The sequence below is a fragment of the Microlunatus sagamiharensis genome (genome assembly GCF_900105785.1).
GTDB lineage: Bacteria > Actinomycetota > Actinomycetes > Propionibacteriales > Propionibacteriaceae > Microlunatus > Microlunatus sagamiharensis.
The window spans coordinates 684183-740762 of sequence record NZ_LT629799.1; the positions used below are offsets into that span (position 1 = coordinate 684183).

Here is a 56580-nt window from a genome sequence, read left to right on the forward strand (position 1 = left end):
GCGGCTGCACGACGACGCCGAGGTCGAGGAGACCGAGGACGCGATCGGCGACCACAACGACATCCGCGACGGCATCCTCGCCGCCCAGGACGCCGAGGTCGGCAGCGAGGCCTGGTGGAAGGGCGTCAACGACGCGCGGGAGGCCAACGACGAGCACATGGGCGAGGAGGAGCACGAGGGGCTCAAGGAGTTCCGCGAGCACGTCGACCTCGAGACCCGGCACCGCATCGGCGTGGCCTTCGCCGCGTACGAGGCCGAGCACGTCGACGGGGTCCCGATCGTCGACAAGGACCCCGAGGAGTACGTCCGCGACAACAGCTGAGCCGGGACCGGCGGGCGTCCGCGCCGCTACCGTAAACCCATGAGCGTGCAGCACCAGGCCCTGGCCGCCCGCACCGCGGCGCAGACCCTCGCGACCGCGACCCGGGCGCAGAAGGACGCGGCGCTGCACGCGATGGCCGACGCCCTGTCCAAGGCCGAGACAGCGGTCCTCGAGGCCAACGCCCTCGACGTCGCCCGCGCCGAGCAGGCGGGGATGAGCGCCGCGATCGTCGACCGCCTCCGGCTCACCGCCGACCGCGTTGCCGGCATGGTCGACGGCCTGCGCGACGTCGCCGCCCTGCCCGACCCGGTCGGTGACGTGGTGCGCGGCTGGACCAACGCCAACGGCGTGGAGGTGCGCCAGGTGCGCGTGCCGTTCGGGGTGGTGGGCATGATCTACGAGGCCCGGCCCAACGTCACCGCCGACGCCGCCGGGCTCTGCCTCAAGTCGGGCAACGCCGTGCTGCTGCGCGGCTCCTCCTCGGCCGCGGACTCGAACGCGGCCGTCGTCGAGGCCCTGCGCGACGGGCTCGCCGACGCCGGGCTGCCGGCGGACGCGGTACAGCTCGTGCCCGGCCCGCGCGAGGTCACCGACGAGCTGATGGCCGCGCGCGGCCTCGTCGACGTGCTGATCCCGCGCGGGGGAGCGGGCCTCATCGACCACGTCGTGCGCCACAGCGTCGTCCCGGTCATCGAGACCGGTGTCGGCAACTGCCACCTCTACGTCGACGCCTCCGCCGACCCGGCGACGGCGCTGGCGATCCTGCTCAACGCCAAGACCCAGCGGCCCTCGGTCTGCAACGCGGTCGAGACGCTGCTCGTCCACGCCGACGCCGCGCCGCGCTTCCTGCCCGACGCGCTGGCCGCGCTCGCCGACGCCGGCGTGACCGTGCACGGCGACGAGGCGACCTCGTCGTACGGGCCCGGGGTCGTGCCCGCCGTCCAGGAGGACTGGGACACCGAGTACCTCTCGCTCGACCTCGCGGCCCGCGTGGTGAACTCGCTCGACGAGGCGATCGGGCACGTCCGCGACCACTCGACCGGGCACAGCGAGACGATCGTCACCGACTCGGCGTCGGCGGCGCAGCGCTTCACCGCCGAGGTCGACGCCGCGGCCGTGCTCGTGAACGCCTCGAGCCGGTTCGTCGACGGAGGAGAGTTCGGCTTCGGCGCCGAGATCGGCATCTCCACGCAGAAGCTCCACGCCCGTGGGCCGATGGGTCTGCCCGAGATGACGTCGACCAAGTACGTGGTGACCGGCTCCGGCCAGGTCCGCTGAACCCGTAAACGAACACTTGTTCACATCTGTGGACAAGACGGTGGACGGAGCGGGTGACGCACGCAGGGGCGTGCGCGGGACCCGCTAGAGTGCGGGCATGGAATTCGGACTGGCTCTGCTCGAGACCGAGCGCGAGCTGCCGATCCCCGCATGGGGCTTCGGGCTGATCGCCTTCGTGATCCTGCACGCGCTGCTGTTCATCACGATCGCCGTCGGCAAGGGCCGCCCGCACAGCTGAGCGGATCGAGCCCTGATCATCGCGACGACGACGGTCGCCCCCGCCCCGCCCGGGGTGGCGTGAGCCTCCGGTCGGGCGAGCACGTCCCCTCGACCGGTCTGGCACGGCAGCCGGGCAACGGCCGTCGACACCGTCTCGGCGTCATGGGTGGGACCTTCGACCCCATCCACCACGGCCACCTCGTGGCCGCGAGCGAGGTCGCGGGCCGCTTCGCGCTCGACGAGGTGGTCTTCGTCCCCACCGGGCAGCCGTGGCAGAAGGCCGACCGCGAGGTATCCGCCGCCGAGGACCGCTACCTCATGACCGTCATCGCGACGGCCTCCAACCCCCGCTTCAGCGTGAGCCGCGTCGACATCGAGCGGCCCGGCGACACGTACACCTACGACACGCTGCGCGACATCCGCGAGGAGCGCGGCGACGATGTCGACCTCTACTTCATCACCGGTGCGGACGCGCTCGACCAGATCCTCACCTGGCGCAACGCCGACCAGCTCTTCGACCTGGCCCACTTCGTCGGCTGCACGCGGCCCGGCGTCGAGATCGACACCCCGAACATCGCCCAGCTGCCCCAGGAGCGGGTGACGCTCCTGGAGATCCCCGCGCTCTCGATCTCGTCGACGGCCTGCCGTCGGCGGGTCGCCGAGCAGGAGCCGGTCTGGTACCTCGTGCCCGACGGCGTGGTCCAGTACATCGCCAAGCGCGGTCTCTACCTGACCCCCGGGGACCAGTGAGCCCCGCCCCCGACTTGCCCCCGCCTGGCACGCTGGTCAGGTTGTGCCAGCTCCTGGGGAGTGGCAGCACCCCTGGACGAGAAGAGGCACCATGACCGCCACCGAGCACGCGCTCGCGCTGACCCGCACCGCCGCCGAGGCGGCCGCCGACAAGCTCGGCACCGAGATCGTCGCCTTCGACGTCTCCGACCAGCTCGCCATCACCGACGTCTTCCTGGTCGTGACGGCGAGCAACGAGCGCCAGGTCGGCGCCATCGTCGACGGCGTCGAGGAGGCCCTGCGCGGCATCGGCGAGAAGCCCGTACGCCGCGAGGGCGACCGCGAGCAGCGCTGGGTGCTCCTGGACTACCTCGACGTGGTCGTGCACATCCAGCACAGCGACGAGCGCCGCTTCTACGCCCTCGAGCGGCTCTGGCAGGACACGCCGGGCATCCCGCTCGGGCTCGACGTCCGCCGCTGAGCCGGACGCCGCGATGACCGCGGACCGCCTCGTCCTGTGGCGCCACGGCCAGACCGACTGGAACACCTCCGGACGGTTCCAGGGCCAGGCCGACATCCCGCTCAACGCGACCGGGGTCGAGCAGGCCCGCGACGCCGCCCGGGTGCTCGCCACCCTCGGTGCCGCGCAGCTCTGGTCGAGCGACCTGACCCGTACGCGGCAGACCTCCGCCGCGCTCGGCGAGGCCACCGGTCTCGAGCCACGCCTCGACGAGCGCCTGCGCGAGGTGCACGTCGGCACGTGGGAGGGGCTGCGCGGTCCCGAGATCGCCGAGGTCGAGCCGGAGGCGTGGGCCGCGCTGCGCCGCGGCGAGGACGTCCGCCGCTCCGCGACCGGCGAGACCGTGTCCGAGGTGGGGGAGCGCGTGGCCGGGGCGCTCGTCGAGATCGCCGCGCAGGCGCCCGAGGGGTCCACCGTCGTCGTCACGACCCACGGGCTCGCCGGCCGGGCCGGGCTCTGCCGGCTGCTCGACCTGCCCTTCGGCCTGTGGCGCACGTTCGGGAGCCTGGACAACTGCGCGTGGTCGGTCCTGCACCGCCACCACGCCGGCGGCTACTGGCGGGTCGCCGAGCACAACGTCCGTCCGCTGTCCGTCCGGCAGACGATTTCGTGAGGTCGCACCGGACTTGGTAGTCTTCTCGGGTTGCCGCGGGCCGGGTCACCGGAACGGACGGCACTCCCGCGAGGGGCTTTGGCGCAGTTGGTAGCGCGCTTCCATGGCATGGAAGAGGTCAGGGGTTCGAATCCCCTAAGCTCCACCACCCAGGACCGGCGACGAGTCCGGTGCGGCTCGAAGGCGAGTGGCGTGGCGTCGTCCTCCATGTCCTAGCCGTGACAAGACCGGCGCCCCCGCCTCGGACGTCACCCGGCAGACGAAGTTCTCCCTGCGACCGGGAGTGCGCGAACGCCGTGCGGCTTCCAGCTCAACAAGGCTCCACCCGGACGACCATGTGCGGGGCGCCGTACGAGCGGCTCGCTGCTGCGCTCGTGGCCTCGGGCCAGCGACCCTGCACAGGCCGCTGCACGTCGGGACCCTCCTCGGAAAGGCTCTCCGCCTGCCCGGCCGGCCCGGTGGTGCGGATCAGGCGGCGTGCCTGGTCCTGGGGTTCAGCGGCCGAGGGGCGCCGGGTCCGATGTCGCCTACGCGGAGGAGCGCGAGGCGTTCGGCCAGCAGCGTCTCCAGCTCGGGCAGGGAGCGTCGCTCCCGCAGCATCTCCCAGTGGGTGCGGACGTGCTTGGGGGCTGACACGTCGACCAGGGTCCCGTCCGTCCGGGTGCTGACCGTCCAGCAGACCGGGCAGTCCCACGAGCTCGGCAGGGCCGCGTCCGCGGCGAAGACGACCGAGAAGTGGTGCCGGGCGGGGCAGTCGAAGTCGAGCTGCAGCCGGGGTGAGAGGACGACGCCCTTCTCGCTCTCGTGGCTCTTGTGCCCGAGACCGGCGGCCTTCAGCATCTGGTTGCGCATGACAGGCCTGCTTCCGACGAGGCGGAGGAGGCGCTGGACGCGTCCCTCCTGCCGGCGCCCACCCTAGGCTCGCGACCCTGACAGCACGGGCGACCGGCGCTGCCGCAGCCCGGGGACCCGCACGCCATCTCCAGGGTCGAGCGGACCTGCCCCAGGTGTCCGGGTCCGCCCACCGCGCCTAGCGCACGCCGACGGGGTGCTCGGTCGTCGCCGCCGCGTCGTCGTCAGCTCCCACCTCGGACCCGGTGTCGTCGGACTCGGTGTCGTCGTAGAGGTACGTCTCGTCCTCGTCGCCGTCGTCGCCGATGTCCCAGGCGACCTCCGCCACCGTCCATCGACGCTGGCTCTCACCCTCCATGAAGGCCTCGCTCTCGGTCGTGCCCCATCGTCGCGAGCGGGGGCTGAGCCCGACCTGAGCGACGTCGGCGCCCGGGCCCCGACGGCGACGGCCTTGGGCCGGTGGTCCGACCGGGTCGGTCACCCGGTCGAGCCGTGGCCGCTCGAGGGTGGGGTCCGGACGAGGTAGCCGCCCACGTCGGCGAGCACGGGCCAGCGCGCGATGGTGGCGCGCGTCCGGCTGCTCAGCCCCGGCTGCCTCCGGAACCGGACGACCACGGCGGTGCTCCCGGCCGCCAGGTGGCTGCGGAGGAAGTCCTGCCACTGCGCGTTCTCCGCCCGCCCGGTGTGGTGGTCGGCCCCGGGGCGGAGGTCGTAGGAGTAGCCGCCGGGGTCGACGACCACGGGGCAGCGGCGGTCGAGGTTCCGTCCCAGGGCCCCGGTCTCGATGAGCAGGACCGGGTCGTCGGTCGTCACGCACCCGGGCCGGGCCGCGAGGACCCGGTCCAGGCTGCGGCCCGGGAAGCGGCTCCCGAAGGTCAGCCCCGGCAGAGACGCCGCCCCGTACGCGAGCAGGCCCGCGACGACCACGGCGACGACGACCGGGCGCCCGCGGACGGAGCGGCGGGCCAGGCGCGCGACGCCCGAGCCGACGAGCAGGACGACCGCCGGCGCGGCGAGACCGGTGTAGGCGACCGACCACGGCGGGGAGAGCAGGAGGACGGCCCCGGTGACCGCGAGGAGCACGCAGGCGAGCCGCCCGAGCGGGTCCCGGAGCGCGAGGACGACGAGGACCGCGAGCAGGACGGCTGCCGCCGCGGCTAGGGCCTTGGTGCTCGTGATCCCGCGCAGCTCGGAGAACCCGGCCAGGTCGACCAGACGGCCGGCGAGGCCGCCGTCGACGCGCGGGCGGCCCAGCTGGTCGGAGACGACCATGCGCCACATCGCGCCGGGGGCGGCGAGGAAGAAGGGGAGGCAGACGACCGTCGCCCCGCCGACGGCGCCCGCCAGCACGAGGCCGGCGCGACGCGGCCCGACCCGGGCGACGGACCAGGCGACGACCGCGAGCACGACGGCGGCGCCCCAGATCTTGGTGCCGGTCGCGACGCCGAGCAGGGCCTCGGCCGCGACGAGCGGCGCGGCGGCGCGCTGCGGCGCCCCGGCCGGACGGAGCAGGGCCAGGGCGCCGAGCAGGCACACCGAACCGACCGCCTCCAGCGACGTCGTGTGCTCGCTGACCACGGCGGGCACGAAGACGGCGTAGCAGCCGGCCGCCGCCACCGCGGGCAGCAGCCCGCGCGGACGGAAGACGGCGAAGACCAGGGCCGTGCTCGTCGCGCCCAGCCCGAACCAGGCGAGCCGGGCCGCCGCGAAGCCGTTCGCGTCGCCCAGCAGGCGGCCGAGCCCGGCGAAGGGCAGCAGGGCGGGCACGATGCCCGGCGGGTACAGCAGGAGGAAATCCCGGTACGGCAGGAGCCCGTGCGCGAGAGCCGCCGCCGCGGCGTAGTAGACCGACCCGTCGTAGCCGATCCGGCCGAAGAGCCCACCGCCCCGCAGCACCGTCTCGAGCCGGACGGCGAAGGCCAGCAGCGCGAGGCCCAGGGCCCACACCCACGTCGCCGCACGCGCAGGCGGGGAGCCGGCCACCTCCGGAAGGACGCTCGACGACACCCTGACCTCCTCGGTGCCCTCCGGGTGAGGACGCCCGATCGTCCGCCGCCGCGCCTGTGCAGGAACTGAACGCGCCGTCTCGACGGGCCCGCGGGCACGGACCACCGCTCGGTTCAGGCCGTTCTCAGCGGACCGACGCGAGGGTCCTCGCACCATCACCGCCACCGCAGGAGGAACCTCGTGACCACCACCACCGTGAACGCACCGCCGGGCCGACGCGCGCTCTGGCAGACCAAGGTCCCCCTCATCACGGCCACCTTCTGGGTGATCAAGGTCCTGTCGACGACCGTGGGCGAGACGTTCGCCGACTTCCTCGCCGTGAACGTCGGCCTGGGGCCGGTCGTGACCGACCTCGCGATGCTGGCCGTCCTGGCCGTCGTCCTCACCCTCCAGCTGCGCCGGACGCGCTACACCCCGTGGGCCTACTGGTCGTCCGTCGTGCTCGTCAGCATCGTCGGCACCCAGCTCACCGACTTCTTCACCGACACGCTCGGCGTCAGCCTCTGGGTGAGCACCGCCGTGTTCGCGGTCGTCCTCGCCGTCGTCTTCACCGTCTGGTACCGCCAGGAGCACACCCTGGCCATCACCTCGGTCGACACCCCGCGCCGGGAGCGCTTCTACTGGGGCGCCATCCTCGTCACCTTCGCGCTGGGCACCGCCGCGGGCGACCTCGCCACGGAGGCGCTGAGCCTGGGCTTCCGCAACGGCGTCTGGATCTTCGGCGCGCTGATCGCCCTCACCTACCTCGCGCGTCGTCTGGGCGCGAGCGCCGTGGTCACCTTCTGGGTCGCGTACGTCCTGACCCGACCGCTCGGCGCGTCCCTCGGCGACCTGCTCACCCAGGACACCTCGCTCGGCGGGCTGGGGCTGGGTGCCAGCCTGACCAGCGTCCTCTTCCTCGCCGTGATCGTCGTCCTGGTGGCCCGCGAGCAGCGGCTGGTCAACCGGTTCGGCGTGGCCGAGAAGGGGTCGGGGCCGCTCGGCGGGCGGCGCCGCGACCTCGGCTGGGCCCTGGGCGGAGCCGTCGGCATCACCGTGCTCGGCGTGGTGCTCGCCGGCCTGCACCCGGCGACGACCGCCTCGGCGGGCGGCGCCGCCGGTGCCCCCGTGCCGGCCGGGAGCCCGGCGGTGCACCCGACGACCGGTCTCGGCGACCTCAGCCGGTTCTCGGCGATGGTGTCGTCGGTGCAGGCCAAGATGGCGCAGGACGACCTCGTCGGGGCCAAGGCGAACGTCAAGGACCTCGAGGTGGCGTGGGACAGCGCCGAGGCCGGGCTCAAGCCTCGCGACCCCAAGGACTGGAGCACGCTCGACGGCCAGATCGACGACGTGCTGACCACGCTGCGCGCCGGGAGCCCGGTCCAGGCCGACTGCGCCGCGGCGTTGTCCACGCTCTCGACGACGCTGAGGACGTTCGACGGCGGCTGAGGACCGCGGACGCCTCCCCGCGCGTCAGGGCGGTCCCTGCGCGCGGGGAGGCATCCCGGTCGGGGCCGCCCCGGCGGACGACGGCTCAGACGTCGGGGTCGAGGCGGTACCCGAGGCCGCGGAGCGTGTGGAGGGTGACGAGGCCGAACGGGGTGTCGAGCTTCTTGCGTAGGTAGCCGATGTAGACCTCGACGATGTTGTCGCTGCCCTCGTAGGCGGAGTCCCACACGTTGTCGAGGATCTGCGCCTTGCTGACCACGTCGCCGGCGTTGCGCATGAGGTAGTGCAGCAGCCCGTACTCGCGGGCGGTCAGGGTGATGGGGACGCCGCCGCGGGCGACGGCGCGCCGGGCGGGGTCCAGGACCAGGGTGCCGACGGTGACGAGGACGGGTCGCTCGGGGGCGCCGCGGCGGACGAGCGCGCGCAGCCGGGCCATCAGGATCAGGAAGCTGAACGGCTTGGTGAGGTAGTCGTCGGCGCCGAGGTCGAAGGCGTCGGTCTGGTCGTACTCGCCGTCCTTGGCCGTGAGCATGAGGACCGGGGTCCAGACCTTGCGCCCGCGCAGCTCCTTGAGCACGTCGTAGCCGTTGATCCCGGGCAGCATGATGTCGAGCACGATGGCGTCGTACGGGTTGGCGGTCGCGGCCCAGAGCCCGGTGATGCCGTCGCTGACGACGTCGACGGAGAAACCCTCGGCGACCAGGCCCTCCTTCACCACGCCGGCGAGGCGGTCCTCGTCCTCGACCAGCAGGATCTTCATGTGCGCTCCTCGTCAGGGGTGTCCAGGACGCATCGTCCGCCCTGCCGGCTGAGCCGGACCTGAACGACGCTCCGGGCGCTCCGCCGGTCCCGACGGCCCGCGACGGCGCTCAGGTCCGACTCAGCCGACGTGGTCCACGGTGTCGGGCATGAGGATCGTCGTGGGCGCGGACCAGTACCCCGAGTACATCAACGGGGCCGCCACGTTCACCGCCCGCCTGGCTGCCGGCCTCGCGGAGGCCGGCCACACGGTCGACCTGCTCTGGCCGTCCGCCCGCGGGGAGCGCGAGACCCACCTCGACGGCGCGGTCCGGGTGCACCGGCTGAGCTCGCTCGGCCTGCCGGGTCGCCCGCGGATGCAGGTGCTCGACCCGCGCACGGCGCGCCGCCAGGTGGAGCAGGTCCTGCGGGTCGCCCGCCCCGACGTCGTCCACGTGCAGTCCCACCTCGGGCTGGGCCGCACGCTGATCCGCGCGGCCACCCGCGCGGGGGTGCCGGTCGTCGCCACCAACCACTTCATGCCCGAGAACCTGCTCCACCACGTGCCCGTCGCCCGGACCTTCCCGCAGACCGCGAGCCGGGTGGCCTGGCGCGACCTCGAGCGCGTGTACGCCGACGCCGACCTGCTCAGCGTGCCCACGCAGCGCGCCGCCGACCTGCTGGCCGTCTCGACCTCGCTGCCCGGCGCGGAGGTCGTCTCCTGCGGCATCGACCTCGACCGCTTCGCGGTGCCTGCGGCGCAGCGGGGGGCAGGGGCGCAGCGCGGCACGGGCGCGCCCACGCTGCTCTTCGTCGGCCGACTCGAGCAGGAGAAGCACGTCGACGAGCTGCTGCGCGCGGTCGGCCGGCTGCCGGGCGCGCTCGGCGCGCGCGTGGAGGTCGTGGGGATGGGCAGCCTGCGCCCCGGGCTGGAGGCGCTCGCCGCCGACCTCGGCCTGGCCGGGTCCGTGCGGTTCCTGGTGCGGTGGACGACGAGGTGCTGCTGGCGGCGTACGGCCGGGCCGACGTGTTCGTCATGCCCGGCACCGCCGAGCTGCAGAGCCTCGCCACGCTCGAGGCCATGGCGACCGGGCTGCCCGTCGTCGCCGCCGACGCGATGGCCCTGCCGCACCTCGTGAGACCGGGGGTGAACGGGCACCTCTACGCGCCGGGCGACGTCGAGGGCCTGGCCGGCGCGCTCACCGACCTGCTGGCCGACCCGGTCGGGCGCGCCCGGCTGGGGCTGGGGAGCCGGGTCCTCGCGCAGGACCATGCCCTGCACCGCACGGTCGCGACCTTCGAGGACCACTACGGCCGGCTCGCCGGGACGGCCGCCCGCCCCGCGTGGCCGCGGCGCGGGCTGGCCGTCGCGGCATGAGCGTGGTCTCCCGTCCCGCGCCGGGGAGGAGCATGGGCACCATGACCCGGGAGACGCAGCGACCGGGCCTGCGCCCCGACCTGGCGCTCCGCCGCCCGTGGTCGTTCGACCGGTGGGGCTCGAGGCTCGGCGTCCGGGCGCGCTCGGTCCTCGTCGCCGTCGTGGTGGTCGTCGTCGCCCTCCTGCTCGGGGGGACCGGGCTGGTGTACGCCCTGCAGTCCTCCCTCGAGCAGGCGGTCGAGGCGACCGGGCGGGCCCGGGCCGCGGAGATCGTCTCCCGCATCACGACAAACGGCCTCGACGAGACCGTGGCCGCCCTGGGCGACCAGGCCAGGACCGACGCGGTCACCCTCGTGCTCGACGCCTCGGGGGCCGTGGTCGGCTCGTCGCGCCGTGCGACCACGACCGCCCTGTCGGACCAGCGGCCCGCCGTCGGGGCGTACACCTCGGTCGAGCGCGACATCGACACCCTCAACGAGGGCGGCGAGTGGAAGGTCGTGACCACCGCGCTGACCGCCGACCGGCAGACCTACTACGTCCAGGTCGCGGTGCCCATCACCCTCCAGCGCACCACGGTCCAGACCGTGGCGGTCCTGCTGCTCGCCGGCACGCCTCTGCTCCTGCTCCTGGTCGCGGGGGCGGTGTGGGTGCTGGTCGGCCGCGCCCTGCGCTCGGTCGAGAGCATCCGGACCACGGTCGCCGAGATCGACGCGCGGGCGTTGACCGCCCGCCTCGACGTGCCGCAGACCCAGGACGAGATCGCCGCGCTGGCCACGACGATGAACGCCATGCTCGACCGGCTCCAGGCCTCGGACCGGGCCCAACGCGCCTTCGTGTCCGACGCGAGCCACGAGCTGCGCAGCCCGCTGGCCACCCTCAGCACGGCGGCCGAGCTCGCCGGGCGGACGCACGACGAGGAGGTCCGCACCCGGCTCCTGGGCACGATGAACGCCGAGCTGGACCGGATGCGCGAGCTGGTCGGGAACCTGATGTCGCTCGCCCGGGCGGAGTCGCCCGACGCCGTCGGTGCCGTCGTCGAGGTCGACCTCGACGACCTCGTCGACCACGAGGTCCGGCGGCTGCGCACCACGAGCGCCCTCCGGGTCGAGGGCCACGTCGAGCCGGTCCGGGTCCGGGCCGACCTGTCGCGGGTGGCGCAGCCGCTGCGCAACCTCGTGGACAACGCCGAGCGGCACGCCGACACCCAGGTGGCCCTCACCGTGACCACGCGGGGTGACGAGGCCGTGATCTGGGTCGACAACGACGGGCCGGAGGTCGACCCGGCCGACCGCGAGCGTGTCTTCGAGCGGTTCGTCCGTCTCGACGTCAGCCGCTCGCGCGACGTGGGCGGCAGCGGCCTGGGCCTGGCGATCGCCCGCGCGGCCGTCGCCTCGCAGGGCGGACGGGTCCAGGTCGTCGACCACCCGCGCGCCTGGTGCCGGTTCGAGATCGTGCTCCCGCTGGACCCGGCCGACGCCTCGACCGGCGCCGTCGACGACCCCCGCCCGCTCCCGTCCGAAGACTCCCCCTGATGCTCACGCCCACCTGCGCGCTCTCCTCCCTGGTCCTGGCCCCGCTCCTGCTGCCGGGCTGGATGGACCCCGAGACCCTCATCCGCGCGTTCGGGCCGTACGTGCTGTGGGGCGTGGCCTTCGTCGTCTTCGCCGAGTGCGGTCTCTTCGCCGTGCTTCCGGGCGACTCGCTGCTCTTCACGGTCGGGCTCTTCGTCGCGAGCGGCGCGATCGGGCACTCCATGCTCTTCGTGTGCACCGTCGTCACCGCCTGCGCGATCGCGGGCAACGTCACCGGCTACTGGCTCGGCCGGCTGATCGGGCCGCCGCTGTTCAAGCCGCGGCGCGGGCTGGTCGGCAGGATCCTCGACCCGCGCCACGTCGCCCGGACCGAGGCCTTCTTCGACCGCTACGGCAACCGTGCGCTGATACTGGCGCGCTTCGTCCCCGTGGTGCGGACCTTCGTGACGCTCGTCGCCGGCGTGGGCCGGATGAGCTTTCGCCGCTTCATCACCTACACCGCGATCGGCGGCGTCCTGTGGGCGTGCGGGGTGACCGTCGCCGGCTACTACCTGGGCTCGGTGCCGCTGATCCGCGACAACGTCGACGCGGTGCTGGTCCTGATCGTCCTCGTCTCCCTGGTCCCGATGGGCGTCGAGTGGTTGCTGCACCGTCGTCGCGCCCGGCTCGAGGGCTCCGGCACGCCGTGACGCCGGGCGTCGCGCGCAGGACGCGGGTGACGCAGGCCCGGGGGAGTGCCCGGTGACGACGCTGTCGGTGCACCTGGTCGTCGCCCTCGCCGTCCTCACGGCGCTGGCCGTCGTGGTCGCGGCGCTCAGCCGGCTGGGGACGGCGCGGCCCGACGCGGTGGCCGTGGCGCGGGCGGTCGGCCAGCTCGCGCTGGTCTCGCTCGTGCTGACCGCCGTGCTCGGCCGGGTCGTGTGGTCGCTGGCCTTCGCGGTGGTGATGCTCGGGGTCGCCGTCGCGACGTCGGCCCGCCGGATCGGCGCCGGCCGAGCCTGGCCCTGGGTCCTGGTCGCCGTCGCGTCCGGCGCGGTGCCCGTCCTGGTGGTGATCTTCGCCTCGGGCGCCGTGCCCTGGACCGGTCCGGCGATCGTCCCCATGGCCGGGATCGTCATCGGCGGCTGCATGAGCGCCAGCAGCCTCAACGGTCGTCGCTGCTTCGCCGCGCTGCGCGAGGAGCGGGACACCTACGAGGGGGCGCTCGCCCTCGGGCTCGAGGTCCCCGTCGCGATCCGCCTGGTCATCAGCCGGCACCGGTCCGAGTCCCTCGTGCCCGGCCTCGACCAGACCCGTACGGTCGGTCTGGTCACGCTGCCGGGTGCCTTCGTCGGGGTCCTGCTCGGCGGCGGGAGCCCGGCCCAGGCCGGGGCCGCCCAGCTGCTGGTCCTGGTCGGGCTGCTCGCGGCCCAGACCGTCGTGGTCGTGGTCGGCTCGTGGCTCGTGGAGCGCGGCCGGCTGGTCCCGACCGACCTGGTCGCGGCCACGCGTCGCCGCGGCGGTCCCGTCGAGCCGTGGCCGGCCGAGGGCGCTCAGCCCGGGCTCAGGTGAGCCCTCCCAGACTAGGCCGAGCGGCCACCGGCCCCGAACGCCTGCACCACGGGGCCCGGGCGGGACCGCGGCGCCGAGACCACCGTCGCGCTCGGGCCCCCAGCGACCCCGCGCCCCGAAGGACCACCCGTGAGCTCTCCCTCCACCGGCACGTTCGCTGCCGCCAACCCGTACGCCGGCCGGGCCAGCGCCGCGTCCCTGGCGGCGAAGGTTCCGGCGATCACCGCCCTGTTCTGGGTCCTCAAGACCCTCACCACGGGGATGGGGGAGGCGCTGTCGGACTACCTGGCTGGGTCGAACCTCGTCCTGGCCGTCTCCGTCGGCGTCCTCGGGCTGGCGGCCGCGCTCTGGCTCCAGCTGCGCACCCGCCACTACGTCGCCGGTGTCTACTGGCTCGCCGTCGCCATGGTCGCCGTCTTCGGGACCATGGCCGCCGACGCGGTGCACCTGGTCGGCCTGCCGTACGCGGTGACGACCGTCTTCTACCTCGCCGTGGTCGTCTGCCTCTTCCTGGTCTGGCGCCGCAGCGAGGGCACCCTGTCGATCCACAGCATCACGACGCGGCGCCGCGAGCTCTTCTACTGGGCCACGGTCCTGGCCAGCTTCGCGCTGGGCACCGCCGCGGGTGACCTCACCGCCGACCAGCTGCGGCTCGGCTACCTCCCCTCGGTGGCGGTGTTCGCGGTGGCGATCGCCGTGCCCGCGCTGGGCTGGCGCTTCTTCCGCATGAACCCGGTCGTCGCCTTCTGGGTCGCCTACGTCCTCACCCGCCCGCTCGGCGCCTCGGTCGCCGACTGGCTGGGCAAGCCCGCCTCGCACGGCGGGGGCCTGGGCCTGGGCGACGGAACCGTCGCGGCCACGGCCGGAGGCGTCATCGTCGTGCTCGTCGCCTACCTCTCGATCCGCCGCAGCGACGTGCAGGCCGTCGAGGCGCCGGCCTGATGCCGCACCCGGGGGCGGGCGCCCTGCCGCTCCTGGCCGTCGGGCTGGCGACGCTGGGCGCCGTCCTGTTCGGTCTCGCCGCCGTCCGCCAGCACGGTGCGGTCCGATCCACGCTGTCCGCCGGTCGCGACCGTCCCTCGGGGCCCGAGCCGGGTCCGGCGGGCAGGGCTCGCCTCCTCGCCGGGTGGGCCGTCGTGAGGTCGCTCCTGCGGAACCGCGCGTGGCGCGTCGGCGTCGGCCAGGCCGGCCTCGGGGGCGTGCTGCACGTCGCGGCGCTCACGCTGGCGCCGATCACGCTCGTGCAACCCGTCGGGGTGCTCGCGGTCCCGGTGACGGTGGTCCGCTCCGCCCTCGGCCGCGGCCGGCGCCCCGGCGCCGCGCAGGTCGTCGGCGCCGCGGTCAGCGTCGTCGGGGTCGCGGCACTGACCGTGGTCCTGCTGGTCCCCGGCACGCACGCGGCCGTGCTGCCCCTCTGGACGACGCTCGCCGGCGCCGTGGCCGCGGTGGTCGGCGCCGCAGCGGTGCTGAGCGCGGCGCTGCGTCGAGCGCCGGAGCTCGTGGGCTGCGTCGCCCGGGCCACGAGCGCAGCCGCCCTGTTCGGGCTCACCTCGCTGCTGGTCCGGACGCTGGGTCAGGTGGCGACGACGAGGCCCGGCGGCTGGTTGCCGCTGACGGTCGTGGCCGTCCTCGGTCTCGCCTCGGCGCTCCCGCTCGGCCTGTGGTGCACGCAGGGCGCGTACGCCGTCGGCGCGCCCCAGGTGGTCGTCTGCTGCCTGACCCTCGTCGACCCGGTCACCGCCGTCGTCGGGGGGCGGCTCCTGCTGCGCGACGGTGCCGCCCTCGGCGGCGTGACCCTGCTCCTCGCGGTGGGCTGCGGGCTCCTCGCCGCCGTCGGCGTGGTCCTCCTCGCCGCGCACGGGCCCGAGGCGGGCCGGCTCCCCGCAGCAGAGCGCCCCTGACGCGTGCCGCACGACCGGGCACCCGCTGCTCCTAGCGACCGCCGGGACGACCGCTCCTGACCGGCTCGCGACGACCAGCCGCCCGCTGCACCCGCCACTCGCGCCACGTCAGCGCGACGACCAGGGCGTCGAAGACCGTGAGGGCGACCAGGCCGGGCGACGGCGAGAGGACGATCCGGTAGAGCTGGTAGGCGATGAAGGCGAGCAGCACGCCGATCATCCAGGGGTAGGCCCAGATCTTGTTGCGGAGCAGCGCCACGACGAGCACGACCTTCACGAGGCCGTGGACCAGCAGGTACACGGCCCCGAAGAGCACCGCGTCGCCGTTCAGGCCGTCGGAGGTGCGCAGCAGGGAGCGGGCCACGACGTCGTCCGGGTCCTCGGAGAGCTCGCCCAGGGTGAGGTCGGCGACCCAGCGGTGGAGGCGGTCCGGGCCGACGAGCAGCAGGAGCAGGCCGCCGACGAGCTCGGCGGCGCCGTTGAGCCCTTTCGCGACGATCCCGATCGCGAAGAGGCGGTCGAGCCAGCCGCGCGGCCGGAACCGCTCGGCGGTGACGGGTTGCCGGTCCACGTCGGCACCGTGCCGTCCCACGGCGGCGCCGTCGCTCATGCGTCGGGTCCGGAGCAGACGTCGGACGTGTCGGCCGGGGCGGGCACGTCGTCCATGGCGGTCATCGTCCTCTCTCGGGGAGCGTGAGGTAGAAGAAGTCCCGCTGGTCGGGCTGGAGGTAGCGGTTCGCGTCGTGCGCCATCGACGCCAGGAGCTTCGTGGGGGTGTCGGCGCCGTGCGCGTGCTCCCACACGGCGAAGAACGGGAAGCCGTCGTGGACGTCGAGCTGCATCGCCCGTACGGCGCCGGCGTCGCGCAGGGCCTGGGCGAGGACCTCGAGCGTCATGCCGGAGCCCGCGACGTAGACGAGGTCGCCCGAGCGGTCCACGCCGATCCCCGAGCGGTAGGTGAACTGGTGCTGGTTGTCGCGGTAGCCCCACTGGTGGTTCCGGTTGGAGCCCAGCCCGGCCGCGACCTGGCCCTGGTCGACCACCAGCGCCAGGTTCTGGCGTGCGGCGACGACGTCGCTCGAGACGCCGAAGTCCCGACCCCAGACCCCGACGTCGACCCGACCACGGCCGTCGACGACGGCGGTGGCCTGCCCGGGCTGCAGCCGCGGCCAGGTCTGGTTCCCGATCCTGAAGCCGCCCGAGATGTCCTGGGTCCGCCAGCCGGAGTTGAAGGTCGCCACCAGGGCGGGCACGTCGCGCGGCGGCACGTCGGCGTGACCCGGCCAGGCCGCGCCTCCCGGGATGGTCGTCCCGGCGACCAGGTGGGCCGTCACGCTCGTGCTCCGCACCCAGGCCACGGCCGCGACCACCCCGGCGTGCTCGGGGTCGGGCCGGACGAACGCGGTGGCGAGCAGGACCGCCCCGCGGGCGTCGAGCCGCCTCACCTGCCACGTCCTTTCGCCGGCCACGGCGCGTCCGCCGTAGGCGTCGACGAGCTGCGGCAGCGCTGCTGCGCCATCGCGGCTCGGTGCGGACGCCGTGCTCACCGTGGGCAGGTCGCGAGCCTCGGGAGGCCTGTCGGAGGGTGGGTGCAGCCCGTACCAGAGGTTCTCGGCGGTGTCGACGAGCGGTGAAGCACCCCGGTCCCGCAGCCAGTCGACCGTGCGGGTCGTCCAGGCCGCGTCCCCTGGTGCCGTCAGCGCCTGGACGTAGGAACGGGCCGGCAGGACCGCTGCCATCAAGGCCGCGACCAGGACGACGACCGCCAGACGGGCCCGAGACGCTCGCCGACCGGGACCCCTGGACGGTGCGGGGTGCCCGTCCCGGCTCTCGGGCTGGTCCATGGTCCCTGCTCCTTCCGCCGTCCTCGTGCTCGAGGGCTCGTGGTCGGACCAGCCTGGGTGGAGCCCGCTGAAGGAGGCCTGAGCCTCGTCCAGGTCGGCCCGGGGCCGGACCTCGTCGGAGGCTCGCGGTGGTCTGCCCGCCTCCCTCTCCGACGCGGCAGGAGGACGCGTGGGGCCCGTGATCGGGATCTTCACCTGCTCGGGTGGGGACGGCCCGGGCCCGGGTGCGGGCCGGGCGAGGCAGGAGGTCGGTCCTGGGCTCGGGCTGACCAGAGCCCGCGGCCCGGCCGGGCCTTCCCACCGGTGACCGATGATGGGGCGGTGCCCCGCCGTGTCGCTCCCCGCCCGGAGCGGGCCGCGCTCGCGGCCTGCGTGACCCTGGGCCTGGTGGCCGCCTGCGGCACCGGCCAGGGTGCTGACCCCACCCCCGCGGCCGAGGCGCGTCCGCCGCTGTCCGGGCAGTTCACGCCCCGCCGGCTGCCGAGGCCCGTGCCGACCGCGGCCGAGCCGGCCGCCTCCCCGGTGACCACGACCACCCCGGCCGGGCGCACGATCGAGATCGGCAACGCCCCGGAGGGCATCGTGGCCGACGCGACCACCCGCCGTGTGGTGGTCGCGGTGCGCGGCCCCGACGAGCTGGTCCTGCTCGACCCGACCACGCTCGCCGTCCGGGGCCGTACGCCGTTGCCCGGCTCCCTGCGTCATCTCCAGCTCGCCGCGGCGGGCGGTCCCGTGCTCGTGCCGGACGAGAGCTCGACCTCGCTGCTGCGGGTGGCGCTGCCGTCGGGGCGGGTGCTGTCACGCACCCCGACCGGGGCGATGCCGCACGACGCGAACCAGGCGCCGAACGGGACCGTGCTGGTGGCCGACGAGGCGGGCGCGACGCTCACGGCGATCCGGGACGACCGCGTCGTCGCCACCTTCACCGACGTGACCCAGCCCGGCGGCATCGCGCACGTGGGGGACGTGTTCGGGGTGGTCGACGTCGGCGAGAACACGATCACCTTCGACGACGCCGCGACCCTGCAGCCGCTGACGGAGCTCTCCGCGGGCGACGGCCCGACCCACGTCGTCGCCGACAAGCACGGACGGCTGGTGGTCGTCGACACGAGAGGGGGAGCGCTGCTGCTCTACTCCGCGCCCCCGCAGGCGGCCCAGGTCGCCCGGGTCGCGCTGCCCGGCCAGCCGTACGGGGTGGCCTACGACGCCCGCCGCGACGAGCTGTGGGTCACCGTGACCGCGAGCAACGAGCTGGTGCGTCTGGACCTGTCGGGAGACCAGCCGCGCGAGACGGCCCGCTACCCGACCGTCCAGCAGCCGAACACCGTCGCGGTGGACGAGACCACGGGCCGGGTCTTCGTCACCGGGACCACGCCCGGGCTGCTGCAGGTCGTCGACCCCTGACGGATCCCCACCGCGGGTGCGGGCCCGCCCGGGTCCCCGCGCGCTACGAGGCGGGGGAGTCACCCGCCGTACGCCGGGCGATCCGCCGCACGCTCTGACCCAGCTCGTCGAGCCGGGCCGTCTGGACGTCGTCGAGGTCCTGGTCGGCCACGGTGGCGTCGAGGCGACGGAGCTGGTCGAGCACGGCCGGCCGTTGCTCGGTCGACGCGTGCCAGGCCAGGTCCTCCAGCAGCGTGTAGAGCCGGGAGAGCACCTGGACGTCGGCCTTCCCGTACGAGCGGGGCTGGGCGACGCAGACCTCGAGCAGCTCGGCGAAGGCGGGTCGGTGCAGCACGACGCGCGCCTGGTCGTCGTCGTCGGTGAGGACGAGCGGGTCCAGCCGGTAGGTGGTCAGCTCGACGAGGAGGGCCGACATCTGGCCCAGCCCGTGGACCGCGGTCGTGGGGTCGTTGACGCCGGGGGAGAGGGCCTTGTTCACGATGTCGGTGACTTGCCGCAGCCCGTAGCCGACGTCCTGCGCGGCTGTGCGCTCGGGACCCTGGTTCACGGCCCCGGCCACGTCGGCCGCCAGCCGGTCCAGGGTCTCGGGGTCCAGCGGGCTCTCGCTGCGCGCCCAGACGCGACCGAGGGGGGTCCCCTGGACGACGAAGCTGCCGGGGTGGCGTTCGATGACGACACGCGCGTCGGCCCTGGTCGCGACGCCGACGAGGTCGTCCTGGTCGATGCTGGTCAGGAAGCCCGACGACCGGGCCCAGAGGACCTGGGCCGAGTGGGGCGGAGCTGGGGCCGGAGTGCCCTCGGCGGGGTCGTCGCGGCGCGTGAGGTTGGTCTGCATGGTGCCGACGGCGTCGTCGTAGACGTGCTGCAGCATCGTCTCGACCCGGATCTGGCGGGTCAGGTGCGCGAGGAAGAGGGTCAGGGACACGACGCTGGCCACGGCCAGGAGGAAGGCGATCGTGACCGAGATCCGCGGGACGAAGACGACGCCACCCTCGGAGGCGGAGCGCACCGAGCGGAGCACGGTCAGTGAGAAGGTGAACGTGGCCAGGAAGATCGCCAGGGTGACCTGGACGAACAGGTCCTGGGTGAAGGTCCGCAGGAGCCGCGGGGAGAACTGGCTGCTCGCGAGCTGCAGGGTGACCACCGTCAGCGAGAAGGTCAGCGACGTCACGGTGATCAGGGAGCTGGAGACGGCGCTCAGCACGGTCCGGGCGGCGCCGGGGTCGCCGTTGAACACCAGGGTGTCGAGGACGCCGGGGAGCTGCTCGTCGATGCGGACGTCCAGCAGAGGGACCAGGATCCCGGCCGCGACCGCGAGGACGACGCCGAAGATCGGGAGCGGCCACAGCTGGGTCCGTACGCCGTCCTGGACCGTCTGGGCGGCGCGTCGGATCGACAGGTTCATGGGGTGGGGGCCTTCCGGTCGGGAGCGTGGTCTGAGGTCGGGGTGCGCGCGGGGGCCGGGGGCCAGCCCTCGCGCTGACGGGCGCGGTCGCCGTCGCCGTCCTCGGTCTGGTCGTGGAGCAGCACCTGCTGGGTCGGCAGCGGCAGGTCCACACCGGCACCGACCAGGGCCGGCTTGAGGGCGCTCAGCACCTGGTCCTGCACCTCGACGGCCTCGCGCCGGGCGGGCGGGCTGATCCAGAAGCGCACCTCGAGGTCGACGGTGAAGTCGCTGAGCGCCGTGACGAGCACGGTGGGGGCGGGGTCGTCGGCGACGCCCGGCAGCGTCGCGACCGTGCTCAGCACGACCCGCTTGGCGACGTCGATGTCGTCGCCGTACCCGATCCCCACGACGACGCTGAGCCGGCGCCGGGGGTACGCGGTGTTGACCGTGACCCGGTTGGTGTAGAGCTCGCTGTTGGGGATCACGACCCGGCGGTTGTCGTACGTCCGCAGGGTGGTGGCCCGCACCGCGATGTCCTCGACCGTGCCCTCGTGGCTGCCCGTGACGATCTGGTCGCCGATCCGGAACGGCCGGGTGAGCAGGATCAGCATCCCCGAGAGCAGGTTCTGCAGGACGTCCTTGAAGGCGAAGCCGATGGCGACGCTCCCGATCCCGAGCGCGCCGAACACCGAGGCGGGCGTCACCCCGGGGAAGACGATGACCAGACCGACGAGCACTCCGAGCCCGACCGTTCCCCAGGTCGTCAGCCGGCCCAGGACGATCTGGACCCCCTTGGGCTGGCCGGCGCGGGTGACGACCGAGCGCACCAGCCGCGCGAGCAGCCGGGCGAGGAGCCAGAAGAGCAGCAGCAACGCCAGCGCCACGGCCACGTTCGGGAGCGCGAGCACGACCGTCCGGCCCAGGGCGCGCAGCCGGTCGAGCAGGACGTCGCCGTCGATCACCGCGCGAAGGCCTTGCGGGTGGCCTTGATCACGACCCCGGCGCTCGCGGCCCCGGTGATCCCGCCCACGGCCGCACCGGCGCCGAACGGCAGGAGCCGGGCCAGCGAGAGGGCGACCTGGGTGACCCCGAACTTCGCGAGGAACCGGCCCCGGAGCTGCCGGCCGACCTGCTGCACCACCTGGGCCGGGACCCCGTTTGCGAGCAGCGTGCCCCACCGGGCGTCGGAGTTGCCGAGCGCCTTCTCCACCAGCGCGGTCCCGTCCTTCCCGAGGAGCACGGCCATCAGGAGCACCCGCCTCCGGTCGACGTCGTCGACCGCGACGCCGGTGGCCTCGGCGTAGGACAGCACGTAGAGCATCGTGGCCTCGAGGGTGGCCAGGACCTGCGCGCCCGACAGCGCGACGCCGGCCGCGGTGCCGAAGCCGGGCACGATCGCGGAGGCGCCGACCGCCGCGCTCGAGCCGGCCACGGTCGAGCGGTACTGCCGGTCGAGGCGCTTCAGCAGCGCCGTGCCGCTCTTGCCGCCGCCGAAGCGGGCGACGTGGCGCCGGGCGAGGTCGGCGTTCATCGAGACCGCGCGGTTCAAGGCGCGCTCGACCAGCCCGTCACGGTCGTCGGAGCCCTCCTCGGCGGAGGGTCCTCGGGGGGCGGCGGGGTCGGTCATGGCTCGGTCCTGTCTGGTCGGCGTCCACGGTCGGCGTGCACGGTCGGTCTACGAGTCGTTCACGGGCGTGCGGCCCGGCGGCGGGTGCGGGACGGTCGAGCTGATCAGGGTGCCGACCCAGCGCCCGTCACGGGTGTGGTCGACCAGGAGCAGCTTGACGAACAGGGTCGCCGGGACCGCGAGGAGCGCACCCAGCGCCCCGAGCAGGAAGGCCCAGACGATCAAGGACAGGAAGGCGACCGTACCGGTCAGGCCGACCGCGTCGCCGGTGAACCGCGGTTGGACCAGCCCCTGGATGACGACGTTCAGCACGATGTAGACGACGAGGACGGCGACGGCCGAGCCGGGGCCGTTCTCGAGCAGCGCGATCAGGGTCGGGGGCACCAGCCCGAGCAGGAAGCCGACGTTCGGGATGTAGTTGGTGACGAAGGCCAGCAGCCCCCAGGTGAAGGCGAGCGGGACCCCGATGATCTCCAGACCGACGACGTCCAGGACCGCGACCGCCAGTCCGAAGATCGTCGTGACGACCCAGTACCGGCGCACGCTGGACGCGAAGTCGGTGAACGCGTCGGCGACCCGCGGACGGAACCCGCGCAGGGCGTCGAGGCGCTCGGCGAACCCGGAGCCGTCGACGACCACGAAGGCGACCGTGGCCAGCATCAGCGCGAGCAGCGACAACCCGCTCGTCAGGCCGTTCAGCACCTGCTGCGCGACCCCGGCGAAGTTCGACAGCTGGAGGGAGGAGACGGCGTTCTCCAGCATCGCCCGGCTCAGACCGAGCTCGGCGGCGCGGTCGAGCGCCGCGGTGAGGAGCTGGGCGAGCTGAGGACCGTAGTCGAGCAGCGCGGTGGTGAGCCGGACCAGGCACCAGACGACCGAGCCCAGCACCACGAGGAGGACGACGTAGACGGCGAGCAGCGCGACGACGGTCGCGGCGAGCGCGGGCACCCGGTGCTTCCGCATCCAGGTCCGCAGCGGGTGCACCGTGATCGCCAGGGTGAGGACGAGGAAGACCGGGCCCACGATGCTGGACGCGGTCTTGAGGCCGGCGGCGGCCACGACCAGCGCGGCGAGCACGACGAGACCGGAGAACGGTGGCGTCGACCGGTCGGCCGACGGTCGTGGGGCGGAGGTCGGGTGGCTGTCGTGCACGAGGCGTCCTTGGGATGGGGAGCGGGGGAGCGGCCGAGAACGGCCCGGACGGAACCGACGGGCTCGTGCACGCCGGGTGGTCCGGTGCGCACGAGCCCGCGGTGCCGAGAGGCCGCGCGCTGGTCAGCGAGCGGTGGTGCCCGTCTCGGCGGTGAGGTCCGCGCGGTCGACCTTGCGGTGGAAGCGCATGCCGGCGAGTCCACCGATCAGCGCCCCGACCAGGGCGGCGACGACGACGGCCACCGCGGTGATGACGCCCGCGAGGGTGAGCGTGCCCTCGTTGACCGGGATCCGCGGGACGCCGTTCAGGTTGGTCAGCACGTTGAGCCGCGAGCCGGCGATCAGCCCGAGGATCGCCACGACGACGGCCACGACGACGGCCCAGAGCCAGACGCCGAGCCCCTGCTTGAGCCCGTTGAACCGGGCCATCCGCCCGGCCACGTAGCCGCCGGCGAGGTAGGCCACCAGGACGACGACCAGCAGGGCGATGGCGCCCGCGAGGCCGATGGTCCCGGCGTTCTCGGTGGCCTGCTCGACCGTGCCGTCCTGCGCGAAGCCGAACACCGCGCCGGCCGCGCCGAGCAGGGCGGTCAGCAGCACCGCGGTGCCGGTGGCGGTCAGCCAGCCGAAGAAGCAGGCGCCGAACTTCATGCCGCCGAAGCGCTCCTTCTGGAGCCGGACGGTCTCGTCGGCCTCGGCGCGGCGGTCGGCGTGGGTGGTGACGACCGGTACCGTACGGCTCTGATGACCGGAGGTCTGGCCGGCCTCCGTGCGCTCGTCATCCGCGGGGTTGATGGCGGTGCTCATGGGTAGTCCTCGTTCTCGGGTGGGGGCTTGGCTGGTGCGCAGAGCGCGCGTCGAGCTAGGTGGCGTCGACGACGGGAGCGCCGCCGGCACTGCGGCGGCCTGGTGCGCAGGCGGGTCGTGCTCGTGAAGGTGCACGCGGTCGTGGGACACGGGTGTCCTCGGGTGTTCCCGGCCTCGAGCGGAGGTGCTCGACCGGGTGCGGCGTACGACGCGGCGACCCAGGTCCCAGGACGGCTGCTCAGGGCAGCACGGGGTGTTACCCGCCGTTCTGCACGGAAAACATCCGGCCGACCGTCCGCCCGAGCGGTCGGCGCGTGTCACAGGTCGATGGACGCCGAACCGCTCCCGGCCTGGCTGGTCGGGATCACGCTGAGCTTGCCGTTCGTCTCGAGGACGACGAGGGCCACGAGCTCGAGCCCGCCGTAGCCGGCGCTGCGGACGCTCTGGCGCAGGCTCTGCTCGGTGATCCGCTGCGCGAGCAGGGCGTCGAGGTCCGGCCGCCCGTCGCGGAGCAGGACCGAGGGTTCGGCGGTGACCGCGCGTCGAAGCGCGGACACGTGCACCGACGCCCAGGCCGCGACCAGCTGCAGCAGCGCGAGCAGACCCAGGGCCAGCGCCCCCTCGGCCAGGGAGACGCTGTTGCTCAGGACGACGGTGGCCAGCGTGGAGCCGAGCGCGACGGTGACGATGAAGTCGAAGGCGTTGAGCTGGGCCAGCGTCCGCTTGCCGGTGACCCGCAGGACGGCGATGAGCCACACGTACGCCAGCGGGGCGACGACCAGGACGCGCAGCAGGCCGGTCAGGTTGTCGTAGAACACCGGGGAAGGTCCGATCTGTCGAGATGGGGGGTGCGCTCCTCGACCAGGTCGACGGCGCCGGTGGTCGAGGCCCGGGAGGTCAGCGCGTCATCAGCACGTGGTCGATGACGTAGACGGTGGCGTTGGCCGTCTGGACGTTGCCGCAGACGACCCGCGCGTTGCCGTTCACCGTGAAGTCCTCACCGGACCCGGTCACGGTGATCGACGAGCCGCTCAGCGTCTTGTGCGTGCCGGCGAGGTCGGCGGGGGCGAGCCGGCCCTCGACCACGTGGGTCGTGAGGATCGTGGTCAGCTGCGACCGGTCGGCCAGGACCTTGGTCAGGGTGGTCTTGCCCAGGGCAGCGAACGCGTCGTCGTCGGGGGCGAACACGGTGACGTCCTCGGTGTTGTTCAGCGTGTCGACCAGGCCCGCCCGCTTCACCGCGACGACCAGCGTCGACAGCAGGGGGTTGTTGCCGGCGGCGGTCGCGACACCGTCGGTCGACGTCCCGTCGAAGGACCCCTTCCCCGACGTCGGGACCTTCGAGCACCCCGGGCCGAAGGTGGCGCCGGCCGCTCCTGCCGACCCGGCGGACGCGGTGGCCGAGCCCGGGGCCGTCGGCTCAGGCGTCGCGGCCTGCGAGGGAGCGGGAGTCATCGGCAGCGGCGGGTCCGACACCGGGGGCGCGGTGAGCGAGCTCGGGCCCGCCTGCGGGTCGCTCGGGTCCGAGGAGCCGCACGCGGCCAGGGGCAGGGAGAGCGAGCCGAGGACGGCGAGCAGGGCGAGGGTGCGGGTGGGGACGGGTGAGAGCACGGAGATCTCCTTGAGAGGAGCCCAGGAGGGCGAGGTCGATAGGTGCGTACCGCGAGCTCTGGGTGAACCCCGGGTGTCCGGGGGACCTCCGACGGGGGTCTGGTGCTGCCCAGGCCGGCGCGCCGCTCGGTCGTCGCCCACCTGGTCCGAGCCGGTCCGTGCCGCGCTCCGTGGTCGACGGCGCGATGTCGGGCGGGGTCCGGCAGACCTGGGTCGCCGCTCGGCGGATCCCGGTCCGTTGGTCACGGTAGCGCGGGCGTGCAGGGTCGTCCGGGGCCGCCGCGCACCGTCCGGCGCCGCCACCCGGCCGGGGACCTGCTAGTGATGGTGCGGTGACAGCATCGGAGCGGGACCTCCTCGTCGCCGGGGTGGACGTGGGCGGCACGAACATCGAGGTCGGCCTGGTGGACGACCGGCACGAGGTGCACGGGCGGGCGAAGGCGCCGACGCCGACGGGTGGTCCCGACGAGGTGCTGGACACGATCTCCCGCCTGATCGCCTCCCTGGACGCGGACCCGGTCGCCGTCGGCGTCGGCATCCCGGGCGTGGTGCACGAGGGCGCCGTGCTGACCGTGCCGAACCTGGCCGGCTGGCACGAGCGCTTCGACCTCGTCGCGTCCCTGCAGGAGCGGATCGACCTGCCGATCGCCCTCGGCAACGACGCGAACGTCGGGCTCCTCGGCGAGTGGCTCGCCGGGGCCGCCCGGGGTGCCCGCAACGTCCTCGGGCTGTGGATGGGGACCGGCGTCGGCGGCGGCCTGATCCTCGACGGGCGGCCCTTCAACGGCGCGCGTGGCGCGGCCGGGGAGATCGGGCACGTCGTCGTGCTCGCCGGTGGCGCCCTCTGCACGTGCGGCCGGCGGGGCTGCGCCGAGGCGTACGCGGGACGCCGGTCCATGCGGGGCGTGGCGTCCGCGATGGTCGACGCGGGCTGGACGACGTCGCTCTTCGACATCCGCGACGACGAGGACAAGTCCTCGCTCACCTCGAAGGTGTGGGCGAGGGCGCTCGACGAGGACGACGCGCTGGCCACCAAGCTCTTCGACACGGCCGTCGAGACCCTGGGGGTCGCGGTCGGGTCGGCGATCAACCTGCTCGACCTCGAGGTCGTGGTCGTGGGCGGCGGCCTGGCCGAGAAGCTCGGTTCCGACCTGGCCGACCGGATCGCGGCGGCGGCGGAGCCGTGGATGCTGCGCCCCTCGCCCGACCTCCGCTTCGTCGTGTCCGAGCTCGAGGACGACGCCGGGGTGGTCGGCGCCGCATCGTTGGCCCGGGCCGCGATCGTCACCGGCTGAGCCACCCTGGCCGGCCCGGCCGTGCCCTCCGCCTCAGGCGGCGCGTGCCCCGATCTGGCTGCGGAGCGCGATCACGCCGTCGCGGACGCGGCTCTTCACCGTCCCCACGGGGACGTCGAGCAGCGTCGCGGCCTCCTGCATGGTGTGGCCGTGAGGTAGGTCAGGGTCACGGCGTTGCGCTGCTTGTGCGGCAGCCGGTCGACGGCGCCGCGGATGCCCCTGGCCTCCTGCGCGTCCACGACGGCCTCGGCGACGTCGCCGGTGGTCTCGCCGGTTCGATGGAACTCCCTCTGGTCCCGCAGCACCGCGCTCGTCACCGAACGCACGCGGTCCACCGCACGGCGGTGGGTCAGCATCAGCAGCCAGCTGAGCACGGACGCCTTCGCCGGGTCGTACGTCAGCGCGTGCGCTGGAACGACTGGACGAGCCTGGTCGTCGCCAACCTGCTCGTCGGCATCAGCTACGGCTGGTGGCAGAGCAAGCACACCCGCCACCACGCCCGGCCCAACACCGAGGGCCACGACCCCGACCTCGACATTGCGGCCGTGGCCATGACCCCGGCCATGGCGACGCGGCACCGGCACCCGCTCCTGCGCCGGCTCGTCGCCCACCAGGGCCGGTACTTCTTCCCGCTGCTGCTGCTCGAGGGGCTGTCCCTCCACGTGGAAGGGGTCAAGCGCGTCACGTCGCGCGGACCCGTGCCGCGACGCCTCGTCGAGGCCGGGTTCCTCGCCCTGCGGCTGGGCGGCCTGCTGGCCCTCGTGCTGCTGATCCTGCCGCTCGGCAAGGCGGCCGCCGTCCTCGGCGTGGAGGTCGGGCTGTTCGGGCTCTACATGGGCTCGGCCTTCGCGCCCAACCACATCGGCATGCCGCTGGTGCCGCCCCGCCTCAAGCTCGACTTCCTCCGGCGCCAGGTCCTCACCAGCCGCAACGTCTCCGGCGGGTGGTGGCTGTCGGTCGCGATGGGCGGGCTGAACCACCAGGTCGAGCACCACCTCTTCCCGTCCATGGCCCGTCCGCACCTGCGTCGGCTGGCGCCGCTGGTCCGGCCCACTGCGCTGCCGAAGGCGTCCCGTACACGCAGACCGGCCTGCGGGCTGCGTACCGCGACGTCCTCGACCACCTCGACACCGTCGGGGTCAAGGGCACCGACCCGTTCCTGTGCCCGCTCGTCGCGCAACGACGGGCGCTCTGAGCGCGACAGCCGCCGACCGCCGGAGCGGCCCGGCTCGCCCGTACGCCGGTCCGGCCGTCGTCGTGCCGCGCAGCGACGGAGGGCGCGCGGGCTGCATCCGCGTGCCCGGGTGGGAGGAATACCCCGTGCGACGCGGCTCCTGCTGAGGGAGCCGCGTCCACGTCGACCACCACCGGTCCGCGGACCTCCGCCGGCCGACCGCCACGTCGCCCTCGAGGAGATCGCTCGTGCCCACCGTCCTGTTCGGGTCCATCAGCACCGTCGCCGACACGTCCGAGCTGCAGCGCGCCGCCTTCAACCAGGCGTTCGCCGACCACGGTCTCGACTGGCGGTGGGACCGCGACGAGTACGCCGCGCTGCTGACCGGCGCCGGGGGGCGCGACCGCATCGCCTCGTACGCGGCGGAGCGCGGCGTCGACGTCGACGCCGACGCCGTGCACGCGACGAAGTCGTCGCTCTTCCAGCGCTCGCTGGCCACCGCCGACCTGGCGGCGCGTCCCGGCGTGCTCGACACGGTTCGCGGGGCCAAGGGCGCCGGGCTCAAGGTCGGCTTCGTCACCTCCACCTCGGCCGAGAACGTCGCCGCGGTGCTCTCCGCCCTCGGTCCGGAGCTGGGTGCGGACGACTTCGACGTCATCACCGACTCCTCGACGGTGCCGGCCACCAAGCCCGACCCCGCGCCGTACCTGACGGCGCTGTCGGCGCTGGGGGAGAGCGCCGAGCAGTGCGTCGCGATCGAGGACAACGTCGACGGCGTCGCGGCCGCCCGGGCGGCGGGAGTGGCGTGCGTCGCCTTCCCGAACGACAACACCGCGGGCCACGACTTCTCCGCCGCGCAGAGCCGGGTCGACCACCTCGAGCTCGCCCAGCTGCGCTCGCTCATCCCCGCCTCCTGAGCCGGGCGCGTCCCGCCGCCCGGCGGCGGGACGCGCACCAGACCCGTCGAACCGTCCGCCCCGGCACCCGGCGGGCGCCCCCGCGCGGACCCCCGCGCACGCCCCAGGAGAACCATGATCATCACCCGGACCGAGCCGCTCGGCGCCCGCGTCGAGGACGTCGACCTCACCCGCCTCGGCGACGACGACGTGTCCGCGCTGACCGGGCTGCTGGCCGCGCAGGGCGTCGTCGTCTTCCCCGGCCAGCGGCTCGACGACGCCGAGTTCACCGCGTTCCTGCGGCGCTTCGGACGGCTGGTCTTCACGGTCGGGGAGACCCCGGTCCCGGACCACCCCGACCTCAACGTGATCAGCAACGTCGGGCGCACCACCGCACCGAGGAGCACGTTCCACGTCGACTCGAGCTACTTCGCCGCCCCGCCCGCGTACACGGCGCTGCGGACCGTCACGGTGCCCCGCGAGGGCGGGCAGACCGAGTTCAGCAACCAGTACCGCGCCCACGACACGCTCGAGGCCGGACTGCGCGAGCGGCTCGAGGGTCGCACCCTGACCCACGTGGTGACCGGGGTCGAGCTGTCCGACGACGACGAGTCCTCCGCGGTCCACCCGCTGCTGCGTCGCCACCCGGTCTCGGGGCGCACCTCGCTCTACCTCACCACCCCGGCGCGGTGCGCGAGCATCAGCGGGCTCGACGCGGAGCAGACGAAGGAGCTGGTCGAGCGCCTGTACGCGCACTCGACGCGCCCGGACAACCTCTACCGCCACGCCTGGGCCGAGGGCGACGTCGTGATGTGGGACAACGGGTGCGTGCTCCACCGGGCCGACCACTCCGGCGTCGTCGGGGACCGGGTCATGCACCGGGGCATGGCGACCGGCTACGCGACCGCCGACCCCGGTCTGCTCGTGTGACCACCTCCGCGCCGCCCCGGGTCGGGGCCGGCGTCCCCGACGCGCCCACCGGAGCCGACCGAGGCCGTCGGGCCGCTGCCGTCGGCAAGACCCTCGGTGCGCTCGGGCTGCTCCAGCTCGCGCTGCCGCTGAACGCGGCCGTCAGCGCCGTGGCCCTGGCGTACGCCGCCGTCGTGCCCCTGCGGCGCGCCGTGGCGACGACGCCGAGGACGATCATGGTCAGCGGCGGCAAGATGACCAAGTCGCTGCACCTGGCGCGCGCGTTCCACCAGGCCGGGCACCGGGTGGTCATGGTCGAGTCGGAGAAGTACCGCTGGACCGGCCACCGCTTCTCGAGGGCGGTCGCCGCGTTCCACACCGTGCCCGACTCCCGCTCACCGGCGTACGCGGAGGCGCTCGCCGAGGTCGTCCGCGCCGAGGGCGTCGACGTCTACGTCCCGGTCTGCAGCCCGGCGGCGAGCTACCACGACGCCGCGGCCAAGTCCGCGCTCGAGGGCCTCTGCGAGGTCGTCCACCTCGACGCCGAGGTGGTGGCGGCGCTCGACGACAAGCACATGTTCGCCGAGCTGGCCGCCTCGCTGGGCCTGCCCGTGCCCGACTCGGTCCTCGTCACCGATCCCGACGAGGTCGTCGGCGCGCTCGCGACGCGGGAGGGGCCGTACGTGCTGAAGAGCATCGCGTACGACCCCGTGCACCGGCTCGACCTCACGCCCCTGCCGCGGCCCACGGTCGAGGAGACGACCGCCTTCGCGCGCGCCCGGCCGATCACGCCCGACAACCCGTGGCTGCTGCAGCAGCTGGTGACCGGAGAGGAGTTCTGCGCCCACGCGACCGCCCGGCGCGGGGTCGTCCAGGTCTACGCCTGCTCGGCGTCGTCGGCCTTCCAGGTCAACTACGCCTCCGTCGACGAGCCGGCGATCGAGACGTGGGTGCGGACGTTCGTCGCGGCCCTGGGGCTCACCGGCCAGGTGTCGTTCGACGTGATCAAGACCGCGGACGGGCAGGTGCACGTGATCGAGTGCAACCCGCGGACCCACTCGGCGGTCACGATGCTCGACGACCCGGTGGCGCTGTCGCGCGCCTACCTCGAGGACGGTGTGCCGACGGTGCGGCCATGCGCGACGAGCAGGCCGACCTACTGGCTCTACCACGAGGCGTGGCGACTGCTGGCCGAGCCGGGCCGCCGGGCCCGGCTCCGGACGATCGCGGCCGGCACCGACGCGATCTTCGCCTGGTCCGACCCGTTGCCGTTCCTGCTGGAGCACCACCTGCAGGTCCCGCGGCTGCTGCTGGCGAACCTGCGCCGCGGCCGGGGCTGGATCCGCATCGACTTCAACATCGGCAAGCTGGTCGAGGCCGACGGTGACTGAGGTCGGTCCGGGCGTGGAGCGCCCGCTCCGGGTGCTCCACCTGGTCGGCTCGGCGGTCGACGACTTCCACGCCGACCTGTCGCGGCTCTACGCGGGCGACTGCCTCCGCTCGACCGCCGACCCGGCCCACCGGAGCGACCACGTCGCGTGGGTCGAGCCCGGCGGGACCTGGCGCTTCCCCGCCGACCTGTCCCGAGAGGCCCTCGCCGGCGCTCCCGTGCTGACGCTCGCGCAGGCGCTGGTCCGACTCGAGGAGCTGGCGCCCGACGTCGTGGTGCCGCAGATGTTCTGCCGGCCCGGCATGACCACCTACCGCGCGCTCGTCGAGCTGCTCGGGCTCCCGATGGTCGGCAACCCGGCCGAGGTGATGGCGCTGGCCACGGACAAGGCCCGCACGCGCGCGGTGGTCGCGGCCGCCGGCGTCGCGGTCCCCGACGGCGAGGTGCTCCGGCCGGGCGAGCGGCCGACCCTGCTGCCGCCGGTCGTGGTCAAGCCGGTCGACGCGGACAACTCCGACGGCGTGAGCCTGGTCCGGTCCGAGGCCGAGCTCGCGGGTGCGCTCGAGGCCGCCTTCCGCCTCGGGCGCGAGGTGCTCGTGGAGGCGTACGTGCCCCTGGGCCGCGAGGTCCGCTGCGGCGTGCTCGAGCGCGGGGAGGAGCTGGTCTGCCTCCCGCTCGAGGAGTACGCCGTCGACGAGGTGACCAAGCCCGTCCGGCTGGCCGACGACAAGCTGCGCCGGGATCCCGACGGCGAGCTGGCGCTGGTGGCGAAGTCCGTGACCCACGCCTGGATCGTCGACCCGGCCGACCCGGCCGACCCGGTCGTCGCGGGCGTCCACGCGGCCGCCCGTGCGGCGCACCGCGCGCTCGGCTGCCGCGACTACAGCCTCTTCGACTTCCGGATCGACCCGGACGGCGGCGTGTGGTTCCTCGAGGCGGGCCTCTACTGCTCGTTCGCCCGGCAGAGCGTCGTCCCGACGATGGCCGAGGCCGCGGGGATCGCGCTTCGGGACCTGTTCCGCGCCGCGCTCGCGGGCGCGGCGGGACGCGGTCGAGGGACCGTCCCCCCGGAATGGGGCGCCTCCGCACGGCGTTCCCCGGCCATGGGCACGTCCGACTTCGACCTCACCCTCCAGGCCCTCGGGGCCGCTCGCCGGAACGGTCCCGAGTCGGCCTACCGGACCGCGTACGACCTGCTCGCGCAGCGCTCGCCGGCCGAGGCCCTGGAGGTCATCGAGCCCGCTCTCGAGCAGGACCCGCGCAACACCGGCCTGCGGTCGCTGCGTGCCTGGGCGTTCATGATGCGCGCGCAGCTGCACAAGGCCGAGGCCGAGCTGCGGGGGCTGGTCGAGGACACGCCCGACGACCTGTGGTCGCGGCACGCGCTCGGGCGGGTGCTCGAGCGCCAGAGCCGGTTCCAGGAGGCCCTGCCGCACCTGCGGCTCGCGGCGGTGATGAGCGGGGACCTCGAGCGCGAGGTCGACGCGCTCCGGGTCGAGCGGCTGATCATGACGAGTCGCGAGAACGACTGACGCCCGCCGCCCCGGGCCCCGTCCCGCGCCGCCGGACGCGGTCGGGACGGGTCAGGTCGTCGCGGTGGCGAAGACGACGGTGTTGTCGACGTAGGACCCGACGGTGCGGTCGTACGGGCCGCCGCAGGTGATGAGCCGGAGCTCGGCGTCAGGGGTCGGCCCGAAGACCTCGTCGGTCGGGAAGCCGTCCTTCGGGGTGGTGACGACCCGGTCCGCGACGAAGGTCGTCGAGGTGCCGTCGGTCAGCTCGACGGTGATCCGGTCCCCCCGGCCCACCTTCCGGAGGTCGAAGAAGACCGCGGGTCCGGTGGTGGAGTCGACGTGGCCGGCGATCACCGCGGGGCCGGTCTCGCCCGGGACGGTCCCGTCGGCGTACCAGCCCGCCCGGTCGGGGTCCTTCGGGGCCTCGAGCACGCCGTGCCGGTCGGTGGTCAGCTTCTCGAGCTTCGTGGTGCGGACGCCGATCGAGTCGATCGTGACCCTCCGGACGGCGACCTCGGCCGTCTTGGGCAGAGGGGCAGGGCCGCGCCGAGCCGGGCTCGCCGCCTCCGTGGGAGTGGCGGGGGCGACGGTCGGCGTCGGCGCGGCGGCTGTGGTGTCGGGCGCGGTGTCGACCGGGCTGCCGGCCGAGGTGCCCTGCGGCGCGCAGCCGGTCAGCAGGGCCGCGGCCAGGAGCGCCGTCGCGGCCGCGGCCCTGAGGGTGCGCCCACGCACGGAGGGCCTCACCGGGCGAGCGGCGGGCAGCCGCCGAGGACGGGGTCGGTCAGCAGCATCCGGCCGAGCGCGTCCCACGCGCCGCCGTAGTAGGTGGGGACCTGCTGCTGCAGGTGGTCGGCCCGCACCAGCGCGGCGTCGGCGGACGCCTGGTCACCGGTGCTCGCCGCCACCGCGGCCTCCGCGGCCACGGCGACGACCGAGCTGTCGGCGGTCAGGGGCTGACCACCGAGGTCACGCGCGGCCGGGGAGCCGCCGAAGCGGCCGAGGGCGGGCGCGAGACGGGCGGCGAGGGCCTGGTCCTCCGCCGAGCACGACTCGGCGTAGCGCAGCGGGAGCCGGGTGGCGTCGTAGCCGTAGCGGACGCCGTCGTTGCCGCGCCCGGCAGCGCCGGGCATCGGGTCCACCCGGCCGTCGGCGTGGACCTGCGCCCAGTCCGGCGGGAGGTCGGTGGCGGCCAGGACACGGGTGGTCGCGGCGCGGCTGCCCTCCTCGAGCTCGGCCCAGCGCTGGTCGTCGGAGGCCTTGGCGAGCACGTCGTAGGCGGCGGGGGAGGCGTAGCTGGGGTTGTAGGCGTACGGCTCCGCGGTCGCCCAGGTGCCGGCCGTGAGGACGCGGCCCAGCTTCGTCTCGACCGTCTCGGCGTCGAGGATCGCGGTCCCCAGCGTGGTCCCGGCGTCGGTGAGGGACGGGTCGTCGAACCGGTCGCCGGCGACGACCAGGGCACGCGCGGCGTCCAGGTCGGCGTCGGAGGCGGACTCGGGGTCCACGACGGCCCCGTCCGCCCACCGCCAGCTCAGGGTGCCGTCGGGGCGCAGCAGGTTCGCCCGCGTCCACGACCACACGGAGGTGAAGGTGGTGCGGTCCCCGACGGCGGCGGCCACGAGCATCGCGTACGCCTGACCCTCGCTCACGGTGTCGCCGCCCTGGTCGCGGCGCACGACACGGCCGTCCGGGTCGACGTAGCCGGAGAGGAACGCCTGACCGGCCTCCTCGGCGGTCAGCTGCCGCAGCGTCGGGCTCGGGTCGGGGGTGCCGGGTGCCCCGGACGCGCCGGCGGCCGAGCTGCCGGGCTCCGGACCCGGTCGGGTGGAGACCAGGGCGAGGACGGCGGCGACCAGCACGGCGAGCACGCCGACGACCGCGACGCGGCGGACGACCGGGGCCCTCATCGGCGACCTCCGACGAAGCTGGTCGCGGTGCCGCCGCCCCCGGTGTCGACGCCGGTGCCCTTCTTGGGCGCCTTGGGCGAGGCCGAGGCGTCCTTGACGACCTTGGCGGTGACCTGCCCGCTGGGACCGTCGAGCAGCACGATCGTGTTGACGCTGCCCGGCTGCGCCGTGACCGTCGTGTCGACGGGCGCGGCCCCCGCGGGCGCGATCTGGACGTCCCAGACGCCCGCCTCGATGGTGGCGTAGCCCGTCGAGGAGCCGAAGGCGGCGTCCTGGGCGAGCACCGGCCCGCCGACGGCGGTGACGGTCGCGGTCGGTGCCGAGACGGCGGCCTGCAGCAGCCGGACCTTGGCCGAGCCGGCCTTCGGTGTGCGCAGGTCGTCGTCGAGGACGGTGCCGCGCAGGTTCGCGTTGTCGCCGACGGCGGCGACGGTGTAGGCGCGGCCGTCCGCGACGGTGACGGCCTGGGTGATCGACGGCGTGCTCTGCGCGGTCCCGCCGGCCGGGGTCATCGACGCCACGTAGCGGCCCGCCGGCACCTTCTGGTAGGCCGACACGTCGCCGTAGCCGACGTCGCTCAGCTTGAGCATGGACTCGCTGCCGCCGAACGAGGTGAGGGACACGTTCACCGACGGCGTGTCCGGGGAGAGGTGGGCCAGCCGGACCCAGCCGGCCCCGGACTCCTTGGCCGCGGCGGGCGCCGCGGAGGGGGCGAGGCCGACGAGGGCGAGCAGCAGGCCCAGGACCAGCAGCAGGGCGGTGCGGGAACGACGGGCGGTCGGGAGAAGGGTGGTCATGAGGTGCTCCTCGGTCGGAGGTGGGGTCGGGCGGGACATCGGTCGGGATCCGCTCGTCATGCCGGCGCGAGCAGACCGGTCGGGCCGTCGGTGGCGTAGGTGACGAGCAGGCCCTGGGACGTGGGCGTCGTCGACAGGGGCCGGAACGGCTCCGGCTGGCCGGCCCAGAAGGCCTGGAGCCGAGCGGTCTCGCTCGCGTCCGACGCCAGCGGGCGCCCGTCGACCGCGCTGATCAGGACCTGGCGTCGAGGCAGGTCGGGCAACGACTCCTCACCCGGCGCCGGGGGGACGTCGTCGACGGTCAGCGGGCCCGTCACGGCGGCCTGGGGCAGCGTGATGAGGATCCGGGCGTCCACCCGGCCGCCGGTGAACAGGTCGCGCACGGCGGGGCTCCTCAGGTCGAGGTCGGGGTTCGTCGCCAGCTCGGTCCCCGCCTCGACCCGTCCGGCCTGGTCGCGGGCGGCCTGCTCGCGGGTGGCGTCCGCGCCGGAGCGGTTGATGCGGTACACCTGCACGGCCTTGTCCCCGGTGCCGAAGGACGCGACCTCGGTCGCGTTGTCGAGCGCCTGGGCGACGGTCGGCGACCCGTCGGGGAACGTCCGCATCGAGTTGGTGCTGACGACGTAGTCGTAGTCGCGCCAGCCGTTGGGCGCCAGCGCCTGGACGGCGGGGTCGGTGTCGACCTTGTAGTACCAGACGACGTTGTCGCGCGGACGTCCGTCGCGCACGAGGTCGACCCACATCGAGTCGTCCACCACGACGCGATAGCTGCGGTCCACGTTGGCCGAGACCCAGGCCTCGGCCTGGACCATCGGCTGGTCCAGGTCGGCCAGCAGCAGCCCGCGGAGCTGCACGGCCCAGAGCGGGGCCGCGAACGACACGGCGACCAGGCTCAGCAGCACCACCACGGCCCGGACGAGACGACGGAGCGCGACGGAGGTCGCGCCGCCGGCCCGCCGCCACCAGATCTCGACGGCTGCCGGGACCAGCAGGGCGGCGAACGGCAGCATGCCGATCACGTACGGGATGGGCAGGTAGCCCGGCCGCAGCATGAAGACGAACAGGAAGAGGAAGGCGCCCGCGACGGGCCACCAGCGCCGCGAACGCAGGGCGAGGAGGGCGGCCAGCGGCGCGGCGACCGCGATCACCGGGTCGAGCTGCAGCCACTGACCGGTGGTCACCCTGGCCTGGCTGGCCGCGTCGAAGAGGCTGCCGCTGGCGGTCCGGCCGGCCAGCTGGAAGCCGATCCCCGACAGCAGGCTGACCCGGCCGGCGCCGGGCACGAGCTCGCCCTTCAGCACCGACAGCAGCACGTAGGTCAGCCCGAGCAGGACGACGATCGCGCCGGCCACCGAGACGGTGTAGCGCCGGGTGCCCCGGTAGGCGGAGCGCCACGTCTGCCAGGCGAGGAACGGCAGGAACAGCGCGTACGTCTCCTTGGAGAGCACCGCCACCGCGAAGCACACGGCGGCGCCCGCGAAGGCGGCTAGCTGGCGCCGCGGCGCGAGCACCAGCACGAAGGCGGCCAGCAGCCAGGGCGTGGCGACGTTGTCGAGGAACACGGTCCGGTGGAACTGCACCGCGAGGGGCGACAGCCCGAAGATCGCCACGGCGGCCGCGACGGCGGGGCGCGACATCCCCAGACGACGGCCGAGCATCCACAGCAGGGCGGCGCTCGCGAGGGAGCAGACCACCATGAACTCGCGCCCGGCCATGACCGCGCTCGTGTAGCGCTCGAAGCCGCCGGTCAGCGTCGTCCAGCCGGCGATCTGGATCCAGCCCAGCGGCGGGTGGTCGTACCAGTAGGTGTAGTGCGTCAGCGAGCCGAGCTCCTGGATCGCGTACGCCTGCGCGACGTAGGTGCCCTCGTCGTCGATCCGCTGCGGCGAGCCGGTCATGTTGACCAGCTGCACCACGGCTGACAGCACGAGCAGCGGGCTGAACCAGGCGAGCGAGGTGCGCCGGTCGCGCAGGAGGGCGAGCAGCCGTGCCCTCCTCGTCTCCGGACGCGGCGGGCCCGGGGCCTGCGCGGGCTCCTCCGCCGTCGGCAGCCGGTCGAGGTCGCCGGGGAAGGAGAGGGTCTGGTGGTCGAGGGTCTGGGTCATCGGGAACCTCCCGCGCCCGCACCGGTGAGGACCGGCTGGGCGGTGCCTGGTGCGGACGGGCTCTGGACGGCGGGGCGGTGGGCCCCGGTGTGCTCGGTCTTCTCCCAGGCGTTGATGCCGCGGACCTCCCGCACCACCGACCGGACGGCCGCCGCGGCGAGGAACACCTGGTAGGGGAAGGTGCCGAGCAGCAGCCGGACGTAGTCGCGGGGACGGACCTTGACCCCGTAGACGCGGCGGAAGTCGCCGAGCCCGGCGGTCTCGACGACCAGGGTGATCAGCGTCGGCACGATCGGCAGGAAGGTCAGCAGCGCGATCCCCGTCGGCACCTTCGCGAACAGGATCAGCAGCAGCGACACGGGGATCATCGCGCCCGTGAAGGCCTGCAGGAAGGGCATCGACAGCAGGTAGCGCGCCATCAGCCGCTGGCGCCAGGTCGGCAGCTGACGCCACTCGCCCTTGCGCAGCACCTGCAGGAAGCCCTGGTTCCAGCGGGTGCGCTGCTTGTACAGGCTCGTCAGCGTGGGCGGCGTCTCCTCGCGGGTGACGACGTCGGGGTCGTACGCGACGACGACCTTCTTGCCGCGCGTCGACAGCCGGACCCCCAGCTCGCAGTCCTCGGCCAGGCACTCGGGGTCCCAGCCGTCGACCTCGCGCAGCACCTCGGCGCGGGCGAAGACCGTGTTGCCGCCGAGCGGGATGAACCGGGCGCCGGCGTGGAAGTGCAGGCGGCTGCGGAACCAGAAGTAGTACTCCAGGCAGTTGCGCAGCGACCACCACGACGACTCGATGTTCATCAGCTGCACCCCGCCCTGGACGACGTCGGCACCGGTGTCGTGGAAGCGCGCGTCGACCAGCCGCAGCAGCTCGGGGTGGACCTCGTCCTCGGCGTCGAAGACCCCGACGACGTCGCCCCGGCACTCGGGAAGGGCGGTGTTCATGCCCTTGGGCTTGTTCTTGGGGACGCTGTGGTCCATGACCACGCGGACGATCTCGGGGTGCCGCGCGGCCGCGGCCCGGGCCACGGCCTCGGTGCCGGGGTCGTCGTGACCGATGATCGCGATCACCTCGTAGTCGGGGTGGTCCAGCTGCGCCAGCTTGTCGAGCGTGTCCCCGAGCACCTCCTCCTCGTGGCGCGCGGGCACGAGGAGCGAGAAGGACAGGCTCGGCTCCCGGCCGGACCGGACGAAGCCGGTGGCCTCCAGGTGCGAGGGGCTGCGCCAGGCGTGCAGCATCCAGGCGAGGGTCGTGAAGGCGACGCCGGCGAGGGCGAGCGACACGACGGACAGCGCGAGGAAGCCCGCCACCTGGCCGCCGCTGACGTCGTCGAGCAGACCCGGCACGGCGGCCGGCTCGGTCGCCGGACCCCGGTTGGGCGCGCTGGTCTCGCTCGGGGCCGGACCGGCCGGGAACAGCTGGGACGCGCTGGGCGCGGGCTCCGGCGTCGGCGCGGCCGAGGCCGGGGAGACCGGCAGGAAGAGGCTGCAGAGGAGCACCAGCGCGGTGGCCGCGAGGCCGAGGACGGCTCTGCTGGTGCGTGGAGCCCGGGCTGCTGCGGCCGGGCTGATGGACTGAGGCGACTGAGCGCCAGGTGTGCGGATGAGCACGGGACTTCCCCCCGGAAGTGGCGTTCGTGTACCGAGAGATACGGGTCCGGACGGAGCAGGGCTTGGTCCGGGAGCGTGTGACAACGGTTACCCGCCACGCGTCTTGCCCTCCGCGCGGCCTGGTGGCACGCGTGCGCGCGGTGCGCCGCACCCCGACGGCCGAGCACCGTCGCGGCACCAGGCCCGCCCTGGCGGCCCGGCGCGACGAACCCCGCAGGGACCCAAACCCTCCGCGAGGTCGGTCCGAAGCCCGGGTGCAGGACGGCCTCGGGGGTCGCCGCTCGTGCGGGTTCACGGGCGCTCTCTCCGGTGCCGCCGGACGTACAGGGGGAGCCGTCCCGATGTCGGCCGAACAGACCCTGTGGGCCCGGACCAACGACAGACGAGGAGTCTGCGATGTTCGGACGCAAGACCGTGGTTGACATGATCAACCGCAGCGCCGAGAACGAGAACGACCGGCGCAACTTCCTCAAGAAGGCCGGCCTGACCGGCATGGGCGTCGTCGGCGGGGCCGCGCTGATGGGCTCCAACGCCACGACCGCCATGGCCGACGACCCGATCAGCGACGGGGCCATCCTCAACTTCGCCCTGCAGCTGGAGTACCTCGAGGCCGAGTTCTACTCCTACGCCGTCAACGGCACCGGCATCTCGTCGTCGTTGACCGACGGCAGCGGAAGCATCGGCCGGGTCACCGGCGGGGCGAAGGTGCCGTTCAAGACCAAGGCCATCCAGCAGTACGCCGCCGAGATCGCCGGCGACGAGCTCGCCCACGTGAAGTTCCTCCGCACCGCCCTCGGCGGCGCGAAGACGGCCCGACCGAACATCGACCTCAAGAGCAGCTTCACCAAGGCCGCCCAGGCGGCCGGGCTGATCGGGGCCGGGCAGAGCTTCAACCCCTTCGCCGACGAGGACAGCTTCCTGCTCGGCGCCTTCATCTTCGAGGACGTCGGCGTGACCGCGTACAAGGGCGCGGCCCCGCTGATCAGCAACAAGACCTACCTCGACGCGGCCGCCGGGATCCTCTCGGTCGAGGCGTACCACGCCGGGATCGTGCGGACCTCGCTCTTCACCAAGGGGCTGGGCGCGGCCGCGAACAAGATCTCGAACGCCCGTGACTCCCTCGACGGCAAGACCGACGACGACCAGGGCATCCTGACGTCGTCGGGCACCGCCAACCTCGTGCCGACCGACAGCAACGCCCTGGTCTACGGTCGCACCCCCGGGCAGGTGCTGAACATCGTCTACCTCAACCCGGGGCAGGTCAGCGAGGGTGGCTTCTTCCCCAACAGCGTCAACGGCACCATCCGCGTCAGCACCAGGAACAGCTGACCCCGAGCCCGAGCCGCACGAAGCGAAGGAGGTGCACGGCGCGCTCGGCGCCGTGCACCTCGCTCCCGCGGACGTGCTCCGTCAGGCGGCCTGCGCGCCGAGGTGGTCGCGCAGCGCGGCGACGCCGTCCCGGGTGCGCGTCTTCACGGTCCCCTCGGGGATCCCCAGGATCCCGGCGGCCTCCCGCACCGTGTAGCCCTGCAGGTAGGTCAGGGTGACCGCGGTGCGCTGCTTCTCCGACAGCCCCCGCACCGCGATCCGGAGCCGGCTCGCCTCGTGCCGGGCGACGCCGAGGTCGGCGACGTCGGGGGTGCTGGTGTCGCTGCGGTGGAAGTCGCGCTGGTCCCGCAGCCTCGCGCTGGTCTCCGTGCGCACCCGGTCCACCGCCCTGCGGTGGGTCAGCATGACCAGCCAGCCCAGCACCGGGCCACGCTCGAGGTCGAAGTCCCGCGCGCGCTGCCAGGCGTGGACGTACACCTCCTGCACCACCTCGGCCGCGTGCTCCGGGGACCGGGTGGTGCGTAGGGCGGTCGCGTGCACCACGGCGACGCTGTGGTCGTACAGGTCGCGGAAGGCGTCGTGGTCCCCGTCCTGCACCCGGGCCATCAGGGGCGCCAGCCCGGTGCCTCGCGGGTCGGGCCGGTGCGGCGTGGGAGGGCGGGATGATCGCGACGAGGCGGTCATGGGAAGCCGATCTGTCAGACGAGCCGGTCCGGCCCCCGAGCCGACCCGACCGACCATGCCACACCGGACGCCGTCCCCGGCCACGGCAGCGCGCGACCGGGACCATCGATGCACGATCGTCACCTCCGCCACCTCCGCGCCGTCCGCCGCTCCTGATGACGGCGGCGCTCGCGGGGCCGGGGAGTCGCTACCGTGGCCGGGTGCGTGCAGGAGAGATCGCGGAGGAGTACCCCGTCGTCGGGGTCGACGTGCCGGCGCTGGAAGCGGTTCGGCTGCTGTCGGAGCGGCGCCTGCCGGGACTGGTGGTGACGGAGGTGGACGGCCGGCCCAAGGCGGTCCTGCCGGCCTCGCAGATCGTGCGCTACATCGTGCCCGACTACGTCCAGCGCGACCCGTCGCTGGCCGGGGTGCTGGGGGAGAAGGCCGCCGACAAGATCGCCCAGCGGCTCGTCAGCGCCACGGTGGGCGACCTCCTGCCGGACCGGCCGCAGGAGCTGCCCCTGCTGCAGGCCGACGACACCGTGCTCGAGCTCGCCGCGGTGATGGCACGGCTCAAGAGCCCGCTGTGCGCGGTGCTCGACCACGGGCGCATCGTCGGGGTGGTCACCGCGGCGCACCTGCTCGAGCTGGTCTGCGGGCCCCTCACCTGATGCTGTGGGTCGCGGTCGTCGTCTTCGTCGTCGTCTACGCCCTCATCGCCTCCGAGAAGGTCAACCGGGTGGTGGCCGCCCTGGCCGGGGCGGGCGTCGTCCTCGCCGTGGGCATCGTGGGGCCCGAGCAGGCGTTCTTCTCCGAGGAGACCGGGGTCGACTGGAACGTCGTCTTCCTGCTCTTCGGGATGATGGTGATCGTCGGGGTGCTGCGCCAGACCGGCGTGTTCGAGTACGTGGCCATCTGGGCGGCCAAGCGCGCCCGTGGGCGACCCTTCCGGGTGATGGCGCTGCTCTGCCTGATCACCGCCGTCGCCTCCGCCGGGCTGGACAACGTGACCACGGTCCTGCTCGTGGCGCCGGTGACGCTGCTGGTCTGCGACCGCATCGGGGTCCGACCCGTCCCGTACCTGATCGCGGAGGCGCTCGCCTCGAACATCGGCGGCACGGCGACGCTGATCGGCGACCCGCCGAACCTGATCGTCGCGAGCCGGGCAGGGTTCACCTTCAACGACTTCCTCGTGAACCTGGCGCCCGTGGTGGCCGTGATGCTCGTCGCCTTCGTGCTGCTGTGCCGGGTGCTGTTCCGGCGGGACTTCACCGCCGACCCCGACCAGGTCGCCGAGGTGATGGAGCTCGACGAGCGCGAGGCGATCCGCGACCGGAGCCTGCTGGTCCGCAGCCTCGCCGTCCTCGCGGCCGTGCTGGCCGCCTTCAGCCTGCACCCGGTGCTCCACCTGGAGCCGTCGGTGGTGGCGCTGCTCGGTGCCGGCCTGCTGGTGGCGATCAGCGGCCTCAGCCCGCAGACCTACCTCGCCGACATCGAGTGGGAGACGCTGCTCTTCTTCGCCGGCCTGTTCATCCTCGTCGGGTCGCTGGTCGAGGTGGGCGCCGTCGGGCACCTCGCGGACGGGCTGGCGGCGGCGATCGGGGACAGCCCGGTGCGCGGGATGATGCTGCTGCTCTGGGGGTCGGCGGTGCTGTCGGCCGCGGTCGACAACATCCCCTACGTCGCCACGATGGCGCCGGTGGTGCAGCAGCTCACCGCCGAGGGTCCGCTGGCCGGGCGCGAGGGCCTGTGGTGGGCCCTGCTGCTCGGGGCCGACCTCGGTGGCAACGCCACGGCCATCGGCGCCAGCGCGAACGTCGTGGTGACGGGCATCGCCAAGCGCAACGGCCACCCGATCTCGTTCTGGGAGTTCACCAAGTACGGCTCGGTCGTCGCGGTCGTGACGCTGGCGATCGCGACGCCCTACGTGCTGCTGCGCTACTGACGCGCCGCGGGTCCGGGGTCGGGTGCAGGCCGGGTCCCTGCTCACCCACGAGCGCCGGCGGGTCGGCCCGCCGGTCCCGCGGGGTGGCACCTCAGCGCGGCACCAGCACCCGGTCGATGACGTAGATCGTCGCGTTCGACGTCCGGATGTTGCCGCAGACGACCCGGGCGTCCCCGTCGACGGTCAGGTCCGTGCCGGAGCCGGTCACCTCGACCGTCGCCCCGCTGAGGGCCTGGTGGCGACCGACCAGCTCCTCGGGTCCCAGCCGCTCGGGCAGGACGTGCGTCCGCACCACCCGCACCAGCGTCGAGCGGTCTCCCAGCAGGCGGGCCGCGTCCGCGCGGCCGAGCCTCGAGAACGCCTCGTCGTCCGGTGCGAGCAGGGTGGCACCGTCCTCGCCCTCGAGCTCCTGCACGAGACCTGCCTCCCCGACCGCCCGCCCGAGCCGGGTCAGCGTCGGGCTCTGGGAGAGCGCGTCGACCACGTCGGACGCGGACAGCCGCTCCACGTCCGCCTCGTCGTCCCCGAGGATGCGGGAGCACCCGGGGCCGAAGGGACGTGTGCCGGTGGACGCGTCGTCCCGGGACGGGCTGGGGGTCGTGCCGGACGGCGTCGACACGAGGGAGGGCACGCTGGGCGACGGCGTGACCAGCGAGGTCCCCGGGGACGAGGGGGTCTCGGTGCTCGACGTGCACCCGACGAGGGCGAGCGGCAGGAGCGCGACCAGGGCACGGGTGCGCGGGACGTGCCCTCCACGGCGTCTGGACATCGGACCTCTTCCGTCGGTGCTGCCCCGGCCGGACCCGAGCGACGGGCCGCACGGGGGACGCCAGCGTAGACCCGCCGCTGCTCCGGTGGTCCGCGCGCGGCCGGCGTCGGGGCGGGCCGACCGCGGCGGGGCGGTCAGCGCACCTGCGCCGCGGTGGCGGGCCGCTCGGGCACGGACGGCCCGCCGAAGGCCGCGAGCACGTCGCGGGCCCCGACCCACCCGACGAGGGTGTCCTGGTCGTCGACGACGGCGACCGCGGGCGCCCCTGCGTCGAGCAGCCGTACGGCCCTGCTCAGCGGCTCGGACACGTGCGCCGACTCCGCGGGCGAGCAGAGCGACCCCACGTCGGTGTCCTCGCCGGACGCCACCGCGTCCATGATCTCGTGCGCGCTGAGGACCCCGAGGTAGCGGCCGTCCGGGTCGAGCACCGGCAGCGAACCCGCTCCCGAGGAGGCGAACAGCGCGGCGACCTCGCGCAGCGGGGTGTCGGCGACGACCGACGGGGGCGTCGGACCCATGACCGTGCCCAGCGGCTGGCGCGCGAGCCGGGCGTCGGCCGGTTCGTCGATGTCGATGTCGCGGCGCAGCAGCTTGCGGGTGTAGACGGTGTCGTGCGAGACGAGGTGGCTGATCCCGGTCGCGAGCACGATCGCGAGCATCAGCGGGAGGATGATCGTGTACTCGCCGGTGAGCTCGAAGAGCATCACCACCGCCGTGATCGGCGCGCGTGCCGCGCCGGCGAAGACGGCACCCATGCCGACCAGGGCGAAGGCGCCCACCGACCCGCCGGCCGACGGGGCGACGGCCTGGACGACCTCGCCGAACGCCGCGCCGACCATGGCGCCGCAGAAGAGGCTCGGGGCGAAGACGCCGCCGGAGCCGCCGATCCCGATCGTGAGGCTGCAGGCGATGACCTTGCCCACCAGCAGGACGAGGAGGAAGGCGATCGCGTACCCGCCGTCGACGGCCCGGCCGAGGACGGGGTAGCCGACGCCGTACATCTGGGGCAGGACCAGCAGCAGCCCGCCGAGCACCACACCGCCCACCATCGGCCTCAGCCACTCCGGTCCTCGCCAGGCCCAGTCGCAGAGGTCCTCGACGAGGTAGAGCACCCGCGAGAAGCCCACCCCGGTGAGACCCGCCACGAGCCCGAGCAGCGCGAAGAGGGGGTACTCGACGAGGTGCTCGACGTGGAACGGCGGCAGCGGCAGGAAGGGGACGTCGCCGAGGAGACCGCGGGCGACGACGCTCGAGGTCACCGAGGCCACGACGACCATGCCGAAGGAGTCGGCGGCCCACTGGCGCAGGATCAGCTCCATGGCGAAGAACACGCCGGCCAGGGGCGCGTTGAAGGTCGCGGAGATGCCGCCGGCAGCCCCGCAGGCCACCAGCAGCCGGATCCGCCGCTCGTCCAGCCGGCAGAGCTGGGCCAGCGACGACCCGAGCGCCGACCCGATCTGCACGATCGGGCCCTCACGTCCCACCGACCCGCCGCCGGCGATGCAGAGGGCGCTGGCCGCGGCCTTGACCGCCGCCACCTGAGGTCGGATGCGGCCGCCGTTGCGGGCGACGGCCAGCATGACCTCGGGGACGCCGTGGCCCCGGGCCTCACGCGCGAAGCGCTGGACCAACGGCCCGTACACGGCCCCGGCCAGCACGGGGGCCAGCACCACGAACCAGCCGCCGACCCCGGGCAGGTACCCGTGCGCGCGCCCGGGGACCGCGGCGTAGTCGGTGTAGCCGGTGAACAGCCGGGTCAGGTTCTCGATCATCAGGCGGAACAGCACCGCGCCGAGCCCGGCGCCGAGCCCGACCAGCAGGGCCAGCGCCAGCAGACCCAGCCGACGCGAGCGCACCACCCGACCCGCAGGCCCGACCACCGCCACCCTCGCCACCCCTGCATCGTGCCAGATGCTTGCGCCAGCGCAAACACCGGCCTGGCCGACCGGGGACCTCCCGTCCCTGCACGTAGGGTCTCGCTCACGACGGGCGCGCCGAGACCGACCCGTCTGACCGCTGAGCGTCGGGAGGGCGAGTGGCCGAGGAGGAAGGGCCGGACGCGGGTGCGCCGTCGGCGAGCGAGTCCCACGACGACGAGGGGCTGGGGCACCGCCGGCCCGGTTCCACGGCGCTGTGGACGAAGATCGTCCTGTTCGCGGCGGGCCTCGTGGTCGGCGTGCTGGTCGTGGGCCTGCTGGACGTGACCACGCCGGACTTCGTGTCGGCCTCCCGCGCCGGGAGCGGGGGGACCGCCGAGCCGGGGCCGGGGCAGGACCGGACCGTGCCCCCCGGCGCGGAGGTCCGCGTCAACGCCGCCTGCCTCGGGGTCCTCAACGAGGCCCAGGACGTGTACGCCGTGCTCGGTGACCTCGGCCGCGCGGTCGACGAGGTGGACCTGATGGCGCTCGACGACGTCGTGCGGCGGCTGCAACCCGTCGAGCCCCGGCTCGCGCGCGACCTGGCGGACTGCCGCGTGGGTGCGGCTGTGGGCGGTGACCCCTCGGACGCGCCGACGGCTCCGCTCACCACGCCGCCGCCCGTGGTCCCCTCGACGCCCGGCCCGACCCGTTGACGAGGACGGTCCTCGGGCGCGCGTCGGCACGGGCGGGACGCGCCTACCGCGCCGCCGTCACGTCCGGACGCTGGGTCGTCGTCGGCGCCTGGCTCCTGCTCGCCACCCTGATCACGCTCCTGGTGCCCTCGCACGGCGGCGGGGGCGGCGGCTTCGGCGACCTGGTCTCGCCCACGAGCCCGGTGCTGCAGGTCGAGCAGCGGATCCTCGAGCAGTTCCGGGTGCCCGTGCTAACCGGCACGACGCTGGTCGTGCACCAGCCCGACGGGCTGAGCGTGCTGACCCGCGCCGACTCCGTGCTGTGGGCCCTCGGGACGACGCAGGACGTCCTCGACGCGCCGGGCGGCGCCCCTCCCGGGTCGATCGAGGCCGCGATCCCGCTGCCCACCGGGCGCTCGGACACCACGGTCACGTACCTGTTCATGTCCGACGGGACGGGTCTGCGCAACTCCGTCCGCCTGGGGCAGGAGTACGCGTCGCACTTCAACAACCAGGTGGGCGTGCAGACGTACGTCACCGGGTTCGTCCCCGCCCAGGTGGCCCAGGGCGAGTACCTGCGCTCACGGCTCCGGCTCTTCGAGATCGCCAGCGTCCTGCTCATCGTCCTCGTCGTCGCGGCCGCCTTCCGCTCGTTGCTCGCCCCGCTGACGGTGCTCGCCGTCGCGGGCACCGGCTACGCGGTGTACTTCCCGCTGCTGTCCTCGATCGCCGACCGGCTGGGCTTCGAGGTGCCGTCCCAGCTCGAGCCGGTGCTGGTGGCCCTGCTGCTCGGGGTCGTCACCGACTACTGCGTGCTGCTCTTCGCCGCCTTCCGCGACGGCCTCGACGAGGGCCGGACCTCCGTGCTCGCCGCTCGGGGTGCCCTGCGGCGGGAGGGCTCGGTCGTGGCGGTCGCCGGCCTGACGGTGGCCGGGGGGACCATCGCGCTGCTGGCGGCACCGTTCGGCGTGTTCCGGGGGCTCGGGCCGGCCCTGGCCCTGACCGTGCTGGTCGGCCTGGCCCTGTGCCTGACGCTCACACCGGCCCTCATGACCGTCATGGGCTGGAGGCTGTTCACGGTGCTCCCGATCCGCGGGTCCCGCCGGGCGGCGACCCGCCGTCGAGCGCGACGACGCCAGGACGGCGACCGCCTCGAGGGTCTCGTGCGCAGGCTGACGCGACGGGGGCCGGCCGCGGTCGCCGTGCTGATGGTGGTCGCGGTGCTCGGGATCGCCGTCCTGCCGCTCGCCCACGCACGCCTCGACCTCTCCTTCACGGCGGGCCTGCCCCGCGACGACGGCGTCTACCGGGGCGCCCAGCTCCTGGGTGACGCGGGGCTGCGGGGCATCACGGCCCCCACCGAAGTCCTCGTCGAGCAGGAGGGGGTCGCGGCGCAGCGCCCCGAGCTGGCGCGGCTGGAGGACGAGCTCGCGCGCCAGCCCGGCGTGGCCCGGGTCATCGGGCCGGCCGACCTGCCCTCGGACCGGGCCCGCGGCCTCGTGCTCTCCACCTCCGGCGACGCCGCGCGCTACCTGGTCGTCTTCGACAGCGACCCCCTGGCTGCGAGGGCCGTCTCCAACGCCCGCCTGCTGCAGCAGCGCGCCGCGGGGCTGGCCGCCTCCTCGGGGCTGCCGGACGCCCGGGTCGCCCTCACCGGGCAGACGTTGATCGCGGGCGAGGTCGGCCAGCTCACGCGCAGCAGCCTGGAGATCACCCTGCTCGTGGCGATGGCCATCGAGCTGGTCATCCTCGCCCTCTACCTGCGTGCCCTGCTGGCACCGGTGGTCCTCCTGGCGTGCAGCGTGCTGAGCGTGGCCGCGGCGCTGGGTCTCACGACCTGGCTCTTCCAGGACGTCCTCGGTCAGGAGGGGCTGACCTTCTACGCGCCGTTCGCCGCCGCGGTGCTGCTCGTCGCCCTCGGCGCGGACTACACCGTCTTCTCGGTCGGCGCGATCTGGAACGAGGCCCGGCGTCGCCCGATGGACGAGGCGCTGGTCGTCGCGGTGCCGCGGGCCTCCCACGCCATCACGACGGCCGGGGCCATCCTCGCCGCGACCTTCGCGCTGGTCGCGGTGATCCCGCTCGCGACGTTCCGCCAGATCGCCTTCGCCATGAGCGTCGGTCTGCTGCTCGACACCTTCGTCGTGCGTCCGTTCCTCACGCCCGCGGTCCTGACGCTGCTCGGACGGCTCGCGCTCTGGCCCCGCCGCGCTCCCCGCGCGGGGCTCTTCCCACCCGACCCGGAACCGGCAGGAGGCAGCCGTGGCTGACGACGTACGGCGCAGAGGGGGCTGGCTGCCGGCCGCCCTCGTGGTCCTGGCCCTGCTGCTCCTCACCTGGGGCGCCGACGTGCTCGCGAGGGTGGGCGCGGAGTCCCTCGTCGCGCAGGACGTGCAGGCGGCCACCGGAGTCGCCGAGGAGCCCGTCGTCGAGATCGACGGCCGGTTCTTCCTCCCGCAGGTCGTCCGGGGCGCGTACGGGCGGGTGCACGTCTCGGCGCGCGGCCTGAGGAACGGCCCGCTGGTCGTCGAGTCCCTCGACGCCGACCTCACCGACGTCCGGGTGCCGTTCCACGACGTCCTCGTGCGCGACGTCCGCGCCATCGGCGTCGGGCACTCCGAGGAGACGGCCGTCCTCACCTACCCGGCCCTGAACTCCTACCTCGAGGCGACCGGGCGCCCGCTGACGGTCGCTCCCGGACCGGACGGTGAGGGCGTCACGCTCACGGGCTCGGTGGAGGTGCTCGGCAAGCAGGTCGACGCGAGCGCCGACGTCACGCTCTCCGTCGACGAGGGGAACCTCCAGCTGACGCCGCAGGCGGTCACCAGCGGATCGGTGCTCGGCGACGCCGCCCGGCTCCTGCTCGGGCAGCGCCTCAGCGTGACCGTGCCCCTGGGCAGCCTGCCGTTCTCGCAGCGCCTCACGGGCGTCCGGCCGACGGCCGACGGCCTGGTCGTCCAGGCGGCCGGGGACGCCGTCGTGCTGCAGCCCTGACGCGACCGCCGACCCCGGACCGGCGCCCGGGCCCGCGACCGCCGGAACCGTCCGCACGGCATGATGCGGACGGTGATGCTGGTGCTGCTGTTCGCGGTCTGCCTGCTGGTCTCGGTGCTCGTCTCCGGGGTGGCAGCGCGGACCGTGCTCTCCACCTCGCTGGTCTTCCTGCTGGCCGGGGCGCTGGTCGGGGAGGGCGGCTTCGGCCTGGTGCGGCTCGACCCCGACAGCCCGATCGTGGGAGACCTGGCCGACCTCGCGCTGTTCACCGTGCTGTTCGTCGACGGGACCGCCCTGCGGACGCTGCGCGGGGAGGGGTCGTGGCGCCAGCCCGCCCGCGCCCTCGGCATCGGCATGCCGCTGGCCTTCGGCGGGGTCGCCGTGCTCGCGCACTGGGTGGCCGGCTTCGACTGGGTCACCGCGATGCTGGTGGCGGCCGTGCTGGCCCCGACCGACCCCGTCTTCGCCTCGGCCATCGTCGGGCGCCGTGACGTCCCCGCCCGCCTCCGCCGGCTGCTGAGCGTCGAGAGCGGCCTCAACGACGGGTTGGCGCTCCCGGTGGTCGTGATCCTGATCAGCGCGGCCGGGAGCCCCGGGGGCGGCGGCGAGCACACCGGGCTCGGCGCGGTGGCGCTGGAGCTCGTCGGAGGTCTGGCGCTCGGCGTGGTGGTGCCGGTGCTGATCCACCTGCTGCTCCGGATCCCCGGGCTGGGTGCGGAGCCCCGGCTGCAGCCGCTCGGGCCGCTGGCCGTCGGCATCCTGCTCTACGCCGTCGCCCACCTGAGCGGCGCCAACGCGTACCTCGCCGCCTTCGCCGGCGGTGCGGTGGTGGCGCGGCTCAACCCTGCTGCTCAGGAGTCGTTCTCCGAGCTGGGTGAGCAGCTCGCCGAGCTGGCGAAGTTCGCGGCCCTGCTCGTCTTCGGGGCCCTGCTGACGCCGAGCCTCTTCGCGAGCATCGGCCTGGGCGGCTGGGTCGTGGCCGTCCTGTCGCTGGTGCTCGTCCGGCCGGCGTCCCTGGTGCTCTCCCTGCTGGGCAGCCCGCTCGAGCGCAAGGAGCTGTTCGCCGCGGCGTGGTTCGGGCCCAAGGGGTTCGCCTCGGTCGTGTACGGCCTGCTGGTGCTGCACTCCGGGATCCCGCAGGCCGTCGACGCCTACGAGCTGATCGCGGTCTGCATCGGTCTGAGCATCGTCGCCCACTCCAGCACCGACGTCCCCGTGGCCCGGCTCTTCAGCGTCGAGGAGATCGCGGGCGTGCCGGACGACAGGAAGCGGCCGCAGCCCGAGACCGCGCACCCCGTCGACCGGTAGCCGTCAGGTCCAGGGGTCGTCGTCGACCGCCGCGACGACCGCACGGGCGGTGCCCTCGGGCTCGGGCGCCGTCACCGGCACGATCGTCAGGTGCACGCGGCTCCGGAGACGACCGAGCTCGCCGAGCAGCGAGCCGTGGAAGCCCTCGATCGCCCGCGCCGTCCCCGGGCCGTCGGGCCCGTCCTCGGCGCAGCGCCCGGCCTCGGCCCGGCTCACCTGGACGACGGTCCCGCGGTCGCGCTCGATCATGGGCGCGAGCACCGCCTTCGTCGTGTAGACCGAGCCCAGGTAACCCACCTCGGACAGGTGCTGGCGGTCGGCCGGACCCATGGCCCCGTCGGACGCGGCACGGTCGGCCGGGGCGTTCACCCACACGTCGATCGGCCCCACCTCCGCCTCGACGCGATCCACCGCGGCGGCGACGGCCGTCGGGTCGCCGACGTCGAGCGGCAGGACGACCGCTGTGCCTCCGGTGGCCCGCACCTCCTCCGCCGCCCGCCTCAGACCCTCACCCTCGAGCGGACGCGAGTCCCGGTCGGCCATCAGCACGACGCGCGTACGGGAGGCCGCGAAGGCTCGCGCGGTGGCCCGTCCGATCCTGCCGGAGGCCCCGGTCACCGCGACGACCCGGCTCCTGCGCGGCTGCGTGCTCACCGGGAGGTCCCCCTCTCCAGCGCCGGCGGACGAGCAGCCGGCACGTCCGACGTCGACGACCCCGCTCCCGCGTGCACGCTCAGGGCAGGGGGCGGTCCGTCGCCGCCCGGCGGGGACCCGGTGCGTCCTGGTCGTCGACCGGCTCGGGCTCCACCACCGCCGGTCCGTCGCCCCCGACGGCGCCGAGGGGAGGGAGCCCGATGGTCTCCGACTGCTGGCGCCGTCGTCCCCTCCGCGCGATGGTCACCGCCACCAGCACGGCCGCCACGACCACCACCACGATCAACGTGACCAGCCAGGTCTCCACGGCTGCCACCGTCCTTCCTGAGCTCTGCGCGGCGAGCGTCAGCCGCCGCTCGGATGAACCCAGCGTTGCCGCATCAATTGCTCAGACGCAAACATTGCCGCTCAGTCGTTACCGGTTCGTGATGTCCGTGTGCGCTGGGGGCGGGGTCGGGGCCGCTGTCCGGCACCGGGTCAGGGCAGGTAGGCGCGCGGGGCGCGGAGGACCTGGTCCGCCGCGCGGGTGAAGTCGGCGAGCGCGTCGCTGAGTGCGGCCTGCTGCGACGCCGGGAGCAGGCCGAGGACCTCGGTGAAGACCGCGCGACGGTGGTCCGTCACCGTCTCGAGCAGCTGGGTGCCGCGCTCGGTGATCGTCAGCTGCACCTGCCGGCGGTCGCTGGGGGAGTCGCGCCGAGCGAGCAGGCCCGCCTGCACGAGGCGTTCGCACAGCCGGCTGGCGTTGGAGATGTGGACGCCCAGGGCGGAGGCGATCTCACCGTTGCTGAGGGCTCCCCGCGTGGCGGTCAGCGTCAGCACCCGGAGCTGGGGCAGGGTGACGCTGTCGCCCGCCTGGGCGATGGACTCCGCCGTCACCGCGGAGAAGACGCGCGCAGCCCCGACGACGACCTCCACCGGGTCCCTCTCGGCCGCCGCCGACCCGTGGGTCTCAGGCTCCGTGGCGTCCGTGCTCGTCACCTGCTGATCGTATCGGTCCGCGGCCCTTGGTCGCGCTGGCAAAGGACCTTGCTCTAGCGCAAGAGTTGCGGTAAGTTTCGTTTTCTCGAAGGGTTCGGCACAGGTCACCCGTCGGTCCGAGACCCGCGCCCCTGGTCCTCACGCCGTCCACCAAACCGACCCGCTCCAGGCCGAGGCCGGAGCCAAGGAGCAGCTCGACACGATGAGAGCACTCGTCCGGACGTATCTCACCCTCCTCGCGTCGGCCCTCGTCCTGGTCGCGCTGGCCGGACCGGCTGCCGCGGCGGTCCCGGGACCCAGGACGGGGGTCGACGTCTCCTGGCCGCAGTGCGGCACGCAACCCTCCGACCGCTTCGCCTTCGCCGTCGTCGGCGTCAACGGGGGGATCTCCTCGACGACGAACCCCTGCCTCGCCGAGCAGCTGGCCTGGGCGCACGCGATCCCGGGCAGCATCGTGCCGGGGCAGCCGCGCGTCCAGCTCTACGTCAACACGGCGAACCCCGGGAAGGTCCTCGAGGCGTACGCCGTCACCACGTGGCCCACCGACGACGTCGATCCCCGGGGACGGCGCTCCACCGGGACGGTCGACGAGCGGCGCCGCAACCCGTACGGCCCGTGCACGACCACCCAAGGTCGCACCTCGGGCGCGAACGACCTCGCCTGCTCCTGGCAGTACGGGTGGAACCGCGCCGTGGAGAGCGTCGACGAGCGGTTCGCGCCCGCGGCCCGGGAGGCCGGGCTCAGCGACAGGGCGGCGGACTACACCTGGTGGCTGGACGTCGAGACCATGAACTCGTGGCAGGAGGGCGGCACCGGCGCGCTGGCGCGCAACACCGCCGCGCTCGAGGGCATGGCGCAGATGTACCGCTCCGAGGGCGCACGCGTCGGGCTGTACTCGACGGCCCACCAGTGGCGGCAGGTCGTCGGTGGCACGCTCGACGTCGCTCCCGGTGCGGTCCCCGTCGTGGGCGCGGCGCTGCTCGGGCTGCCGAGCTGGCTGGCCGGTGCCTCGGACGCCCACGACGCGCGCCTGACCTGCGCGGCCGCGACCGGCCTGACCGGGGGCCAGGTCGTGATGGTCCAGCACGTCGTCGGGGAGCTCGACCACGACACGAGCTGCCTCTGAGCGGGACCAGCCGGCTCGGACGGGCCTGCGGGCAGAGCCAGCCGGGAGGGCGACCGTGGGGCCGCCCTCTCCGACCTCGCGACCCGCGCTCGAGAGCCCGCGGCCGCGGTCGGCGGACGGACACCCCGGAACGGCCGCCGACGCCGGCACCAGGCTTACCGCGTAAGCCCGCTCCGACGCAACGGGCGGCCCCGCCGCTCTCCGTTATGCGAACGTGACTGCGCGGAGGCACCCCGGACCCGCCAGGGCGACGAACCACCCACCAGACCGCCGACGCCCCGCGGGAGCCGCTCTCCGACAGCGCACCCGCGTACGGGCGGGTCGGTGGCACGGTGCTCGTCACCGTGCGTGCGGTGTCGGGGGGCGAGCCCAACCTCGCTCCCCGGCACCCTTCACGCGTCAGGCCGGGAGGAGCCCGGCGACGAGGTCCTCGACGCGGCGGCGGATCTCGTCGCGGATCGGGCGCACCGCCTCCAGGCCCTGGCCGGCGGGGTCGTCGAGGACCCAGTCCTCGTAGCGCTTGCCGGGGTAGAAGGGGCAGGTGTCGCCGCACCCCATCGTGACGACCACGTCGGAGGCGACGACGGCGGCGTCGGTGAGGACCTTCGGCCTCTCCGCGGTGATGTCGATGCCCACCTCGGCCATCGCCGCGACCGCGGCGGGGTTCACCTGGTCCGCCGGCGCCGAGCCGGCGGAGCGGACCTCGATGCGTCCCCCGGAGAGGGCCGTGAGGAACGCCGCGGCCATCTGCGACCGGCCGGCGTTGTGGACGCAGACGAACAGCACGCTCGGCCTGGCGCTCATGGCTGCTCCTCAGCTCTCGTACGCGGGTGCCGGGACCCCCGGCTCGACCGGCTCGGTGGGCTCGGGAAAGAGGTGCCTGCGCGCCCAGAGGCTCAGGTGGACCAGGCCGACCAGGGCCGGCACCTCGATCAGCGGGCCGACGACGCCGGCGAGCGCCTGGCCGGAGGTGACGCCGAAGGTCGCGACGGCGACGGCGATGGCGAGCTCGAAGTTGTTGCCGGCGGCGGTGAACGCCAGCGTCGTGGCCCGCGGGTAGCCCAGCCGCAGGGCCCGGCCGACGAGCAGGCTCGCCGTGAACACGACCGCGAAGTAGACGAGCAGCGGCAGCGCGATGCGGGCGACGTGCAGCGGCTCGGAGGTGATCGTCCGGCCCTGCAGGGCGAACAGGACGACGACGGTGAACAGCAGCCCGTACAGGGCCCATGGCCCGATCCTCGGCAGCACCCGCCTCTCGTAGCCCTCGCGGCCGAGCCGCCGTTCCCCGACCGTCCGGGTCAGGAGGCCGAGGACGAGCGGGACGCCGAGGAACACCAGGACGCTCGCCGTGACGGCCCGGACGGAGAAGCCGGCCGAGGTCGTCGGCAGCCCGAGCCAGGAGGGCAGCACCTGCAGGTAGAACCAGCCGAGGAGACCGAACGCGAGGACCTGGAACACGGAGTTGAGCGCCACCAGCACGGCGGCGGCCTCGCGGTCGCCGCAGGCGAGGTCGTTCCAGATCAGCACCATCGCGATGCACCGCGCGAGGCCGACGACGATCAGCCCGGTGCGGTACTCGGGCAGGTCGGGCAGGAAGAGCCAGGCCAGGGCGAACATGAAGGCCGGCGCGACGACCCAGTTGATCACCAGGGACGTGATCATCAGGCGACGGTCGGCCAGCACGCGGTGGGTCTCGTCGTAGCGGACCTTGGCCAGCACCGGGTACATCATCACCAGCAGGCCGAGCGCGATCGGCAGCGACACCGAGCCGATCGTGACCGCGTCGAGGGCGCCGGCCAGCCCGGGGACCACCCGCCCGAGGAGCAGGCCGAGGGCCATCGCCGCGACGATCCAGACCGGCAGGAGCCGGTCGACGGTGGACAGGCGGGCGCGGGTCGCCGGCTCGGGCCTCGCCCGCTCGACGGTGCGGCCGCTCACGGGCAGCTCCTTGAGGACGCCGTGCCGGCGGTGGGCGCGAGGAGCGCGGCGAGGTCGATGAGCACCCCGGGGCGTACGCGGTAGTAGACCCAGGTCCCGCGCTTCTCCCGCTCGAGCAGCCCGGCCGTGTGCAGCACCTTGAGGTGGTGGCTGATCGTCGGCTGGGAGAGCTCGAAGCAGGCGAGGAGGTCGCAGACGCACGCCTCGCCCCCGTCGTGGGACGCCACGATCGACATCAGCCGGAGCCGCACGGGGTCCGCGAGCGCCTTCAGCACCGGCGCGACCTGCTCCGCCTGCTCGTGGGTCAGCGGCTCGCGCGCGAGCGGCGCGCAGCAGGCCACCGCCTCGGTCGGGTCGAGGACCACGGACGTCGTCACCGCTCTATATTGACATCGATCGATGCAGGGCGGGCTGCGCGTCCTGGGTCAGGGCTGCGCGAACCCCTCCAGCGACCGGGCCACCGCGGCCTCGACGTGGAGGCGGGTCGTGGGGTAGACCGCGACGGCGCTGTCCTCGTCGCCGATCAGCAGCTCGATCTCCGTGCAGCCGAGCACGACGCCCTGGGCACCGGCGGCGACCAGGCGCTCGATCACCTCGCGGTACGCCTGGCGCGAGGCCGGGTCGACGATCCCCAGGCAGAGCTCGGAGTAGATGACCCGGTGCACCAGGGCCCGGTCCCCGGCGTCCGGCACGAGCACGTCCAGGCCGTGGGCGGCGAGCCGGTCGCGGTAGAAGGCCTTCTCCATCGTGAAGGTCGTGCCGAGCAGGCCCACCGTCGTGAGCCCGTCGCGGCGTACGGCGGCGGCGGTCGCGTCGGCGAGGTGGAGCAGCGGCACCGAGACCGCCGCCTGCACCTGGTCGGCGACGACGTGCATCGTGTTGGTGCACAGCAGCAGCATCTCCGCACCGGCGGCCTCGACGCCCCGGGCGGCCTCGGCGAGCAGCCTCCCGGCGTCCTCCCACCGTCCCGCGGCCTGGAGCCGCTCGACGTCGGCGAAGTCGACGGAGGCGAGCACGAGACGCGCGGAGTGCAGGCCGCCGAGCCGTTCGCGCACGAGCTCGTTGGCCAGCCGGTAGTACTCGGCGCTGGACTCCCAGCTCATCCCGCCCAGCAACCCGATGACCCGGGGTCCGTCCGTCGGCACGACCCGAGCATGCCAGTCCGGCTGCCCGGCGCCGCGACGGGGACAGGCCCCCGCCCACCCTGCCCACGTCTCAGATCGACCGGCCGTCGATCGTGCACGACCAGGGACGCGGCCTAGGGTGCGCGGGTGTCGCCGACCGCTGCTGAGCAGGCCTGGTGCCGTCGGCGCACCGGTGGGTCGGTGACGCCTTCCGCAGCCGTCCGTTGGTCACGGTGCTGCTCGTGGTGCTCTCGGCGCTGGCCGTCCTGCTCTCCGCGCTGGGACCCCTCCTGGTCCGGGCCGACGGCCAGGCCGGGCTGAGGCGGAGCCGCACCGAGGTGGTCGGGTGTGGAGCGAGCCCGCGGACGAAGCCCGGAGTGAGGAGGAGCACCCGTCGGTAGGAGGGAAGGAGGTCTCGACCCCGGTCATCCGGACAACTCGCTCGCCCGTACTCAGCAGGCGCACCAGCGCTCGCTGCCAGCCGATCGTCACCACCTCCACCGTGGAAGCGACCTCGGGCCATTCGCTAGGGCTTAGGTTAGCCTAACCTCATGTTGATCACTGACGACGTCTCCACGAATGCACGCGAGCGAGCGGGAGGACCGGCGCCACGGCGGTGATCCCGCGTCGTCGTCGGTGCTCTCCTCGGCGGGGTCCTGCTCCTCGCCGGCTGCAGCACCGCTCCCGGGCCCTCGGGTGCCGCGCCCAGC

Annotated in this window: 54 protein-coding genes, 1 tRNA gene and 2 pseudogenes (1 of these 57 cut by a window edge); 29 read left to right on the forward strand and 28 right to left on the reverse strand. The window is 74.1% G+C overall.

Annotation, left to right across the window (positions count from 1 at the left end):
- The 7 genes from BLU42_RS03140 to BLU42_RS03165 all read left to right on the forward strand — a co-directional run.
- On the forward strand, positions 1-322 hold the 3' portion of the coding sequence (locus tag BLU42_RS03140; RefSeq protein WP_091073218.1) for a hemerythrin domain-containing protein. 188 nt of this gene lie to the left of the window's left edge; 322 of the gene's 510 nt are visible here — the last part of the coding sequence; its start codon lies beyond the left edge, outside the window; it ends in the stop codon at positions 320-322.
- A 39-nt stretch (positions 323-361) separates the two neighbouring features.
- Positions 362-1600 (forward strand): glutamate-5-semialdehyde dehydrogenase, encoded by a 1239-nt coding sequence (locus tag BLU42_RS03145; protein ID WP_091073219.1) that lies wholly within the window; start codon positions 362-364, stop codon positions 1598-1600.
- A gap of 97 nt (positions 1601-1697) precedes the next feature.
- Positions 1698-1838, forward strand: a complete 141-nt coding sequence (locus tag BLU42_RS20810) for a hypothetical protein (RefSeq protein WP_172825742.1) — start codon at positions 1698-1700, stop codon at positions 1836-1838.
- Positions 1839-1897: 59 nt separating this feature from the next.
- Positions 1898-2569: a nicotinate-nucleotide adenylyltransferase gene (nadD, locus tag BLU42_RS03150; RefSeq protein ID WP_269458012.1), complete on the forward strand. Its 672-nt coding sequence runs from the start codon at positions 1898-1900 to the stop codon at positions 2567-2569.
- A gap of 91 nt (positions 2570-2660) precedes the next feature.
- Positions 2661-3029, forward strand: a complete 369-nt coding sequence (gene rsfS / locus BLU42_RS03155; RefSeq protein ID WP_091073221.1) for a ribosome silencing factor — start codon at positions 2661-2663, stop codon at positions 3027-3029.
- Between the two features lie 13 nt (positions 3030-3042).
- Complete coding sequence (locus BLU42_RS03160) at positions 3043-3681, forward strand: histidine phosphatase family protein (RefSeq protein WP_091073222.1); 639 nt, start codon at positions 3043-3045, stop codon at positions 3679-3681.
- Positions 3682-3753: 72 nt separating this feature from the next.
- Positions 3754-3829, forward strand: a tRNA-Ala gene (locus tag BLU42_RS03165).
- 320 nt (positions 3830-4149) lie between these two features.
- Here the strand turns inward: BLU42_RS03165 and BLU42_RS03170 are convergent.
- The 3 genes from BLU42_RS03170 to BLU42_RS03175 all read right to left on the reverse strand — a co-directional run bounded on the left by BLU42_RS03170 (position 4150) and on the right by BLU42_RS03175 (position 6540).
- Positions 4150-4533 (reverse strand): RNA polymerase-binding protein RbpA, encoded by a 384-nt coding sequence (locus BLU42_RS03170; RefSeq protein ID WP_091073223.1) that lies wholly within the window; start codon positions 4531-4533, stop codon positions 4150-4152.
- A 178-nt stretch (positions 4534-4711) separates the two neighbouring features.
- Positions 4712-4861: a hypothetical protein gene (locus BLU42_RS20440; RefSeq protein ID WP_157719741.1), complete on the reverse strand. Its 150-nt coding sequence runs from the start codon at positions 4859-4861 to the stop codon at positions 4712-4714.
- A 149-nt stretch (positions 4862-5010) separates the two neighbouring features.
- Positions 5011-6540: a hypothetical protein gene (locus BLU42_RS03175; protein ID WP_091073224.1), complete on the reverse strand. Its 1530-nt coding sequence runs from the start codon at positions 6538-6540 to the stop codon at positions 5011-5013.
- Between the two features lie 180 nt (positions 6541-6720).
- Between BLU42_RS03175 and BLU42_RS03180 the strand changes: the two genes are divergently transcribed.
- Positions 6721-7968 carry a COG4705 family protein gene (locus BLU42_RS03180; RefSeq protein ID WP_091073225.1) on the forward strand — a complete coding sequence of 416 codons (1248 nt, stop codon included), beginning with the start codon at positions 6721-6723 and terminating at the stop codon, positions 7966-7968.
- A gap of 85 nt (positions 7969-8053) precedes the next feature.
- Here BLU42_RS03180 and BLU42_RS03185 read toward each other — a convergent pair whose 3' ends face one another.
- Positions 8054-8728, reverse strand: coding sequence for a response regulator transcription factor (locus tag BLU42_RS03185; RefSeq protein ID WP_091073226.1), 675 nt, complete (start codon positions 8726-8728; stop codon positions 8054-8056).
- 148 nt (positions 8729-8876) lie between these two features.
- Here BLU42_RS03185 and BLU42_RS21765 point away from each other — a divergent pair.
- The 6 genes and pseudogenes from BLU42_RS21765 (at position 8877) to BLU42_RS03215 (ending at position 15068) form a co-directional block, all read left to right on the forward strand.
- A pseudogene (locus tag BLU42_RS21765) lies at positions 8877-10084 on the forward strand (glycosyltransferase).
- A 41-nt stretch (positions 10085-10125) separates the two neighbouring features.
- A complete protein-coding gene (locus BLU42_RS03195; RefSeq protein ID WP_157719742.1) occupies positions 10126-11616 on the forward strand; it encodes a sensor histidine kinase in 1491 nt (496 codons plus the stop codon).
- On the forward strand, positions 11616-12305 hold the full coding sequence (locus BLU42_RS03200; protein ID WP_091073228.1) for a DedA family protein: 690 nt from the start codon (positions 11616-11618) through the stop codon (positions 12303-12305). The genes BLU42_RS03195 and BLU42_RS03200 overlap by 1 nt, the downstream gene beginning before the upstream one ends.
- A 52-nt stretch (positions 12306-12357) precedes the next feature.
- A complete protein-coding gene (locus BLU42_RS03205) occupies positions 12358-13167 on the forward strand; it encodes an ABC transporter permease (RefSeq protein WP_091073229.1) in 810 nt (269 codons plus the stop codon).
- Positions 13168-13296: 129 nt separating this feature from the next.
- Positions 13297-14109, forward strand: coding sequence for a COG4705 family protein (locus tag BLU42_RS03210; protein ID WP_197680595.1), 813 nt, complete (start codon positions 13297-13299; stop codon positions 14107-14109).
- Complete coding sequence (locus BLU42_RS03215) at positions 14109-15068, forward strand: hypothetical protein (RefSeq protein ID WP_091073230.1); 960 nt, start codon at positions 14109-14111, stop codon at positions 15066-15068. The genes BLU42_RS03210 and BLU42_RS03215 overlap by 1 nt, the downstream gene beginning before the upstream one ends.
- 31 nt (positions 15069-15099) lie before the next feature.
- Here the strand turns inward: BLU42_RS03215 and BLU42_RS03220 are convergent, their stop codons facing one another.
- Together BLU42_RS03220 and BLU42_RS20445 are read right to left on the reverse strand one after the other, a co-directional pair.
- Complete coding sequence (locus tag BLU42_RS03220) at positions 15100-15639, reverse strand: DUF2127 domain-containing protein (RefSeq protein WP_157719743.1); 540 nt, start codon at positions 15637-15639, stop codon at positions 15100-15102.
- 100 nt (positions 15640-15739) lie between these two features.
- Positions 15740-16807, reverse strand: coding sequence for a phosphodiester glycosidase family protein (locus tag BLU42_RS20445; RefSeq protein WP_157719744.1), 1068 nt, complete (start codon positions 16805-16807; stop codon positions 15740-15742).
- A 426-nt stretch (positions 16808-17233) separates the two neighbouring features.
- On the opposite strand from BLU42_RS20445, the gene BLU42_RS20450 reads away from it, so the two are divergent.
- Positions 17234-18316 carry a YncE family protein gene (locus BLU42_RS20450; RefSeq protein WP_157719745.1) on the forward strand — a complete coding sequence of 361 codons (1083 nt, stop codon included), beginning with the start codon at positions 17234-17236 and terminating at the stop codon, positions 18314-18316.
- A 43-nt stretch (positions 18317-18359) separates the two neighbouring features.
- Here the strand turns inward: BLU42_RS20450 and BLU42_RS03235 are convergent, their stop codons facing one another.
- From BLU42_RS03235 to BLU42_RS03265, 7 genes are all read right to left on the reverse strand, one after another.
- Positions 18360-19721, reverse strand: a complete 1362-nt coding sequence (locus tag BLU42_RS03235; protein ID WP_091073234.1) for a DUF2254 domain-containing protein — start codon at positions 19719-19721, stop codon at positions 18360-18362.
- Positions 19718-20665, reverse strand: coding sequence for a mechanosensitive ion channel family protein (locus BLU42_RS03240; RefSeq protein ID WP_091073235.1), 948 nt, complete (start codon positions 20663-20665; stop codon positions 19718-19720). Before BLU42_RS03240 ends, BLU42_RS03235 begins: the two co-directional genes overlap by 4 nt.
- Positions 20662-21330, reverse strand: coding sequence for a hypothetical protein (locus tag BLU42_RS03245; RefSeq protein WP_091073236.1), 669 nt, complete (start codon positions 21328-21330; stop codon positions 20662-20664). Before BLU42_RS03245 ends, BLU42_RS03240 begins: the two co-directional genes overlap by 4 nt.
- A 48-nt stretch (positions 21331-21378) precedes the next feature.
- Positions 21379-22482 carry an AI-2E family transporter gene (locus BLU42_RS03250; protein WP_091073237.1) on the reverse strand — a complete coding sequence of 368 codons (1104 nt, stop codon included), beginning with the start codon at positions 22480-22482 and terminating at the stop codon, positions 21379-21381.
- Positions 22483-22605: 123 nt separating this feature from the next.
- Positions 22606-23289 (reverse strand): hypothetical protein, encoded by a 684-nt coding sequence (locus BLU42_RS03255; RefSeq protein WP_091073238.1) that lies wholly within the window; start codon positions 23287-23289, stop codon positions 22606-22608.
- A gap of 317 nt (positions 23290-23606) precedes the next feature.
- Positions 23607-24107 (reverse strand): DUF421 domain-containing protein, encoded by a 501-nt coding sequence (locus BLU42_RS03260; RefSeq protein WP_091073239.1) that lies wholly within the window; start codon positions 24105-24107, stop codon positions 23607-23609.
- A gap of 79 nt (positions 24108-24186) precedes the next feature.
- Positions 24187-24900 carry a fasciclin domain-containing protein gene (locus BLU42_RS03265; protein WP_197680596.1) on the reverse strand — a complete coding sequence of 238 codons (714 nt, stop codon included), beginning with the start codon at positions 24898-24900 and terminating at the stop codon, positions 24187-24189.
- A gap of 332 nt (positions 24901-25232) precedes the next feature.
- Between BLU42_RS03265 and BLU42_RS03270 the strand changes: the two genes are divergently transcribed.
- From BLU42_RS03270 to BLU42_RS21000, 6 genes and pseudogenes are all read left to right on the forward strand, one after another.
- Positions 25233-26195: an ROK family protein gene (locus BLU42_RS03270; RefSeq protein ID WP_091073240.1), complete on the forward strand. Its 963-nt coding sequence runs from the start codon at positions 25233-25235 to the stop codon at positions 26193-26195.
- 278 nt (positions 26196-26473) lie between these two features.
- Positions 26474-27196, forward strand: a pseudogene (locus BLU42_RS21675) (fatty acid desaturase); the annotation flags it as partial.
- A gap of 421 nt (positions 27197-27617) precedes the next feature.
- Positions 27618-28286: an HAD family hydrolase gene (locus tag BLU42_RS03280; RefSeq protein WP_091073241.1), complete on the forward strand. Its 669-nt coding sequence runs from the start codon at positions 27618-27620 to the stop codon at positions 28284-28286.
- Between the two features lie 114 nt (positions 28287-28400).
- Positions 28401-29195, forward strand: a complete 795-nt coding sequence (locus tag BLU42_RS03285) for a TauD/TfdA dioxygenase family protein (protein ID WP_091073242.1) — start codon at positions 28401-28403, stop codon at positions 29193-29195.
- Positions 29192-30565 carry an ATP-grasp domain-containing protein gene (locus BLU42_RS03290; protein WP_197680856.1) on the forward strand — a complete coding sequence of 458 codons (1374 nt, stop codon included), beginning with the start codon at positions 29192-29194 and terminating at the stop codon, positions 30563-30565. The genes BLU42_RS03285 and BLU42_RS03290 overlap by 4 nt, the downstream gene beginning before the upstream one ends.
- On the forward strand, positions 30558-32096 hold the full coding sequence (locus BLU42_RS21000; RefSeq protein WP_197680597.1) for a tetratricopeptide repeat protein: 1539 nt from the start codon (positions 30558-30560) through the stop codon (positions 32094-32096). The genes BLU42_RS03290 and BLU42_RS21000 overlap by 8 nt, the downstream gene beginning before the upstream one ends.
- Before the next feature lie 51 nt (positions 32097-32147).
- On the opposite strand, the gene BLU42_RS03305 is transcribed toward BLU42_RS21000, so the two are convergent.
- From BLU42_RS03305 to BLU42_RS03325, 5 genes are read right to left on the reverse strand one after another with little or no spacing between them, the layout of a single operon-like run.
- Positions 32148-32810 (reverse strand): class F sortase, encoded by a 663-nt coding sequence (locus BLU42_RS03305; RefSeq protein WP_157719746.1) that lies wholly within the window; start codon positions 32808-32810, stop codon positions 32148-32150.
- Between the two features lie 8 nt (positions 32811-32818).
- Positions 32819-33982, reverse strand: coding sequence for a glycosyl hydrolase family 8 (locus BLU42_RS03310; protein ID WP_091073244.1), 1164 nt, complete (start codon positions 33980-33982; stop codon positions 32819-32821).
- Positions 33979-34779, reverse strand: coding sequence for a DUF4397 domain-containing protein (locus tag BLU42_RS03315; RefSeq protein ID WP_157719747.1), 801 nt, complete (start codon positions 34777-34779; stop codon positions 33979-33981). Before BLU42_RS03315 ends, BLU42_RS03310 begins: the two co-directional genes overlap by 4 nt.
- A 56-nt stretch (positions 34780-34835) precedes the next feature.
- Complete coding sequence (locus tag BLU42_RS03320) at positions 34836-36884, reverse strand: ArnT family glycosyltransferase (RefSeq protein ID WP_091073246.1); 2049 nt, start codon at positions 36882-36884, stop codon at positions 34836-34838.
- Positions 36881-38380 (reverse strand): glycosyltransferase, encoded by a 1500-nt coding sequence (locus BLU42_RS03325; RefSeq protein ID WP_197680598.1) that lies wholly within the window; start codon positions 38378-38380, stop codon positions 36881-36883. The genes BLU42_RS03320 and BLU42_RS03325 overlap by 4 nt, the downstream gene beginning before the upstream one ends.
- 507 nt (positions 38381-38887) lie before the next feature.
- On the opposite strand from BLU42_RS03325, the gene BLU42_RS03330 reads away from it, so the two are divergent.
- A complete protein-coding gene (locus BLU42_RS03330) occupies positions 38888-39820 on the forward strand; it encodes a ferritin-like domain-containing protein (protein WP_091073247.1) in 933 nt (310 codons plus the stop codon).
- 81 nt (positions 39821-39901) lie between these two features.
- On the opposite strand, the gene BLU42_RS03335 is transcribed toward BLU42_RS03330, so the two are convergent.
- Positions 39902-40426, reverse strand: coding sequence for a sigma-70 family RNA polymerase sigma factor (locus tag BLU42_RS03335; RefSeq protein WP_157719748.1), 525 nt, complete (start codon positions 40424-40426; stop codon positions 39902-39904).
- Between the two features lie 278 nt (positions 40427-40704).
- On the opposite strand from BLU42_RS03335, the gene BLU42_RS03340 reads away from it, so the two are divergent.
- Both BLU42_RS03340 and BLU42_RS03345 read left to right on the forward strand, forming a co-directional pair.
- Positions 40705-41154, forward strand: coding sequence for a CBS domain-containing protein (locus BLU42_RS03340; protein ID WP_091073249.1), 450 nt, complete (start codon positions 40705-40707; stop codon positions 41152-41154).
- The gene (locus tag BLU42_RS03345) at positions 41154-42428 is read left to right on the forward strand and encodes an ArsB/NhaD family transporter (RefSeq protein ID WP_091073250.1); all 1275 of its coding nucleotides are present in this window, start codon (positions 41154-41156) and stop codon (positions 42426-42428) included. The genes BLU42_RS03340 and BLU42_RS03345 overlap by 1 nt, the downstream gene beginning before the upstream one ends.
- Before the next feature lie 91 nt (positions 42429-42519).
- Here the strand turns inward: BLU42_RS03345 and BLU42_RS03350 are convergent, their stop codons facing one another.
- Both BLU42_RS03350 and BLU42_RS03355 read right to left on the reverse strand, forming a co-directional pair.
- Positions 42520-43197 (reverse strand): fasciclin domain-containing protein, encoded by a 678-nt coding sequence (locus tag BLU42_RS03350; RefSeq protein WP_091073251.1) that lies wholly within the window; start codon positions 43195-43197, stop codon positions 42520-42522.
- 134 nt (positions 43198-43331) lie between these two features.
- A complete protein-coding gene (locus BLU42_RS03355) occupies positions 43332-45092 on the reverse strand; it encodes a chloride channel protein (protein WP_231918418.1) in 1761 nt (586 codons plus the stop codon).
- Between the two features lie 140 nt (positions 45093-45232).
- Between BLU42_RS03355 and BLU42_RS03360 the strand changes: the two genes are divergently transcribed.
- Genes BLU42_RS03360 through BLU42_RS03375 form a run of 4 tightly spaced genes read left to right on the forward strand, consistent with a single transcriptional unit; the run spans position 45233 to position 50050 of the window.
- Entirely contained in the window at positions 45233-45769 is a 537-nt protein-coding gene (locus BLU42_RS03360; protein WP_091073252.1) for a hypothetical protein, read from the forward strand.
- Entirely contained in the window at positions 45766-48018 is a 2253-nt protein-coding gene (locus BLU42_RS03365; protein ID WP_091073253.1) for an MMPL family transporter, read from the forward strand. Before BLU42_RS03360 ends, BLU42_RS03365 begins: the two co-directional genes overlap by 4 nt.
- On the forward strand, positions 48011-48742 hold the full coding sequence (locus tag BLU42_RS03370) for an LmeA family phospholipid-binding protein (protein ID WP_091073254.1): 732 nt from the start codon (positions 48011-48013) through the stop codon (positions 48740-48742). The genes BLU42_RS03365 and BLU42_RS03370 overlap by 8 nt, the downstream gene beginning before the upstream one ends.
- A gap of 60 nt (positions 48743-48802) precedes the next feature.
- Positions 48803-50050 (forward strand): cation:proton antiporter domain-containing protein, encoded by a 1248-nt coding sequence (locus BLU42_RS03375; protein ID WP_197680599.1) that lies wholly within the window; start codon positions 48803-48805, stop codon positions 50048-50050.
- Between the two features lie 3 nt (positions 50051-50053).
- Here the strand turns inward: BLU42_RS03375 and BLU42_RS03380 are convergent, their stop codons facing one another.
- The 3 genes from BLU42_RS03380 to BLU42_RS03390 form a co-directional block, all read right to left on the reverse strand.
- Positions 50054-50704 (reverse strand): SDR family NAD(P)-dependent oxidoreductase, encoded by a 651-nt coding sequence (locus BLU42_RS03380; protein WP_091073255.1) that lies wholly within the window; start codon positions 50702-50704, stop codon positions 50054-50056.
- A 79-nt stretch (positions 50705-50783) separates the two neighbouring features.
- Positions 50784-51020 (reverse strand): hypothetical protein, encoded by a 237-nt coding sequence (locus tag BLU42_RS03385; protein ID WP_157719749.1) that lies wholly within the window; start codon positions 51018-51020, stop codon positions 50784-50786.
- A 161-nt stretch (positions 51021-51181) separates the two neighbouring features.
- Positions 51182-51682 (reverse strand): MarR family winged helix-turn-helix transcriptional regulator, encoded by a 501-nt coding sequence (locus BLU42_RS03390; RefSeq protein ID WP_157719750.1) that lies wholly within the window; start codon positions 51680-51682, stop codon positions 51182-51184.
- A gap of 202 nt (positions 51683-51884) precedes the next feature.
- Here BLU42_RS03390 and BLU42_RS03395 point away from each other — a divergent pair, with 202 nt between their 5' ends.
- Positions 51885-52808: a glycoside hydrolase family 25 domain-containing protein gene (locus tag BLU42_RS03395; protein ID WP_091073258.1), complete on the forward strand. Its 924-nt coding sequence runs from the start codon at positions 51885-51887 to the stop codon at positions 52806-52808.
- A gap of 399 nt (positions 52809-53207) precedes the next feature.
- On the opposite strand, the gene BLU42_RS03400 is transcribed toward BLU42_RS03395, so the two are convergent.
- The 4 genes from BLU42_RS03400 to BLU42_RS03415 are packed head-to-tail and all read right to left on the reverse strand — an operon-like array spanning position 53208 to position 55891.
- On the reverse strand, positions 53208-53612 hold the full coding sequence (locus BLU42_RS03400; RefSeq protein ID WP_091073259.1) for an arsenate reductase ArsC: 405 nt from the start codon (positions 53610-53612) through the stop codon (positions 53208-53210).
- A gap of 9 nt (positions 53613-53621) precedes the next feature.
- A complete protein-coding gene (gene arsB / locus BLU42_RS03405) occupies positions 53622-54746 on the reverse strand; it encodes an ACR3 family arsenite efflux transporter (protein ID WP_269458013.1) in 1125 nt (374 codons plus the stop codon).
- The gene (locus BLU42_RS03410) at positions 54743-55123 is read right to left on the reverse strand and encodes an ArsR/SmtB family transcription factor (protein WP_091073260.1); all 381 of its coding nucleotides are present in this window, start codon (positions 55121-55123) and stop codon (positions 54743-54745) included. Before BLU42_RS03410 ends, arsB begins: the two co-directional genes overlap by 4 nt.
- Before the next feature lie 48 nt (positions 55124-55171).
- Positions 55172-55891: an aspartate/glutamate racemase family protein gene (locus tag BLU42_RS03415; protein ID WP_269458014.1), complete on the reverse strand. Its 720-nt coding sequence runs from the start codon at positions 55889-55891 to the stop codon at positions 55172-55174.
- Positions 55892-56580: the final 689 nt, after the last annotated feature.

What these genes read in the sequence shown, in the direction of transcription:
- BLU42_RS03375 (WP_197680599.1), top strand. Translation starts at nt 48,803, where the DNA reads ATGATGCGGACGGTGATGCTGGTGCTGCTGTTCGCGGTCTGCCTGCTG.
- BLU42_RS03245 (WP_091073236.1), bottom strand. Translation starts at nt 21,330, where the DNA reads ATGACCGACCCCGCCGCCCCCCGAGGACCCTCCGCCGAGGAGGGCTCC.
- BLU42_RS03145 (WP_091073219.1), top strand. Translation starts at nt 362, where the DNA reads ATGAGCGTGCAGCACCAGGCCCTGGCCGCCCGCACCGCGGCGCAGACC.
- BLU42_RS20810 (WP_172825742.1), top strand. Translation starts at nt 1,698, where the DNA reads ATGGAATTCGGACTGGCTCTGCTCGAGACCGAGCGCGAGCTGCCGATC.
- BLU42_RS03345 (WP_091073250.1), top strand. Translation starts at nt 41,154, where the DNA reads ATGCTGTGGGTCGCGGTCGTCGTCTTCGTCGTCGTCTACGCCCTCATC.
- BLU42_RS03215 (WP_091073230.1), top strand. Translation starts at nt 14,109, where the DNA reads ATGCCGCACCCGGGGGCGGGCGCCCTGCCGCTCCTGGCCGTCGGGCTG.
- BLU42_RS03170 (WP_091073223.1), bottom strand. Translation starts at nt 4,533, where the DNA reads ATGCGCAACCAGATGCTGAAGGCCGCCGGTCTCGGGCACAAGAGCCAC.
- BLU42_RS03200 (WP_091073228.1), top strand. Translation starts at nt 11,616, where the DNA reads ATGCTCACGCCCACCTGCGCGCTCTCCTCCCTGGTCCTGGCCCCGCTC.
- BLU42_RS03255 (WP_091073238.1), bottom strand. Translation starts at nt 23,289, where the DNA reads ATGAGCACCGCCATCAACCCCGCGGATGACGAGCGCACGGAGGCCGGC.
- BLU42_RS03195 (WP_157719742.1), top strand. Translation starts at nt 10,126, where the DNA reads ATGACCCGGGAGACGCAGCGACCGGGCCTGCGCCCCGACCTGGCGCTC.
- rsfS (WP_091073221.1), top strand. Translation starts at nt 2,661, where the DNA reads ATGACCGCCACCGAGCACGCGCTCGCGCTGACCCGCACCGCCGCCGAG.
- BLU42_RS03160 (WP_091073222.1), top strand. Translation starts at nt 3,043, where the DNA reads ATGACCGCGGACCGCCTCGTCCTGTGGCGCCACGGCCAGACCGACTGG.
- BLU42_RS03315 (WP_157719747.1), bottom strand. Translation starts at nt 34,779, where the DNA reads ATGACCACCCTTCTCCCGACCGCCCGTCGTTCCCGCACCGCCCTGCTG.
- BLU42_RS03320 (WP_091073246.1), bottom strand. Translation starts at nt 36,884, where the DNA reads ATGACCCAGACCCTCGACCACCAGACCCTCTCCTTCCCCGGCGACCTC.
- BLU42_RS03185 (WP_091073226.1), bottom strand. Translation starts at nt 8,728, where the DNA reads ATGAAGATCCTGCTGGTCGAGGACGAGGACCGCCTCGCCGGCGTGGTG.
- BLU42_RS03335 (WP_157719748.1), bottom strand. Translation starts at nt 40,426, where the DNA reads ATGGCCCGGGTGCAGGACGGGGACCACGACGCCTTCCGCGACCTGTAC.
- BLU42_RS03235 (WP_091073234.1), bottom strand. Translation starts at nt 19,721, where the DNA reads ATGAACCTGTCGATCCGACGCGCCGCCCAGACGGTCCAGGACGGCGTA.
- BLU42_RS03350 (WP_091073251.1), bottom strand. Translation starts at nt 43,197, where the DNA reads ATGTCCAGACGCCGTGGAGGGCACGTCCCGCGCACCCGTGCCCTGGTC.
- BLU42_RS20445 (WP_157719744.1), bottom strand. Translation starts at nt 16,807, where the DNA reads ATGGCAGCGGTCCTGCCGGCCCGTTCCTACGTCCAGGCGCTGACGGCA.
- BLU42_RS03395 (WP_091073258.1), top strand. Translation starts at nt 51,885, where the DNA reads ATGAGAGCACTCGTCCGGACGTATCTCACCCTCCTCGCGTCGGCCCTC.
- BLU42_RS03285 (WP_091073242.1), top strand. Translation starts at nt 28,401, where the DNA reads ATGATCATCACCCGGACCGAGCCGCTCGGCGCCCGCGTCGAGGACGTC.
- BLU42_RS03330 (WP_091073247.1), top strand. Translation starts at nt 38,888, where the DNA reads ATGTTCGGACGCAAGACCGTGGTTGACATGATCAACCGCAGCGCCGAG.
- BLU42_RS03400 (WP_091073259.1), bottom strand. Translation starts at nt 53,612, where the DNA reads ATGAGCGCCAGGCCGAGCGTGCTGTTCGTCTGCGTCCACAACGCCGGC.
- BLU42_RS03310 (WP_091073244.1), bottom strand. Translation starts at nt 33,982, where the DNA reads ATGAGGGCCCCGGTCGTCCGCCGCGTCGCGGTCGTCGGCGTGCTCGCC.